Genomic DNA, 56467 nt, shown 5'->3' with positions numbered 1-56467 from the left:
TCGCCGCCCGACAGGCGCGTGCCCTGGCTGTTGCGGCGCTCGGCCAGGTTGGGGAACATGGCGTAGATCTCTTCGACCGACATGCCCTGCCCCGCGCCTTTGAGTTCGGGCGGCAGCAGGAGGTTTTCCTCGCACGAGAGGCTGGCGAAGATGCCGCGCTCTTCAGGGCAATAGCCGATGCCCAGGTGCGCAATGCGGTGCGTCGGCATGCCGATGGTCTCTTTGCCATTGACCTCGATGCTGCCCTTGCGTGCGCCGGTCAGGCCCATGATGGCGCGCAGCGTGGTGGTGCGGCCCGCGCCGTTGCGGCCCAGCAGCGTGACTACCTCACCGGGCTGCACGACCATGTCGACGCCGTGCAGCACGTGCGATTCGCCGTACCAGGCTTGAAGGCCCTTGATTTCCAATGCGGCGGTCATCAGTGGGCCCCTTGGAGTTGGCCGTCGGTGGTGCCCATGTAGGCTTCCATCACCTGCGGGTTCTTCGAGACTTCGGCGTACGGGCCTTCGGCCAGCACGGCGCCGCGCTGCAGCACGGTGATGGTGTCGGCAATGGTCGAGACCACGCTCATGTTGTGTTCGACCATCAGGATGGTGCGTCCGGCCGACACGCGCTTGATGAGTTCGGCCACGCGGTGCACGTCTTCATGGCCCATGCCCTGCGTAGGTTCGTCGAGCAGCATCAGCTCGGGTTCCATTGCGAGCGTGGTCGCGATCTCGAGCGCGCGCTTGCGGCCGTAGGGCAGGTTCACGGTCTGTTCGTCGGCGAGTTCTTCGAGGCCGACTTCAGCCAGCAGCTCGCGGGCTCTGGCATCCAATGGCTTGAGCGACTTCTCGCTCTTCCAGAAGTGGTACGAGGTGCCCAGCCTGCGTTGCAGGCCCAGCCGCACGTTCTCGAGCAGCGTGAGATGCGGGAACACGGCCGAGATCTGGAACGAGCGGATGATGCCGCGCCGCGCGATCTGCGCGGGCCGCTCGCCGGTGATGTCCTGCCCGTTGAACAGGATCGTACCGGTGGTCGGTTCGAGGAACTTGGTGAGCAGGTTGAAGCAGGTCGTCTTGCCGGCACCGTTCGGACCGATGAGCGCGTGGATGGATCCGCGCACCACCGACAGGTCGACCTTGCTGACCGCCGTGAACCCTTTGAATTCCTTGGTGAGCTGGCGTGTTTCGAGAATGACGTCGCTCATCTCGCGAAGTCGCCCGGGTACGGAAAAAGAATATCGGTCATGCGGTCCATCTCAATGCGCCACCATCGAGCGCGGACCGATTGTTCGTGGGCCTACCCCGCTTGCATACTGGGGCAAATGCCTATGCTGCAGTGCAACCTGCACGGACCGGCGCACATTCGAATCGGGGACTGTCGTTGTGACGACAAAGAAAGCTCCGGCGGCATCGGAAACCCCAAGCCGGTGCGCACTGGGGTCTGCGTAGACTGCAACCAACATGCCGGACTTCCGCTCTCCCGACTTCCTGACCGACCACATCCTGCACACGCTGGCTTTCTACGAGCCGCGCGACCTCGATGCCACGGGCGGCTTCTTTCATTTCTTCAAGGACGACGGCACGGTGTACGACCGGCGTACGCGCCATCTCGTGAGCAGCACGCGCTTCGTGTTCAACCATGCGATGGCGTATCGCCGCTTCGGCATTCCCGCGCATCTTGCAGCCGCGCGGCACGGCCTTGCGTTCGTCGAGCATGCGCATCGGCAGCCGGGTGGCGGCTATGCATGGCAGATCGACTGGCATCAGCAGCGCGCCACCGTGCAGGACGGCACCAATCACTGCTACGGCCTGGACTTCGTGCTGCTCGCGCAAGCGCATGCGCTGATGGCCGGCATCGAGGAAGCGTATGCGGGGCTGGAGCACACCTGGCAACTGATGGAGCAGCATTTCTGGGAGCCACGGCACCAGCTCTATGCCGACGAGGCCACCACCGACTGGCGCATCGGCGCCTATCGCGGACAGAACGCCAACATGCACGCCTGCGAGGCCCTGATGGCCGCATTCGAAGCCACGCAGCAAACGCGCTACCTCGACCGCGCGCTGGCAGTGGCCGAATCAGTGACCGGCAAGCAGGCCGCGCTGGCAGACGGACTGGTCTGGGAACACTACCGCGAAGACTGGTCGGTCGACTGGGACTACAACCGCGGAGACAAGAGCAACATCTTCAGGCCCTGGGGCTTCCAGACCGGCCACCTGACCGAATGGGCCAAGCTGCTGCTGCAGCTCGAAGGCCATCTCGCCACCAAAGACCGTACGGCCGACTGGATCGTGCCGCGCGCGCGCCATTTCTTCGACACCGCCATGTTCCGCGGCTGGGACGCCGACAACGGCGGGCTGGTCTACGGCTTCGGCCCCGACGGCAAAGTGAGCGACGACGACAAGTACTTCTGGGTACAGGCCGAGAGCTTCGCGGCGGCCGCCCTGCTCGCGGTGCGCACCGGCGAGGCCAGCTACTGGGACTGGTACGACAGCATCTGGGCCTACAGCTGGGAGCACTTCGTCGACCACCGGTACGGTGCCTGGTATCGCATCCTCACGCCGCAGAACCGGAAGATCAGCGACGAGAAGAGCCCCGCCGGCAAGACCGACTATCACACCATGGGCGCGTGCCACGACGTGCTCAGGGCGCTGCGCAAATAAGAACCCCCAGGCTCCTTGCGGAGGCTGGGGGTGAATGGTGTGAGGACGATGCGCGGTCAGTGTGCTCCGGCTGCGGCGTCGCCACCAGCGCCGCCCTTCTGCGGCCTTGCCAGCCACACCAGCGGAATCAGCAGCAGGAACAGGATCGCCGACGCGTAGAAGATGTCGTTCGTGGCCAGCATGTAGGCCTGCTGGTCGACGATGCGGTTGATCTGCCCCAGCACCTGGTCGGCGCTGAAGCCGCTGGCGTTGAGCCCAGACATCGCGCTCGTGGCTGCGTTGTTGCCCTGGTTGATCGTCTCGGCCAGTTGCGTATGGTGCAGCGTGGCACGGTTGTCCCACAGCGTGGTGGTGATCGACGTGCCCATCGCACCCGCAGTGATCCGCAGGAAGTTCGACAGCCCCGACGCGGCCGGGATCCGGTCTGGCGTGAGGCCCGACAGCGTGATGGTCACGAGCGGGATGAAGAAGAACGCCATCGCGATGCCCTGGATCACCGTCGGGATGATGATGGTGACGAAGTCGGCCTGCGTGTTGAAGTTCGACCGCATCCACAGCACCAGTGCGAACACCAGGAACGAGAAGGTCGCGTAGCGGCGCGGATCGATCTTGGCCACCGTGAGCCCCACCACCGGCGAGAAGAAGATCGCCAGCAGCCCCACGGGCGCCATGATCATCCCCGCCTGCGTGGCGGTGTAGCCCATCCACTGCTGCAGCCACAGCGGCAGCAGCACCACGTTGCCGAAGAACAGGCCGTAGGCCACGGCCGTTGCCACGGCGCCCGACCAGAAGTTGCGGCGCTTGAACAGCGACAGGTCGACCACCGGGTGCTTGTCGGTCAGCTCCCAGACCAGGAAGAACGCGAAGCCGACTACGGACACCACCGCCAGCGTGACGATCTGCGCCGAGTGGAACCAGTCGAGCTCCTTGCCCTTGTCGAGCATCAGTTGCAGCGAGCCCACCCACAGCACCAGCAGCGCGAGGCCGACGGCGTCGATAGGCACCTTGTGCGTGCTGCTCTCGCGCTTGCGGTACAGCGTCCAGGTGATGGCGGCCGCGACGATGCCCACGGGGATGTTGATGTAGAAGATCCACGGCCACGAGATGTTGTCGGTGATCCAGCCGCCCAGCAGCGGCCCCATCACCGGCGCGACCAGCGTGGTCATCGACCACATGGCCATCGCAAGGCCTGCCTTGGCGCGCGGATAGCTCGACAGCAGCAGCGTCTGCGACAGCGGAATCATCGGACCCGCAACGAAGCCCTGCAGCGCGCGGAAGGCGATCAGCGTCGTCATGTTCGGTGCCAGGCCGCACAGCAGCGAGGCGACCATGAACAGGATCACGCTGGCCATGAACAGGCGCACCTGTCCGAAGCGCTGCGTCATGAAGCCCGTGAGCGGCACCGCGATGGCGTTGGCCACCGCGAAGCTGGTGATGACCCAGGTGCCTTGCGTGGTACTCACGCCCAGGTCGCCCGAGATGGCGGGCAACGACACGTTCGCGATCGACGAATCGAGCACGTTCATGAAGGTTGCCGCAGACAGCGCTACCGTGCCCCAGACGCGGGCTGCGCCTTCGAGCGGTGGATGCGCAACGTAAGCAGGAGCAGCGGTGGCCATTGCGGTCGCGCGAACTGTTTGCCTGAATTACCCGAGGGAAGCGCGGGCGATCAGCCCGGCTGCCCCTGCACTGCCACCGATGCCGCGGCGGGCGCGCTCGACGGTGCCGCCGAGCCCTTCGACGGCGCGGTGGCCGTTGCCGGTGCGCTGCGGCCGAGGTTGGCCGCGACGATGCGGTCGACTTCGGCGTCGGCGCCGCGGTCGAGCTGGCTGTACACGGCCGTCTGCGTCAGCGCAGTGGCGCGCGGCGCGTCGGCGAGCATCTTGCCGCTCTTGGACGAGATGTCGACTTCGGCGTCCATCGACAGGCCGATGCGCAGCGGGTTGGCCTTGAGCTGCTCGGGGTCGAGCGCGATGCGCACGGGCACGCGCTGCACCACCTTGATCCAGTTGCCGGTGGCGTTCTGCGCGGGCAGCAGCGCGAACGCACTGCCGGTGCCGACGCCCAGGCCCGCAACCTTGCCGGTGTACTCGACCTTCTTGCCGTACACGTCGGCCGTGAGCTTCACGGGCTGGTCGATGCGGATGTTGCGCAGCTGCACTTCCTTGAAGTTGGCGTCGACCCACAGCTGGTTGAGCGGCACGATCGACATCATCGGCGTGCCGGCGGCCACGCGCTGGCCGAGCTGCACGGTGCGCTTGGCGACATAGCCGTCGACCGGTGCGGGCATGGCCACGCGCTGGGTGGCGAGGTAGGCCTCGCGCACCTTGGCGGCGGCGGCCAGCACGCTAGGGTGCTGGGCCACGCTGGTGCCGTCGGTCAGCGACTGGTTGCTGACCAGCGCTTCCTTCGCGGCGACCACGCCGGCCTGCGCCGCGGCGAGTGCGCTCTTGGCGGTGTCGAGCTGCGTCTCGGCGTGGTTGAGTTCTTCCTTCGACACGGCGCCGTTGCCCGACAGCGCGCGGCGGCGCTGCAGGTCGTCCTGCGCCTTGGCGATGTCGCTCTGCGCCTTCACGATGTCGGACTGGCGCAGCGTGACCTGCGCGGCCAGCGAGCCGTTGTTGGCGTACAGCGTGCGCACCTGGCGCACGGCCTGCGCGAGGGCGGCTTCGGCCTGTTCGAGCGACACCTTGGCATCGGCTGGGTCGAGCTGCACCAGGGGCTGGCCGGCCTTCACGAAGTCGGTGTCGTCGGCGCCGATGGCCATCACGGTGCCGCCGATCTGCGGCGTGATCTGGATGACGTTGCCCTGCACGTAGGCGTTGTCGGTGTCCTCGTAGTGGCTGGCAACCAGCCATTCGTAGAGGCCCCAGCCGCCGCCGACGACGATCACCACCGCGGCGAGCGCGGTGAGTGCGCGGCGGCGCTTGCCGCTGTTGGCGGGCGCCTCGGAGGCTGCAGGAGCTGCAGCTGCAGCGGGCGTCGGAGTGTTGTTGTCGCTCATGATGAAGTTCTTTCCGAAGACGAGGAAGTCGGGTCAGTTCTGGTCGGTTCTTGTTCAGTTCACTGCGGCCGCGGGGGCCGAGGCGGTGGCCGTGGCCGGGGGCTGCCAGCCGCCGCCCAGCGCGCGCGCCAGGCCCACCTGCGTGTCGAGCGCGCGGGCGGCGAGGTCGACGGCCAGCCGGCGCTGCGCCAGCACGGAGGTTTCCGCGGTCAGCACGTTGAGGTAGTTGCCGAGGCCCGCGCGGTAGCGCTGCACGGCGATGTCGTAGGCGCCTTCGGCAGCGGTCTGCGCTGCGCGTTGTTCGGTTTGCTGGCGCGTGATCGACTGCGCGCTCGTGACCTGGTCGGCCGCGTCGCGCACCGCGTCGAGCACGGTGGCGTTGTAGCTTTCGATGGCCACGTCGAGGTCGGCCGACTTGCCGCGCAGGTTTGCGCGCAGCTTGCCGCCTTCGAAGATCGGCAGGCTGATGGCCGGGCCCACGCCCCACTGCTCGCTGCCCGACTTCAGCAGCTTGCCGAAGCCCAGGCTCTGGAAGCCGACGAAGGCCGTGAGGTTCACGTTGGGATAGAAGAGCGTCTTGGCGTTGGCCACGTCGCTCGTGGCTGCCTCGACGCGCCAGCGCGCGGCGGCGATGTCGGCGCGGCGGCCGAGCAGGTCGGCCGGAATGCTCCCCTGCAGTGCCATCGGCTTGACGCCAGCAAGCACCGGCGGCTTGAGCGATGCCGACACATTCGGCTGGCCGACGAGCGCGTCGAGCGCGTGCTGTTGCAGCGCGATCTGCTCGTTGAGCGATTCGATCTGCTGGCGTGCCTCGGGCAGGCCGCCTTCGCTCTGGCGCAATTCAAGGCGGGTGTCGAGGCCGGCGGACACGCGGTCGCGCACGAGCTTGAGCGTTTCGTCGCGCTGCGCCAGCGTGCGCTGGGCGACGGTGAGCTGGTCGTTCAGGCGCGCCCATTGAAAGTAGCTGCGTGCCACGTTGCTCGCGAGCAGCACGCGGGCGGCATCCGCATCGGCAGCCGCGGCATTCGCCGAGCCGATGGCGGCGTCGAGCGCGGTGCGGTTCTTGCCGAAGAAGTCGAGCTCCCAGCTTGCGCCGAGCTGCAGCAGGCCGATGTTCTGCGTGGAGCCGCCCAGCGGTGCGGGGTAGATGTAGTTGCTGTTGAACTTCTGGCGATCCAGGTCGAGCTCGGCGTTGACCTTCGGCTTGAGGGCCGAGCCGGCGATGTCGGCGGAGGCCTGCGCGCGCGCGAGGCGGGCTTGCGCGACCTGCAGGTTGGGGTTGCCGGCCACGGCCTGGTCGATCAGCGAATTGAGCTGCGTGTCGCCGAAGGCGAGCCACCATTGGCTGTCGAGGCGGGACACAGGCGCCGCGGCGCTGTCGGGCGCGATGCCCAGCGACGAGGCGTCGCGCAGCTTGGCCTGCGAGCCGATGCCGGCCATGTCGGCACATCCGGCAAGTGCGACCACGAGCAATGCTGCGGCCACGACGGGGGTGCGACGCACAGCGCGCACGGCGAGGGAATCAGTCATTTTTATCTCCACGGGCCGCGAGGGCCTGGGCGTTGTCGAGGATGCGGCGCAAGTAACCCTTGAGCTGCTCCCATTCTTCGGCGCTGAAGCCAGCGAGGTGTTCGTTCTGCACACGGCTGAGCACGTAGGGCACTTCCTTGGCGGCGGCACGGCCTTCGTCGGTGAGTTCGATGTTGACCACGCGGCGGTCTTCGAGCGAGCGCACGCGGCGGCACAGGCCCTTGGCTTCGAGGCGGTCGAGCAGGCGCGTCATGGCGCCGGTGTCGAGCTCGCAGGCGCGGGCCAGTTCGGCCACGGTGGTGGCGGCGCCGGTGTGCAGCTTGTAGAGAGGCAACCATTGCGGATAGGTCGGGCCGCCGGGCTCGCACATGCGGGTTTCTACTGCCTGACCAACCAAAGTGATGATGCGGCGCATCAGATAACCGATGCTCTCTTCGGTCGAGTAGGTCTCCGCGCGATAGAAGACAGGCGGGCGACGCTCGGCGTCGGCAGGGACCGACGGGGCTACTGGAATGTTTGCATCGCTCATGGGGCAAAATATTAGCTGCCGCGGCAGTAATTGTCAAGGCCGCCTTTGTGGAGGCAAGGGATCGTTAGAATCGGCGCATGGCTTCTACCCCACCGTCTTCCATGGCCAAGGGCTCGCCCCGGTCGCTGTCGGGCCTGAGCCCTTTTCTTCGCCCCTACCGCGTGCAGATCGTGCTGGCAGCCCTCTTTCTGGTGCTGGCGGCGGTTACCACGCTGGTTTTCCCTATCGCTTTGCGCAGTCTGATTGACGGCGGCTTGATCAGTACCGACAAAGGCGCCCAGACCATGGCGCTGCGCGAGCACTTCGGCGCCCTCTTCGCGGTGGCCGTGGCGCTGGGCGTTTTCTCGGCGGCGCGCTTCTATACGGTGAGCTGGCTGGGCGAGCGCGTGACGGCCGACATCCGCAACGCGGTCTACGGCCATGTGCTGAAACAGAGCCCCGTCTTCTTCGAAACCACGCAGACCGGCGAAGTGCTGTCGCGCCTGACGGCCGACACCACGCTGGTACAGACGGTCGTCGGCTCGTCGCTGAGCATGGGCCTGCGCAACGCGGTGATGGGCGTGGGCGCCCTGGCGGTGCTGATCTGGACCAATCCTTACGTGATGGTGCAGGTACTGGGCATCCTCGTGCTGGTGGTTCTACCGAGCATGTGGTTCGGCCGCCGCGTGCGCAAGCTGTCGCGCGCCAGCCAGGACCGCGTGGCCGATTCGAGCGCCATTGCCGCCGAGGTGCTGAACGCTATTCCCGTGGTGCAGAGCTACACGGCTGAAGGCCGCGAGGCCGCGCGCTTCAACGGCTCGACCGAGAACGCCTTTCGCACCGCCGTGCGCCGCACCAAGGCACGCTCGGTGCTGGTGGCGTTCATCATCATCGCGACCTCGGCAGCGCTGCTCTGGGGCCTTTATCAAGGCACGCAGGCGGTGCTGCGCGGCGACATCACGGCCGGCCACCTGGGCCAGACCGTCGTCTACGTCGCCATCCTGGCCAGCGCGACTGCGGTGCTCGGCGAGGTGTACGGCGACCTGCTGCGCGCCGCCGGCGCGACCGAGCGGCTGATGGAGTTGCTGCATGCGCCCGCCGCCATCTTTTCACCGCCGAGCCCGACGGTCACGCCCGTCCCCGTGGCGGGCAGCACGATCAAGTTCGATGCGGTGACCTTCCATTACCCATCCCGACCAGGCACACCGGCACTGCGCGACTTCAGCCTCGAAGTCGCGCCGGGCGAAACCGTGGCCCTGGTGGGATCGAGCGGCGCGGGCAAAAGCACAGTGTTCCAGTTGCTGCTGCGCTACTACGACCCGCAATCGGGCCGCCTGCTGCTCGACGGCGCGCCGCTGGCCTCGCTCGCCCTGCCCGACCTGCGCACCCGCATCGGCCTCGTGCCGCAGGACGCGGTGATCTTCTCGACCACCGCGTTCGAGAACATCCGCTACGGCCGTCCCGAGGCGACAACCGAGGAAGTGCATGCCGCAGCACGCGCCGCCTTTGCCCACGACTTCCTGCAGGCGCTGCCCGAGGGCTACGACACCTTCCTCGGCGAGCGCGGCGTGCGGCTGTCGGGCGGACAGCGCCAACGCATCGCGATTGCGCGCGCGATCCTGAAGAACCCGCCGCTGCTGCTGCTCGACGAAGCCACGAGCGCACTCGACGCGGAAAGCGAGCGCATGGTGCAGGCGGCACTGGAATCGGCAATGGAAAACCGGACCACGCTGGTCATCGCTCACCGGCTGGCAACGGTGCAGAAGGCCAATCGCATCGTGGTGCTGGACCACGGCGGAATCGTCGAGCAGGGAACGCATGCGACGCTGGTCGCGCAGGGCGGTGTATACGCGCGCCTGGCTGCGCTTCAGTTCACGGCCTGAGCAGCCGCGACCGGCTGGTCGATTACTGCAGGGTTTCTTTCAACGCCGCCGGAATCGGCAGCGCCATCACCGGAATGCCTTCGTCGAGCAGCGCTTCGGTCTGCTCCGGCGTCGCCTGGCCGCGAATGCCGCGCTCCTGGGCTTCGCCATAGTGCATCTTCCGGGCTTCGTCAGCAAAGCGGTCGCCGACGTCTTCGGTCTTTGCCAGCACCTCGCGCACGGCGCGCATCCAGCGGGCTTCGGGTGAGAGTTCGGCGGAAACGTTCGAGGCAGCAGTCGGTGCCGCAGCCTCAGGCGCCTTGGCATTGCCCAGATTGAGGCGCGGCGCGCTCAGCAGCTTGACGATGGCGGTGTCGCCACAGACCGGGCACTCGACCAGTCCGCTGGCCAACTGGCTATCGAAGGCCTCGTTGGACGCGAACCAGCCCTCGAAGCCGTGGCCGTGCGCGCAGCGGAGATTGAGAACCTTCATCCGCGGATTATCCCGCGTGACCTTCCGCAGGGGCAGCCTTCCAATCCAGTGTCCATGCGCCCGAAAGGACGTTCTGCAGCCAGAGCGTGCAGGTCAGGGTCTTGGCGTCGGTCACTTTGCCGTCGCGGCACCAGCCGGCCAGCTCATCGGGCGTGGCCGTGAACACGTCGAGAAACTCGCCATGATCGAGCTGCCGCTCACCGAGTGAAAGGCCGCGCGCGAAGTAGATGTGGATGATTTCGGTCGAGTACGCCACCGCCAGGTGCATGGCGCCCGCATGCGCCCATTCGCGCGCGGTGTAGCCGGTTTCCTCAATCAGTTCACGCCGGCCGCAATCGAAAGGGTCTTCGCCCGCATCGAGCTTGCCCGCCGGAAATTCGATCATCACGTGGCCGACCGGGTAGCGGAACTGCCGCTCCAGCACCACGCGGCCGTCGTCCAGCAGCGGAATCACCACCACGGCGCCCGGATGCACCACGTACTCGCGCGTGGCGCTGTGGCCATCGGGCAGCCGGATGGTGTCTCGCCTGGCCTCCAGGAACTTGCCCTTGAACAGCTCTTCGCGGCTCGTGAGCTCTTCCTTCAGATGGGAATCGGTGGTGTCGATGGGCGTGGTCATGTCGTCCTCGTCAATGCCTGTGCTTCATCAGATAGCGCCAGGTGAATCCTGGAAAGGCCAGCACGATGAACAGCGCGCCAGTCACCGCATAGAACTCCCAGCCCTGCGGGGCAATCTGCCCTGCCCTGCGCTCGAACAGCAGCCCGATACCGCCGGCCAGAAAGTACAAGACCACCAGTTCGGCGAGACGCACCGCGAGCGACTTGGGTTTCGTCACCAGCGGCACGACGCCGAACAGGCGGTCGTTGAAGAACGGCAGGTTGGCAGCCACCAGGGCCACCAGCAGAACGACCCAGACCGACGCGGTTTGCGACACCAGGTCGGGCCGCGTCAGTGGGCCAGGGTTGCCACGATCGCGTCGTAGCAAAGTGTCATCAGGCCGCCGGGCACGATGCCCAGGATCAGGATCAGCGCACCGTTGATCGTGAGCACCGTGCGCACGTCGCGCGGCGCCGACACGGTGGTGGCCGTGACGGGTGCGTCGAAGTACATGACCTTGACCACGCGCAGGTAGTAGAACGCGCCGATCAGCGACATCATCACCGCGAACACGGCCAGGCCGATGTAGATGGCGTGGCCCGATGCAATCAGCGCCTGCAGCACGGCCAGCTTCGCGTAGAAGCCGACCAGCGGCGGCAGACCGGCCAGCGAGAACATCGCAATGGCCATCACGCCGGCGTACAGCGGGCTGCGCTGGTTCAGGCCAGCCAGGTCGGTGATCTCTTCGCTTTCGAAGCCTTCGCGCGCCAGCAGCAGGATGATGCCGAAGCTGGCCAGCGTGGTCAGCACGTAGGTCACGATGTAGAACATCGAGGCGCTGTAGGCGTACTGGGCGTTGTAGGTGCCCTGCTGGTCCGAGCCGGCGACCAGGCCGAGGAGCATGAAGCCCATCTGCGAGATCGTCGAATAGGCCAGCATGCGCTTCAGGTTGCTCTGCGCAATGGCGGCCAGGTTGCCAACCAGCAGCGAGGCGATGGCGAGCACGGCCAGCATCTGCTGCCAGTCGATGGCAAGCGGCTGCAGAGCGTCGACCAGCAGGCGGATGATGATCGCGAAGGCAGCCAGCTCGGGCGCGGCGCCGATCAGCAGCGTGATCGCAGTCGGAGCGCCCTGGTAGACGTCAGGCACCCACATGTGGAACGGCGCAGCGCCCACCTTGAAGGCCAGGCCGGCGACGATGAACACCAGGCCGAACACCAGCACCTGGTGGTTCACCTTGCCGCTCGCGATGGTCTTGAACACTTCGTTGACGTCGAGCGAGCCGGTCGCGCCGTACATCATCGACAGGCCATACAGCAGGAAGCCGCTGGCCATGGCGCCGAGCACGAAGTACTTCATCGCCGCTTCGCTGGCCACCGCGTTGTCGCGGCGCAGCGCCACCAGCGCATAGCTCGACAGCGTGAGCAGTTCGAGGCCCAGGTAGATCAGCAGGAAGTTGCTGCCCGAGATCATCACGAACATGCCCAGCAGCGCGAACATGCTGACGGTGAACATCTCGCCGCCGCGCAGCATCTCGCGGTCGGCCGCATAGGGACGGCCGTAGACCAGCGTGACCATCAGGGCGACGGTGGCGAAGCACTTGAGCCAGTTGCCCATCGGGTCGCTGACGACCATGCCGCCGAAGCCGTAGATCGTCTTGGCGTCAAGGGCCTGCAGGCCCGACAGCACGGCGACCACGGCAAGCGTGGCCAGCGTCAACACATAGGTGCGGGTACGGCGCGGGCTCGTGTCCGACAGGTCGACCAGCGCAATGATGCAGGCCATGACCAGCAACACGATTTCGGGGTAGATCGTGACCCAGCTGAGTTTGTCAATCATCTCGTTCTCTTCTTCAGCGTGGCATCAGGAAGGCAGCTTCGAAACTGCCACGTGGCGCAGGAGCTCGGTCACCGAGGCGTTCATCGCGTCGGTGAACGGCTTCGGGAACAGGCCCATCCACAGCACAGCGATGGCCAGCAGTGCCAGCATCAGGAACTCGCGGGCGTTGATGTCGCTGAGTTCCTTGACGTGGTCGTTACCGACCGGACCCAGGTACACGCGCTTGTACATCCAGAGGGTGTAGGCCGCGCCGAAAATCAGCGCGGTGGCGGCGCCGAGGCCGATCCAGAAGTTGGCCTTCACGGCGCCCAGGATCACCATCCACTCGCCCACGAAACCGGCGGTGCCCGGCAGGCCGCAATTGGCCATGGCGAACAGCAGCGCGAACGCGGCGAACTTGGGCATGGTGTTGACCACGCCGCCGTAATCGGCGATCTGGCGCGAGTGCACGCGGTCGTACAGCACGCCGATGCCCAGGAACATGGCGCCCGACACGAAACCGTGCGCAATCATCTGCACGATGCCGCCGGACACGCCGAGCTCGTTGAAGATGAAGAAGCCGAGCGTCACGAAGCCCATGTGGGCGACCGACGAGTAGGCCACCAGCTTCTTCATGTCCTGCTGCACCAGCGCCACCAAGCCGACGTAGATCACGGCGATCAGCGACAGCGCGATCATGAGCCAGGCCCATTCGTGCGAGGCATCGGGCGCGATGGGCATCGAGAAGCGCAGGAAGCCATAGGCGCCCAGCTTCAGCATGATCGCGGCCAGCACGGCGGAGCCACCGGTGGGCGCCTCGACGTGCACGTCGGGCAGCCAGGTGTGCACCGGCCACATCGGCACCTTCACGGCGAAGGCCGCGAAGAAGGCGAAGAACAGGAAGGTCTGCGCGGTCGAACCCAGCGGCAGCTTGTGCCAGGCCAGGATGTCGAAGCTGCCGCCCGACTTGTTGTACAGGAAGATCAGCGCAACCAGCATCAGCAGCGAGCCGAGCAAGGTGTACAGGAAGAACTTGAACGCCGCGTAGATCTTGTTCGGGCCGCCCCAGATGCCGATGATCAGGTACATCGGGATCAGCGTGGCTTCGAAGAACACGTAGAACAGCACGCCGTCGAGCGCGGAGAACACGCCGATCATGAAGCCCGACAGGATCAGGAACGCGCCCATGTACTGGTTCACGCGCTCGGTGATCACTTCCCAGGCCGAGATCACGACGACGACCGTGATGAACGACGTCAGCAGCACCAGCCAGAGCGACAGGCCGTCGATCCCGAGGTGGTAGTTGACGTTGAAGCGTGCGATCCAGCCCGTCTTTTCGACGAACTGCATCGCGGCAGTGCCGTTCTGGAAACGCGTGAACAGCGGCACCGTGACCAGGAAGCTCACGATGGCACCGACTAGCGCGACCCAGCGCACGCCCTTGGCATGCTCGTCACGGCCAAACGCCAGCAGCACGGCGCCGAATGCGATCGGCACCCAGATGGCAAGGCTCAACAAACCCATTTTTCTTTTTCTCCAGCGCTAGGCTCAGCGTTTGAACCAGACGAAGTACGTCATCAGGATGAAGATGCCGAGCAGCATCGCGAAGGCGTAGTGGTAGATGTAGCCAGACTGCATCCAGCGCACCACACCCGAAATCCGGCCGATCACTTTCCACGAACCGTTGACGACGGCTCCGTCGATCAGGGCCTGGTCGCCACCCTTCCACAGGCCGGTGCCAAGCGCGCGCGTGGCGCGGGCAATGACGTTCTCGTTGAACCAGTCCATGTAGTACTTGTTCTCGAGCAGGCGGTAGATCGGGCCGCAGGCGCGCTTGATCGCAGCCGGCAGCGCCGGGTTGATCATGTACATGTACCAGGACAGGACCACGCCAGCCAGCGCCAGCCAGAACGGCGCAGCCTGCAGGCCGTGGATGGCCATGGCCACCGGGCCGTGGAAGGCTTCTTCCAGTTCCTTCATGGCGTGGTGCCTGGTGCCGTCCACGACGATCGCGTTCTTGAAGAACTCGCCGAACAGCATCGGCTCGATCGTCATGAAGCCGATCACCACCGAGGGGATGGCCAGCAGCACCAGCGGCAGCCAGACGACCCAAGGCGATTCGTGCGGCTTCTGGTCATGGCCGTGACCATGATCGTCATGACCGTGGCCATGGTCGTCATGGTGCGCATCGGGGTTCTGGTCGTAGCGTTCCTTGCCGTGGAAGACCAGGAAGTACATGCGGAACGAATAGAACGCCGTGATGAACACGCCGGCCAGCACCGCGTAGTACGCGAAGTTCGCGCCCCACAGGTGGCTTTCGTGCACCGCTTCGATGATGCTGTCCTTCGAGTAGAAGCCGGCAAAGAACGGCGTGCCGATCAGCGCGAGCGAACCCAGCAGCGAGGTGATCCAGGTGATCGGCATGTACTTGCGCACACCGCCCATCCAGCGGATGTCCTGGTTATGGTGCATGCCGATGATCACCGAGCCGGCGCCGAGGAACAGCAGCGCCTTGAAGAACGCGTGCGTCATCAGGTGGAACACCGCGACCGAGTAGGCCGAGGCACCGAGCGCCACCGTCATGTAGCCGAGCTGCGAGAGCGTCGAGTACGCGACCACGCGCTTGATGTCGTTCTGGATGATGCCCAGGAAGCCCATGAACAGCGCGGTGATGGCGCCGATCACGAGGATGAAGCTCAGTGCCGTGTCGCTCAGCTCGAACAGTGGCGACATGCGCGCCACCATGAAGATGCCGGCCGTCACCATCGTTGCCGCGTGGATCAGCGCGGAGATGGGCGTCGGGCCTTCCATCGAGTCGGGCAGCCACACGTGCAGCGGGAACTGGGCACTCTTGCCCATCGCGCCGATGAACAGGCAGATGCAGATCACGGTGATGAGCATCCACTCGGTGCCCGGGAACGTGATGCCGGCCAGCGTGCCGGCCTTGGCAAAGGCCTCGGTGTAGTTCAGCGTGCCGGCGTAGGCGGCGATCAGGCCGATGCCGAGGATGAAGCCGAAGTCGCCCACACGGTTGACCAGGAAGGCCTTCATGTTCGCGAAGATCGCGGTCGGCTTGTTGAACCAGAAACCGATCAGCAGGTACGACACCAGGCCCACCGCTTCCCAGCCGAAGAACAGCTGGAGCATGTTGTTGCTCATGACGAGCATCAGCATCGAGAAGGTGAACAGCGAGATGTACGCGAAGAAGCGGTTGTAGCCGTCGTCTTCTTCCATGTAGCCGATGGTGTAGATGTGGACCATCAGCGACACGAAGGTCACGACGCACATCATCATGGCGGTGAGGCCGTCGACCATGAAGCCGACTTCCATCTTCAGGCCGCCCACGACCATCCATTCATAGATGGTTTCGTTGAAGCGGGCGCCGTCGGCCACCACGCTCTTGAGCGTCATGGCCGAGATGATGAAGGCGACCAGCACGCCCAGGATGGTCAGCGAGTGCGTGACCTTGCGGCCGATGTGATTGCCGCCGAACTTGGTGCCGAACAGGCCGGCGACAGCGGCGCCGACCAGGGGTGCCAGCGGCACGGCCAGCAAGGTGGATGCGGAAAGGGTTGCGCTCATGTTGCTTTCAACCCTTGAGCGAGTTGAGTTCGTCGACGTTGATGTTCGACTTGTTGCGGAACAGCAGAACCAGCAGCGCCAGCCCGATGGCCGACTCGGCCGCGGCCACCGTCAGGATGAAGAACACGAAGATCTGGCCGTGCATGTCGCCCAGGAAGTGCGAGAACGCCACGAAGTTCATGTTGACCGCGAGCAGCATCAGCTCGATGGCCATCAGCAGGACGATCAGGTTCTTGCGGTTCAGGAAGATGCCGATCACGGACAGCGCGAAGAGCATCGCGCCGAGCGAAAGAAAGTGTCCGAGCGTGAGCGTCATGCCTTGTTTTCCTTTGCAGCGTCCGCAGCTTCAACCACAGGCTCGGCAGCACGCGTTGCCGGCATCTGCACGATGCGCACGCGGTCGCGCGCCTTCACGCGCACCTGGTCGGCCGGGTTGACGTACTTGCTGTCCTTGCGGGTGCGCAGCGTCAACGCGATGGCGGCCACGATGGCCACGAGCAGGATGACCGCGGCAATTTCCAGCGGGTAGAGGTATTCGGAGTAGAGCAGCTTGCCGAGTTCGAGCGTATTGGAAGTGTTGGCCCCCAACGCACCGGCAGCAGCGCGCGGCTCGCCGAGGCGGAAGCCGCCCATGAGCACGGCCGCCATTTCGAGCGCAATCAGCGCGCCCACGCCTGCCGCCAGCGGAAAGTGCTTCCAGAAGCCCTCCCGCAAGCCGTCGACGTTGATGTCCAGCATCATCACCACGAACAGGAAGAGCACCATCACGGCGCCGACATACACCAGCACGAGCGAGATCGCGAGGAACTCGGCGCGCAGCAGCAGCCAGATGGCCGATGCCTGGAAGAAGGCCAGAACCAGGTACAGAGCGGCGTACACGGGGTTGCGGGCGGTGATGACGCGGAACGCTGCAAACAGCAGCACCACGGCAAACAGATAGAACAGACCGGTCTTGACGTCCATTGGAATTCGAATTGGTACGGGGTTCGGGCTGGTCGGAATCAGCGGTACTTGGCGTCAGCCGCCTTGTTCGCTGCGATTTCTTTTTCGTAGCGATCGCCCACGGCCAGCAGCATGTCCTTGGTGAAGTACAGGTCGCCGCGCTTTTCGCCGTGGTATTCGAAGATGTGCGTCTCGACGATCGAGTCGACCGGGCAGCTCTCTTCGCAGAAGCCGCAGAAGATGCACTTGGTCAGGTCGATGTCGTAGCGCGTGGTGCGGCGCGAGCCGTCGTCGCGCACATCCGATTCGATGGTGATGGCCAGCGCCGGGCAGACAGCCTCGCAGAGCTTACAGGCAATGCAGCGCTCTTCGCCGTTTTCATAGCGGCGCAGCGCGTGCAGGCCGCGGAATCGCGGCGACAGCGGCGTCTTCTCTTCGGGGAACTGCACCGTGATCTTGCGGGCAAAGGCGTACTTGCCGGTAATGGCCAGGCCCTTGAACAGCTCGAACAGCATGAAGCTGCCCAGGAAGTCCTTGAGCGAGAACGGCGCGGACGGTGTTGCGGTGTGCGCAGCAGACATGATGTTGGCGCTTCCTGTTATTTCCAGATGTTGAACGGCGTCTGCATCCAGCCACCGACCACGACCAGCCACACGAGGGTGACGGGAATGAAGATCTTCCAGCCCAGACGCATGATCTGGTCATAGCGGAAGCGCGGGAACGTCGAACGCACCCACAGGAACATGGTGACCACGCAGAAGGTCTTGAGGCCCAGCCAGATCCAGCCCGGAATGATGCTCAGGAATTCGAACGGCGGCAGCCATCCGCCGAGGAACAGCACGACGGTCAGGATCGAGACGAGCCACATGTTGGCGTACTCGGCCAGGAAGAACATCGCGAAGCTCATGCCCGAGTACTCGATCATGTGGCCGGCAACGATTTCGGACTCGCCTTCCACCACGTCGAACGGGTGGCGGTTGGTCTCGGCCAGGCCCGAGATGAAGTACACGACGAAGATCGGCAGCAGCGGCAGCCAGTTCCACGACAGGAAGCCGACGCCCATGTTGGCGAACATGCCCTTGCCTTGGACGTTCACGATCTCGCTCATGTTCAGGCTGCCGGTGACCATCAGCACCACGACGAAGCAGAAGCCCATCGCGATTTCGTAGCTCACCATCTGTGCCGAGGCACGCAGCGCGCCCAGGAAGGCGTACTTCGAATTCGAGGCCCAGCCGGCGATGATCACGCCGTACACCTCGAGGGAGGTGATGGCCATAACGAACAGCAGGCCGGCGTTGATGTTGGCCAGCGCCACGTCGGGGCCGAAGGGAATCACGGCCCATGCGGCGAGCGCCGGCATGATGGTCATGATCGGGCCCAGCAGGAACAGGCCCTTGTTGGCGACCGTCGGAAGAATGATTTCCTTGGTCATCAGCTTGAGCGCGTCGGCGATCGGCTGGAGCAGGCCCAGCGGTCCGATGCGGTTCGGGCCGATGCGGATCTGCGTGAAGCCGATGGCCTTGCGCTCCCACAGCGTGAGGTACGCCACAGCCAGCATCAGCGGGATCACGACCACGATGATCTTGATCAGCGTCCAGATAAGGGGCCAGACCACAGCGGTCCACCAGCCTGCGGCAACCAGCCCCTGGCCGAAGCCATGAATGGTGTCGACGATCATGCCAGTGCCTCCTCGGCACGCGCCGACACGTTCGATCCAGCCGATGCATTGCGCGCGTCGGCAGTCAGTTGCAGCGACGGTGCGCGGCGCACGATCGAGTCGAGCTGGTAGATGCTCGCGACCACGGGTGCAGCAGTTGCACCGCTGGAAGCGACGGCATTGGCGGAGGTGGCATTGTTCAGCGCATTCGCCGGCACCGCGCCCTTGTCACCGATGGTGGCCAGCACCTCGGTGGTCGATTCGAACGCGAAGCCGGGCAGGCCCAGCAGGTTGGCCAGCACGCGCAGCACCTTCCACGCCGGGCGCGTTTCGCCTTGCGGCTTCACGACGGCATGGAAACCTTGCAGGCGGCCTTCGGCATTGACGAAGGTACCGGGGGTTTCGGTGAAAGGAGCGATCGGGAGCAGCACGTCGCTGAACTCGAGGTTGGCCTTGAAGGGGCTCAGCGTGACGACCATTTGCGCATTGCCGATGACATCGGCAGCGGCGGCGCCAGCGGCCGAGTCGAACACCGGCTCGGTGTTCAGCAGCATCACAGCCTTCAGGCCGGAACCGGCGGCGAGCATGCGGCCGGCATCGAGGCCGCCGTTCTTCGGGAAAGCGCCGACGATCTGCGCGCCAACGGTGTTGGCGGCTTCGGTCAGGTAGCCGACGGTGGCGCCAGTCTGCGCACCGATCCAGTTCGCCAGGGCCAGCAGGCTGCTGGCTTGTGCGTGGTGGGCAGCTGCATTGCCGAGCAGGATGGCCTTGCGTTCACCGCTCAGCAGCGAAGCTGCGATGGCTTGCGCGGCGGCGTCAGGCGCGTTCTTCGGTGCCAGGGGCGCGGCTGCGCCATTGGTCTGGCCGATGGCGGCAGCAACTGCGGCCAGCGCCTCGACCCATTGGTCGGCTTCAACGATGGACGACTGCGCCACGTCGATGGCCCAGGCGTCGCGAGCAGCCATCAGGCTGGCCGAGGTGATCACCGACAGCGCGGCGCCCTTGCGCACGGCCTGGCGGATGCGCTGTGCAAACAGCGGATGTTCCTTGCGCAGGTTCGAGCCGACGACCAGCGCGCGCTGCACTTGCGTGAGCGAAGCGATCGAGGTGCCGAGCCAGCGCACGCCTTCGAAGGCCGTGAATTCGGCGTTGCGCAGGCGGTAGTCGATGTTGTCGCTGCCGAGTTCACGCGTGAGCAAGGCTGCGAGCTGCAGCTCCTCGAGCGTGCTGTGCGGGCTGACCAGCGTGCCGATGCTTTGCGCGCCGTGGTCGGCCTTGATCTGCTTGAGGCCATTGGCAACGTACTCGAGCGCCGTCTGCCAGTCGACCTGCTGCCACTGGCCGCCCTGCTTCAGCATGGGCTGCGTCAGGCGTTCCGGGCCATTGAGCGCTTCATACGAGAAGCGGTCGCGGTCGGCAATCCAGCATTCGTTGACGTCTTCGTTCTCGAGCGGCACCACGCGCATCACGCGGTTGTTCTTGACCTGGACGATCAGGTTGGCGCCGGTGGAGTCGTGCGGGCTCACCGACTTGCGGCGCGACAGTTCCCAGGTGCGGGCGCTGTAGCGGAAGGGCTTGCTCGTGAGCGCGCCGACCGGACAGATGTCGATCATGTTGCCCGACAGTTCGGAGTCGACCGAGTCGCCGAGGAAGGTTTCGATTTCGGAGTGCTCGCCGCGGTGCGACATGCCGAGCTCCATCACGCCGGCCACTTCCTGGCCAAAGCGGACGCAGCGCGTGCAATGGATGCAGCGGCTCATTTCTTCCATGCTGATCAGCGGGCCCACGTCCTTGTGGAACACGACGCGCTTTTCTTCTTCGTAGCGCGAAGAAGAACCGCCGTAGCCAACGGCCAGGTCCTGCAGCTGGCATTCGCCGCCCTGGTCGCAGATGGGGCAATCCAGCGGATGGTTGATCAGGAGGAACTCCATGACCGACTGCTGCGCCTTGATGGCCTTTTCGCTCTTGGTGCGGACGATCATGCCCTGCGTGACGGGCGTGGCACAGGCCGGCATCGGCTTGGGCGCTTTTTCCACGTCGACGAGGCACATGCGGCAGTTGGCCGCGATGCTGAGTTTCTTGTGATAGCAGAAGTGCGGGATGTACGTGCCCGCCTTGTCGGCCGCATGCATCACCATGCTGCCTTCGGTCACTTCGACCTTCTTGCCGTCGAGTTCGATTTCGATCATGAGTATGTTTCTTCTCGCGCTCAGGCCTTGACGGGCGCCGTCGGAACGTAGCCCGGGATCAGGGCTTCGAACTCGTGACGGAAGTGCTTGATCATGGCGCGCACCGGCATCGCTGCCGCATCGCCGAGCGCACAGATGGTGCGGCCCATGATGTCGCCGGCGACGGAGTCCAGCAGTTGCAGGTCGCTGGGCTTGCCCTGGCCGTTGTGGATGCGGTCCACCACGCGGTAGAGCCAGCCCGTGCCTTCGCGGCACGGCGTGCACTGGCCGCAGGACTCGTGCATGTAGAAGTACGAGAGGCGCTTGAGCGACTCGACCATCGAGCGGCTGTCGTCCATGACGATCACCGCGCCCGAACCGAGCATGGAGCCGGCCTTGGCGATGGAGTCGTAGTCCATGGTGCAGGCCATCATGATGTCGGCCGGCAGCACCGGCGCCGACGATCCGCCGGGAATCACGGCCTTCAGCGTGCGGCCCTTGCGCACGCCGCCGGCCAGCTCGAGGAGCTTGGAGAACGGCGTGCCCATGGGCACTTCGTAGTTGCCGGGCAGCTCGACGTCACCGCTCACCGAGTAGATCTTGGTACCGCCGTTGTTGGGCTTGCCGCATTCGAGGTAAGCCGGACCACCGTTGCGGATGATCCAGGGCACCGCCGCGAAGGTCTCGGTGTTGTTGATGGTGGTCGGCTTGCCGTACAGGCCGAAGCTGGCCGGGAACGGCGGCTTGAAGCGCGGCTGGCCCTTCTTGCCTTCGAGCGATTCGAGCAGCGCGGTTTCTTCGCCGCAGATGTAGGCGCCGAAGCCGTGGGCGGCGTGCAACTGGAAGTTGTACGTGCTGCCCATGATCTTGTCGCCGAGGTAGCCGGCGGCGCGCGCTTCTTCGAGGGCTTCCTCGAAACGGTCGTAGCTCTGGAAGATCTCGCCGTGGATGTAGTTGTAGCCCACGCTGATGCCCATCGCATACGCGGCGATGGCCATGCCTTCGATCACGATGTGCGGGTTGAACTGCAGGATGTCGCGGTCCTTGCACGTGCCCGGTTCGCCTTCGTCCGAATTGCAGACGAGGTACTTCTGGCCCGGGAACTGGCGGGGCATGAAGCTCCACTTCAGGCCGGTCGGGAAACCGGCGCCGCCACGGCCGCGCAGGCCCGAGGCCTTGACTTCGGCGATCACCTGGTCGGGCGTGAGGCCCTCGGTGAGGATCTTGCGCAGCGCCTGGTAGCCGCCGCGCGCCTCGTAGTCGGCCAGACGCCAGTTGGTGCCGTCAAGGCCCGCATAGATCTGCGGCTCGATGTGACGGTCATGGAAGCAGGTCTGGACGCCCGTCGCCTGGAACTGCTGGAGCACTTGTTCGGGTGACATCAGGCAGCCTCCCCTTTGGTGGAACCGCGCAGGCCTTCGATGAGCTGGTCGAGCTTCTCGTTGCTCATGAAGCTGCACATGGTACGGTCGTTGACCAGCATCACGGGCGAATCGGCGCAGGCGCCCAGGCATTCGCTCTGCTGCAGCGTGAACAGGCCGTCGGCCGTAGTCTCGCCCATCTTGATGCCGAGCTTCTTCTCGAGGTGCACGAGGGCGGTGACGCCATCGCGCAGCTGGCAAGGCAGGTTGGTGCACACGTTGAGCTTGAACTTGCCCACCGGATGCTGGTTGTACATGTTGTAGAAGGTCGTCACTTCATGCACGGCGATGGGCGCCATGCCGAGGTACTCGGCAATCTCGCGCTCGCGCTGCAGGCTGACGTAGCCCTCGTCCTGCTGGACGATGGCGAGGCAGGCCATCACGGCGGATTGCTTGCCTGCTTCGGGGTACTTGGCGACCTCGCGCGCAAAGCGCTCGAGGATCGTAGTCTTCAACGGCGCCGAGGGCGCCGCGTCATGGTGGGTCGAGGAAGTCGTCATTCGCTCTTTCTCACCTGTCGATCTCGCCGAACACGATGTCCATCGTGCCGATCACCGCGACAGCGTCGGCGATCATGTGACCGCGCGACATTTCGTCGAGGGCGGCGAGGTGCGGGAAACCAGGGGCGCGGATCTTCAGGCGGTACGGCTTGTTGGCGCCGTCGCTCACGAGATAGATGCCGAACTCGCCCTTCGGATGCTCGACGGCGGCATACGCTTCGCCTTCGGGCACGTGGAAGCCTTCGGTGAAGAGCTTGAAATGGTGGATCAGCTCCTCCATGTTCGCCTTCATCGATTCGCGCGCGGGCGCGGCGACCTTGTGGTTGTCAGTGATGACAGGGCCGGGGTTGGCACGCAGCCAGGCCGAGCACTGCTGGATGATCTTGTTGGCCTGGCGCATCTCTTCGACGCGGACCAGGTAGCGGTCGTAGCAGTCGCCGGTCTTGCCGACGGGCACGTCGAACTGCATCTGGTCGTAGACGTCGTAGGGCTGCTTCTTGCGCAGGTCCCATTCGATGCCCGAGCCGCGCAGCATGGGGCCGGTAAAGCCGAGGTTCAGCGCGCGCTCCGGCGTGACCACGCCGATGCCCACGGTGCGCTGCTTCCAGATGCGGTTGTCGGTGAGCAGCGTCTCGTACTCGTCGACCATCTTCGGGAAGCGCTTGCAGAAGTCGTCGACGAAGTCGAGCAACGAGCCCTGGCGGTTCTCGTTGAGCTTCTCGATAGCCTTCGCGTTCTTGATCTTGCTGACCTTGTACTGCGGCATTGCATCCGGCAGGTCGCGGTAGACGCCACCCGGACGGAAGTACGCCGCGTGCATGCGCGCACCGGACACGGCCTCGTACATGTCGAACAGGTCTTCGCGCTCGCGGAAGCAGTAGATGAGCATGTTCATCGCACCGCAATCCAGACCGTGCGCACCGAGCCACAGCAGGTGGTTCAGCAGGCGGGTGATCTCGGCGAACATCACGCGGATGTACTGCGCGCGGATCGGCACTTCGAGGCCCATCATCCGCTCGATGGCAAGGCAGTACGCGTGCTCGTTGCTCATCATCGACACGTAGTCGAGACGGTCCATGTACGGCAGCGACTGGATGAAGGTGCGCGATTCGGCAAGCTTCTCGGTCGCGCGGTGCAGCAGGCCGATGTGAGGGTCGGCGCGCTGGATCACTTCGCCGTCCAGCTCGAGCACCAGGCGCAGCACGCCGTGTGCCGCAGGGTGCTGGGGACCGAAGTTGAGTGTGTAGTTCTTGATTTCGGCCATATCAGTGCAAACCGCCGCCGTAGTTGTCTTCGCGGATCACGCGCGGGGTGATTTCGCGCGGCTCGATGGAAACCGGCTGGTAGACCACGCGCTTCTGTTCTTCGTCGTAACGCATCTCGACGTGACCCGACACCGGGAAGTCCTTGCGGAACGGATGGCCGATGAAGCCGTAGTCGGTCAAGATGCGGCGCAGGTCGTCGTGACCGTCGAACACGATGCCGTAGAGGTCGAAGGCTTCGCGCTCGAACCAGGTGGCGGCATTCCAGACGGGCTGCAGCGAATCGACCACAGGCAGGTCTTCATTCGGCGCGAACACCTTCAGGCGCACGCGCTGGTTGAGGCTTACCGACAGCAGGTGCGTGACGACGCAGTAGCGTTCGCCCTGCCACTCACCTTCGCGGTAGTCGGAGTAGTCCATGCCGCAGAGGTCGATCAGCTGCTCGAAGCGGCAGCCGGGCGCATCGCGCAGCAGCAAGGCGGCTTCTATGTAGTCGGCAGCGCCGACCACCACGGTCACCTCTTCCAGGGCGAGCGTCACGCTCTTGGCCTTGGCGCCGAGCGTCTCGGCGATGGTGGCGCGCAGCACCTCCGGCGAAATTGCAAAGTCAGTCATCGTCGGCAATCCCTCAGGCGCGGGCAATGGTGTTGGTGCGGCGAATCTTCTGCTGCAACTGGATCACGCCGTAGAGCAAAGCCTCGGCGGTGGGCGGGCAACCCGGAACGTAGACATCGACCGGCACGATGCGGTCGCAGCCGCGCACGACGGAATAGCTGTAGTGGTAGTAACCACCGCCATTCGCGCACGAACCCATCGACAGCACCCAGCGCGGCTCGGGCATCTGGTCATAGACCTTGCGCAAGGCCGGAGCCATCTTGTTGCACAGCGTGCCGGCCACGATCATCAGATCGGACTGACGCGGGCTGGGGCGAAACAGCATGCCGAAACGATCGATGTCGTAGCGGGCGGCGCCCGCGTGCATCATTTCCACCGCACAGCATGCGAGGCCGAAGGTCATCGGCCAGAGAGATCCGGTCTTCGCCCAATTCACCACCGAGTCGTAGGTGGTGGTGACGAAACCTTCTTTGAGAACGCCTTCAATGGCCATCGTGATTCCTTGTCATTCCCAGTCGAGCGCGCCTTTTTTCCACTCGTAGGCGAAGCCCACGACGAGGATGGCGAGAAAGATCATCATGGCCCAGAAGCCGACAGCACCGATCTCCTTGAGCGCAATGGCCCACGGAAAGAGAAAGGCAATTTCGAGGTCGAACAGGATGAAGAGAATCGCAACGAGGTAGTAGCGCACGTCGAACTTCATGCGTGCGTCCTCGAAGGCTTCAAAGCCACACTCGTAGGGAGCGTTCTTTGCGGCGTCGGGCCTGTTGGGGCCGAGAATGTATCCGATGACCTGAGGGGCGACGCCTACGCCGACTCCGACCAGAATGAACAAAAGGACGGGGAGGTAGGAGTCGAGATTCATCGAGAGTTTTTCACCGCTTGCCACCGGCAAGAGAAGCCCCTGGATGAGGCTTTCTGCCGATGAGATTTGGTGCGGTCGGCGAGACTCGAACTCGCACAGCTTTCGCCACTACCCCCTCAAGATAGCGTGTCTACCAATTTCACCACGACCGCGGTTTTTGCTGCTCGGATGGCATGAGGTACCTGCAAGAGGCATTTGGCTTTCCGAACAGATTTAGAGTTTACCCTGAAATGAAGCCATTTCTCACAGGCAACTCATGAAAACGAGTTGATTACTTGCTCGGAATCTGACCCGCGCCCGAAACCGGGGCAGCAGGAGCCGAAGCAGGCGTACTGGGAGCCGCCGCACCAGGAATTTCACTCGCTGCACCAGAAGCCGGCGTGGCCGGCGCACCCACTGCAGCGCGCTCCAGAAGACTGCCGCCGCCCGCAGGACGCGCGTGGCTGAAATAGGCCAGCAGCAGCGTGCATGCGAAGAACACCGCAGCAAGCACAGCCGTGGTGCGCGAGAGGAAGTTGGCACTGCCGCTGGCACCGAACAGGCTGCCGGCACTTCCGCTGCCGAAGGCCGCGCCCATGTCGGCGCCCTTGCCGTGCTGGATCAGGATCAGGCCGATCATTGCGAGGGCCGTCAGCATCTGCACACCGACCAGTAGATTGAGGACCAGGTTCATTCGTTCTTACTCCTAAGTGATACAGCCGTTGCGCGTTCAGCGCGCAGCGGCGGAAATGATCTGCAGAAAATCGGGCGCCTTGAGCGAAGCGCCACCGATGAGGCCGCCATCGATGTCGGCCTGCGCCAGCAGTTCTGCGGCGTTGGCGGCATTCATGCTGCCGCCATAAAGAATCTGGATGCCGGCGGCATGCTCGCTCGCTGCGTGATGCAACTGCGCGCGCAGCACCGCGTGCACCGCTTGCGCCTGCTCCGGCGTGGCCGTCTTGCCCGTACCGATGGCCCAGACAGGCTCGTACGCCACGACGATCTCGCTGATGCAATGACCGTTCACATGAATGACCGCTGCCAACTGACGCTTGACGACTTCTTCGGTCTGCCCTGCTTCGCGCTGTGCCAGCGTTTCGCCGACACAGACGATCGGCGTGATGCCATTGGCCAGCGCTGCCGCCGTCTTGGCCGCGACCGCTTCATCGGTCTCGCCATGGTATTGCCGACGCTCGGAGTGACCGACGATGGCATAGCGCACGCCGAAGTCCTTCAGCATCGCCGCCGATTGCTCGCCGGTGAAGGCGCCTTGCAGATGAGCCGAAATGTCCTGCGCGCCCAGTGCCAGTGCCGGCGAACCCGCCAGCAGCGACTGCAGTTGCGCGAAGTACGGCGCGGGCGCGCACAGCGCCACATCGCAAGCCGCCGGACTTGCGGCCAGGCCTTGTTGCAAGGCCTTCACCAGCGCCTCGTTGGCAGCCAGGCTGCCGTTCATCTTCCAGTTGCCAGCGATCAGTTTCTTCTTGGTCGTCATCGCGTTCTTCTTGTCACTCACCATGTCAGCACGATCTTGCCGATGTGCTGGTTCGATTCCATCAGCGCGTGAGCCTGGGCTGCGCCGCTGGGCTCGCCCGCCGCCGCAAAGATGCTGTGGATCACGGGCTTGATTGCGCCGCTTTCCAGCAGCGGCCACACCTTCTCGCGCAGGGCCTTGGCAATGGCGCCCTTGAACGCCACCGGCCGCGGACGCAGCGTCGAGCCGGTGATCGTGAGCCGCCTGCGCAGCACGAGGCCCGCATTGATCTCGCTCTTCACGCCGCCCTGCACCGCGATGATCACGAGCCGGCCATCTTCGGCCAGGCACTCGATCTCGCGCGCCACGTAGTCGCCGGCAACCATGTCGAGCACCACGTCCACACCCTTGCCACCGGTGAGCTTCTTCGCCTCTTCGACGAAGTCGCTCGTGCGGTAGTTGATGGCATGGTCGGCGCCGAGCTTCAGGCAGGCTTCGCACTTGTCGTCGCTGCCGGCCGTGACGATCACGGTCGCACCGAGCGCCTTGGCGATCTGGATCGCCGTGACGCCGATGCCGCTCGAGCCGCCCTGGATCAGCAGCGTCTCGCCCTTTTGCAGGCGGCCGCGGTCAAACACATTGCTCCAGACGGTGAAGAAGGTTTCGGGCAGCGAAGCTGCATCGATGTCGCTCCAGCCCTTGGGCACCGGCAGGCATTGCGCCACGGGCGCCACGCACAGCTCGGCATAGCCGCCACCGGCGATCAGCGCACAGACACGGTCACCAACCTTGAAGCCCGCCTCGGCCAGCGCCGCAGCGTCACCCGAGACGATCTCGCCGGCCACTTCGAGGCCCGGCAGATCGGAAGCGCCCGGCGGCACGGGGTAGTGCCCCTTGCGCTGCAGCACGTCCGGGCGATTGACGCCACTTGCCGCCACACGGATCAGCAGTTCGCCCACGCCCGCCACCGGGTCGGGACGCTGCGCAACGCGCAGCACCTCGGGGGCACCGTACGAAGTGATTTCAATGGCTTTCATGGTCTTTCGGCCTCCAACGCCCGCAGATGGGGCGAAGCTTGATGTTCAAAAGATAGCAACGGCAGCCGGAGGACCGCCGTTGCGCCCTTCTTACTCCTGAGGCTCGCGCGGGGCTTGTTGCTGCTGCTCGCCGGCCGGAGCCTGCGGCTGCTCGTTGCGCGGCTGCTGTTGCTCGTTGTTGAAGCGCGGTGCGCGCTCGCCACGGTCACCACCGCGGTCGCCGCGATCGCCACGGTCACGGCGCTCGCCACGGTCACCGCGGTCTTCGCGCGGCGGGCGCTCGCTGTATTCCATGCCGGCCGGACGCTCGGTCAAGGCCTTCATGGACAGCTTGACGCGGCCCTTCTCGTCCGTTTCCAGAACCTTGACCTTGACGATCTGGCCTTCGCTCAGATAGTCGGTCACCTTCTCGACGCGTTCGTGCGCAATCTGGCTGATGTGCAGCAGGCCGTCCTTGCCGGGCAGCAGGTTGATGAGCGCACCGAAGTCCAGGATCTTGGTGACCGGGCCTTCGTAGACCTTGCCGATTTCGACTTCGGCCGTGATCTGCTCGATGCGCTTCTTGGCCAGCTCGGCCTTTTCCGGATCGGTCGAAGCGATGGTGATGGTGCCGTCTTCGTCGATGTTGATCGTCGTGCCGGTTTCTTCCTGCAGGCCACGGATGACCGAGCCGCCCTTGCCGATCACGTCGCGGATCTTCTCGGGGTTGATCTTCAGCGTGGTCAGGCGCGGTGCGAAGCTGGAGACTTCGGCCTTGGCCTCGCCCATGGCTTCCTGCATCTTGCCCAGGATGTGCATGCGCGCTTCCTTGGCCTGTGCCAGTGCGACCTGCATGATTTCCTTGGTGATGCCCTGGATCTTGATGTCCATCTGCAGCGCGGTGATACCGTTGGTGGTACCCGCAACCTTGAAGTCCATGTCGCCCAGGTGATCTTCGTCGCCCAGGATGTCGGTCAGCACCGCGAAGCGGTTGTCTTCCTTGATCAGGCCCATGGCGATGCCGGCCACGTGCGCCTTCATGGGCACGCCGGCGTCCATCATCGAGAGGCAGCCGCCGCAGACCGAAGCCATCGACGACGAGCCGTTCGACTCGGTGATTTCCGACACCACGCGAACCGTGTACGGGAATTCTTCCTTGTTCGGCAACACGGCGACGAGCGCGCGCTTGGCCAGGCGGCCGTGGCCGATTTCGCGGCGCTTGGTCGAGCCCATGCGGCCCACTTCGCCGGTGGCAAAGGGAGGCATGTTGTAGTGGAACAGGAAACGGTCTTCGTATTCGCCGGCCAGCGCGTCGATGCGCTGTGCGTCGCGTTCGGTGCCGAGCGTGGTGATGACCAGCGCCTGGGTTTCACCGCGCGTGAACAGCGCCGAACCGTGGGTGCGGGGCAGCACCGAGTTGCGGATTTCGATGGGACGCACGGTGCGCGTGTCGCGGCCGTCGATGCGGGGCTCGCCCGACAGGATCTGGCTGCGCACGATCTTCGATTCGATGGCGAACAGCAGGTCACTGACCTTGCCGGAGTCGAACTCGGCGCCTTCGGCCTTCAGTGCCTCGAGCACGCTGGCGTTGGCTTCGCGCAGGGCTTGCGTACGGGCTTGCTTGCTGCGAATTTGATAGACGGCGCGCAGCTTGTCTTCGGCCAGGCCCTTGACCTTGGCGACGAAGGCTTCGTCTTCGGCGGGAGCCTTCCAGTCCCACACCGGCTTGCCGGCGTCACGCACGAGTTCATGGATCGCGTTGATGGCGATGTTGGCTTGCTCGTGGCCGAACACCACGCCGCCCAACATGATTTCTTCGCTGAGCTGCAGGGCTTCGGATTCGACCATCAGCACGGCGGATTGCGTGCCGGCAACGACGAGGTCCATCTGCGAATCCTTGCGAGCCGTCTGGCCCGGATTCAGCACGTACTGGCCGTTGATGTAGCCCACGCGGGCTGCACCGATCGGGCCGTTGAACGGCACGCCGGAGATCGACAGCGCAGCGCTCACGCCGATCATGGCGGCGATGTCGGCATCGACTTCGGGGTTGAGCGACACGGTGTGGATGACCACATGTACTTCGTTCAGGAAGCCTTCGGGGAACAGCGGGCGGATCGGGCGGTCGATCAGGCGGCTGGTCAGCGTTTCGTGTTCGCTGGGCTTGGCTTCGCGCTTGAAGAAGCTGCCGGGGATCTTGCCCGCGGCGTAGGTCTTCTCGATGTAGTCGACGGTCAGCGGGAAGAAGTCCTGGCCGGCCTTGGCCGACTTGGAGGCAACCACGGTCGCGAGGATGACGGTGCCGTCGATGTCGACGAGCACGGCGCCGCTGGCCTGGCGGGCGATTTCACCCGTTTCCATGACGACGGTCTTGTCGCCCCATTGGAACGACTTGGTGACTTTGTTGAAGAGGCTCATGTTTTGCTCCTGTTTTGATAGCGGACTACACAGAGCCCGCAAGAGACGGAGGCTTCTCAGAACACGATGCCATTCCAGCGAAGCTCGGGGCGAACTTCATTGGAATGACACAGCTTCGCTCTGTTTGGGCACTCCGAAAGTGGATCGCGAAGTAAAAAACGCCTGAGCTAGCGGACTAACCCAGGCGTTTTTTCATGCGATTCGATTTACTTGCGCAGACCCAGCTTGGCGATCAGCGCGGTGTAACGGTCGGCGTCCTTGGACTTGAGGTAGTCGAGGAGCTTGCGGCGGCGGCTCACCATGCGCAGCAGGCCGCGACGGCCGTGGTGGTCCTTGGCGTGCGTCTTGAAGTGGGGGGTGAGCTCGTTGATGCGGGCGGTCAGCAGTGCGACTTGCACTTCGGGGCTGCCGGTGTCGTTGGCGGCGCGGGCGTTGTCCTTGACAACTTCTGCCTTGATGGAGGCTGCGATCATGTTGATTTCCTTGTTCCGGGATGTTTGACTTGCGGTGTGCGCTGGAACTGCACCCACCGTGCGCCTTGCGGCATGCAAAGCCTTGGAATTATAGCCCGACCGTCCTGATCGGGCTTTCAGGCCTCTTTGGGGGCCTTCCATCGAGCGAAGCCAGCCCCACGGCGCCCAGCACGCAGGCTGCCCCGCCGATCTGCGCCAGGCTGATGCTTTCGCCCAGCCAGAGCGCGGCCAGCGCCAGCGCCGAGACCGGCAAAACGGCGGTAAAAAGCGCTGCTTCAGCCCCGCGCAGCCGGGACGATCCGGCAAACCACAGCACGAAGCCCAGCACCGTTGGCACCAACGCGTAGTAGGCGACGCCGGCCAGCGCCTCCGCCGGCAAGGGGTGCTCCCAGGCTCGCTCGAACAGCGCTGGTACCAGTGACAGGAGCAACCCGAAGGCCGTCATCAGCGTCGACAGCGCCAGCGGACGCACCGGCACCCGCAGGCGTTTGTTGAGCAGGATGAACATCGCCTCGCAAACCACCGCGCCCAAAACCAGCAGGTTGCCGATCAGCGCCGCCGGGGATTTTGAGTCCCCCGCCGAAGCCTGGCCCGCCCCGGGCCAGCTGATCGCCAGCACCCCCGCCGTCGCCAGCACGATGCTGCCCACCAGAAACCGCCCCGGCCGCTCGCGCAGCGCAATCACCGCCACCAGCGCCGCCACAGCAGGCAAGGTGCCCGCCACCACGCCCGCACTGGCCGCCGGTGCCCAGCGCACGCCAAGGATCAGCAGCACGGTGTAGCCCACGCTCCCCAGCCCCGCCTGGCACACCAGCAGCGCCAGATCCTGCCGGCCGGGCCGCGGCCACGGCGTGCGGGTCAGCCGCAGCAGCACCAGGAACACCGGCAGCGCCATCGCGAACCGCAGCGCGGTCGCGGTGAACGGCGGCAGCCCGCCCGCGATGACCTTGCTGGCCACCACCGTGCTGCCGACCGTGACCATCGCCAGCGCGCACAGTGCCATCCCCTTCAACCGTTGCGACAACATGCCGGACCTTTCGCTTTCGAGAAAAGCCCGAGCTTCGCGGCCCCGGCGCGCCGCGTATTGAACGAAATTGCAGCCGGCTCAGCCCTTGCCGGGTTGTTGTTCCGCCAGCCAGTTGCGCAACCGCTCCACGCCCTTCACCAGCCGCTGCGGGTCTTTCGACGCAAAGCACCAGCGCAGCCAGCCCTGCGCTTCAGGTGCGAAGGCGTTGCCCGGCGCGAGCCCCAGGCCCGCCTCTGCCACCAGCCGCTTGGCCACTTCGAGCGAATCGCCGAAGCCTTCGAGCCGGAAGAAGGCGTACATGCCGCCCTTGGCCGAGGCCACCTGCACGCCCGGCAGCGCCGCCAGCAGCGGCACCAGCGTGTCGCGGCATTGCTTCAGGTGCGCCACCACGCGCGGCGTGATCTCGCTCGTGTGCTCGATGGCGGTGATGGCGGCGCGCTGAGTGAACACGCTGGCGCATGAGGTGTTGAACTCGATCAGCTTGCCGATGCCGTCCACCATCGAAGGCGGCAGCACCAGCCAGCCGAGGCGCCAGCCCGTCATCAGGAAGCTCTTCGAGAAGCTGTGCGTGACGACGAGGCGGTCGTCAGGCTTCGAGATGTCGAGGAAGCTCGGCGCGCAGCCATTGGGCGTCGGCTCGTAGTACAGCCGCTCGTACACCTCGTCGGCAAGGATCCACGTGCCGGTCTTGCGGCAATGGTCGAGCACGGCCTGCTGCTCGTCGCGCGTCATGGTCCAGCCCGTGGGGTTGTTCGGCGCGTTGACGATCAGCAGCTTCGTCTTCGACGTGACCGCTGCGCGCAGCGCGGGCAGGTCGAGCGTCCATTGGCCGTTCACCGGCACCAGCGGGAGCGTGCGCACGTGCGCGCCCATGATCGCGGGCTGCGCCGTCAGGTTGGGCCACACCGGCGTCACGGCGACCACTTCGTCGCCCGCGTCGACCAGCGCCTGCACCGCGAGCATCAACGCGCTCACGCCGCCCGAGGTGACGGCGATGCGCGAGGCATCGACCGCCGGATGCAGCCCGCTGGTATAGCGCGCGATGGCTTCGCGCAGTTCGGGCAGGCCGAGGTTGTGGGCGTAGAAGGTTTCGCCCCGCTGCAGCGACTCGATGGCCGACTGGCGGATCACCTCGGGAGTGACTTCGTCGCTTTCGCCGAACCAGAAGGCCAGCACGTCGTCGCGGCCCATGCCGGCATTGGCGACTTCGCGGATCTTCGATGCTTCGAGGTTGTGGATGGCTTCACGCATGTCTGGTTGTCCTGTTCATCATCGTCATCATCAAGGTCTCTTCATCTTGCACGAGGTCGGCAGCTCGGCGCGCTCGGGGGCGATGGTCTTGACCACCCGAAAGCCGTAGCCGGAGCCTTCGACGTCGAACTGCACGCCCGGCCTGCCCTGCCTGTCCATCACGCCGACCACGAGCTGCTGCTGGAACTGGTGGTCCGCAGCGCGCATGCGCCCGCGCTGGCCGTACAGGCTCACGTCGGCCTGCTCCAGCGCGCGTGCCACAGGCACCGCGTCGACACCGCCCGCGCGTTCGATGGCCTGTACGAGCGCTTCGATCATCAGCGCCAGCCGCATGTGCACATAGTCTTCGGCCGGCTTCGGAAAGCGCGCGCGGAAGGCGCGGTAGAAGGCTTCGGACTGCGTCGTCTGCACGTTGGGCAGCCAGTCGGCCACCGCGATCACGCGTCCGATGCCCGCATCGCCGATGGCTGCGGGCGCACCGAGCGCATTGCCGTAGAAGGTATAGAAGGTGCCGTTGAAGCCCGCTTCGCGCGCCGCCTTCACCAGCAGCGTGAGGTCGTTGCCCCAGTTGCCCGTGACCACGGCCTGCGCACCGCTCGCGATGATCTTGGTGGCATAGGGCGCAAAGTCTTTCACCTTGCCCATCGGGTGCAGTTCGTCGCCGACGATCTCCACGTCGGGCCGCTGTGCGCCGAGCTGCCGGCGCGCCTCGCGCAGCACGGCCTGGCCGAAGCTGTAGTCCTGTCCGATCAGGTAGACGCGCTTGAGCGCTGCGTCGTCCTTCACCACGTCCATCAGCGCGGCCACGCGCATGTCGGCATGGGCGTCGAAGCGAAAGTGCCAGAAGCTGCAGCGCTCGTTCGTGAGCACAGGGTCGACCGCCGCGTAGTTGAGGAAGATCACGCGTCGCGACGGGTCGCGCTCGTTGTTCTTGTCGATGGCATCGACCAGCGCCGCGGCCGTGGCCGACGAGTTGCCCTGCAGCACGATGCGCGCGCCGTCGTCCATCGCGGCGCGCAGCGCGGAGAGCGCTTCTTCGTTCTGCCCCTTGCTGTCGTAGCGGTCGAGCTGCAGGGGCCGCGCGCCGCCGGGCAGCTTGATGCCGCCGCGCGCATTCACGCGCTCCACCGCCCACAACAGATTGCGGAACACGGCCTCGCCGGTGTTGGCGAAGGGGCCGCTCATGCTTTCGATGAGTGCCAGGCGAATGGGCGCAGGTGGCGATGAAACCGATGCTTGTGCCAGCGCGGCGAAGGGCCTCGCGCATAGCGCCAGCGCCGCGAATTTCAAGGCCTCGCGACGCCAAATAAAGGGGGGATTCATTGTCTTGAAACGCGTGCCGCGGGGCCTAGATGAGGTCTCAAGCGGCACTCACGATTGAACGGCCGCGCAGTGTAAGGGACACACATTCCTTGTCCCCATTGTGTTGATTCAGGAGTTCTTCATCATGTTTTTCGCCCCCACCCTTCGCACCGCCCGCTTCGCTCCCCGCGCCTATGACCGCTCGTTCGAACGCTTCGTGAACGATGCCTTCGCCGGTGCCCGCCGCTCGCCGCTGGTCGAGCAGGACGACAAGAGCTGGACCCTCTCGCTCGACGTGCCGGGTTTCACGCGCGAAGACCTCGCGATCAGCATCGAAGGCGCCGTGCTGCGCATCGACAGCAAGGCCGAAGCCAAGCGCCAGTTCAAGGCGGCCTACGAGCTGCCGCAGGACATCGACGTAGCCACCAGCGAAGCAAAGCTCGAGAACGGCGTGCTCACGCTGAAGCTCGGCAAGCTGGTCCCCGTGAGCCAGGCCACTCAGTTACAAATCAACTAATTTGGCCTATGCCCACAAGAGGAAAATGTTAGTTAAGGCCTCGTTTTGACTTTAAACGAGCACCTTATTCACAATAGCGCTAGATAACGTCACATGATGTGACGTTTTCTTAGAACTTTCTTCTTCGTGGGCGTCTCGTAAACGCACCGAACTCGCTACGGTGCGGTTCGGGTGCCCCCAAAGGCACCATGAAAACGCACCTTCAATCCGCCAACCCCAACGAACAATCCGACACGCTCCTGGTGTTCCTGCCCGGGGCGTACCTGAAGCCCGACGAGTTCGAGCGCGAAGGGTTCATCGCAGCCGTGCGCGAACGCCATCTGGCGGCCGACTCCCTGCTGGTGGACGCGGATGTTTCCTACTACTACGAACAGACGCTGAGCGATCGCCTCCACACCGAGGTCATCGAGCCGCAGCGCGCCAAGGGCTACAAGTCGATCTGGCTCGTGGGCATTTCCATCGGCGGCTTCGGCGCGCTCATTCACGAACTGGCGCGGCCGGGCTCGGTGGACGGCATCGTGGCGCTCGCGCCCTACCTGGGACGCCGGGTGCTCGGCGCGGAGATCAAGAAGGCCGGCGGCCTGCGCACCTGGCAGGCGCCTACCGGGCCGCAGCCCGACGAAGAGCCCGACCGCAAGCTCTGGCCCTTCTTCCAGCAGTACCTGGAAGCCCAGCCGTCGCAGAACCTGCCGCCGCTCTACCTGGGCTTCGGGCTCGACGACCGCTTTGCCAGCAACCACAAGCTGCTGGCCGACGCCCTGCCGCCGGGGCGCGTCTTCACGACCGAGGGTGGCCACGACTGGCCGCAGTGGCGCCAGCTGTGGCGCAATGTGCTGGACGTGCTGCCGCTGCCGGCAATCGGCCGATCAAAGCAACTGCTTACGCAGTCTCCGGTAGCGAAGCCATGGGCCATCGCGGCCTGACGTCGAAGGCATAGCGCTCGCTCGCCTGCGACAGCCCTGACTGCAGCCGCATTGCCGCAGCCATGGCGATCATCGCGCCGTTGTCGGTGCACAGGTGCAGCTCCGGGTAGTGCACGCGCACCTTGCGCTTCGCGCACGCAGCGTTCAGCTGTTCGCGCAGATTCCTGTTGGCTCCCACTCCTCCCGCCACCACCAAGCGCTTGAGCCCGGTCTGGTCGAGCGCGGCAAGCGACTTCTTAAGCAGCACCTCGACGATGGCCGCCTGCGTGGACGCGGCCAAGTCGGCCTTGTTCGCTTCGAGCTGGTCGCCGAGCTTCTTGGCCTGCGTGAGCACGGCCGTCTTCAGGCCGGCAAAAGAAAAATCGAGATCGCCGCTGTGCAGCAGCGGCCGCGGCAGCTTGAAGGCCGTGGCACTGCCGCCTTCGGCCAGCTTCGCGAGCCACGGCCCACCCGGGTACGGCAAGCCCATGAGCTTGGCGCTCTTGTCGAAGGCCTCGCCGGCCGCGTCGTCGATGGTTTCGCCGAGCAGCTCGTAGCGGCCCACGCCGTCCACCCGCATCAGCTGGGTGTGGCCGCCCGACACCAGCAGCGCGACGAACGGAAACTCCGGCGGATCGGCGCTCAGGAACGGCGACAGCAGATGCCCTTCAAGGTGATGCACGCCCAGCACCGGCTTACCCAGCGCCACGCCCAGCGCACAGGCCACGCCGGCGCCCACCAGCAGCGCGCCCGCCAGGCCCGGCCCGCGCGTGTAGGCCACCACGTCGATCTCGCCCAGCGTGCGGCCGGCTTCGGCCATGACGGCTTCGGTCAGCGGCAGCACGCGGCGAATGTGGTCGCGGCTGGCCAGTTCGGGCACCACGCCGCCGTAGGCCTGGTGCATGGCGATCTGGCTGTGCAGCGCGTGCGAAAGCAGCAGCGGCAGCGCGTCGCCGTGCGACTCGACCAGCGCCACGCCGGTTTCATCGCAAGATGATTCGATTCCCAACAAGAGCATGCCGCCGAGTGTAGGCGGCGCCCTCCCCCGGCACCCGCGAAGGGGCAAACGGCGGCGCTCTCCACTCCCCGAGGCACGGATGTTGCGTTGACCATGCCAGAGCCCCGCGCCCTCCCACCATGAAATCCGGACTGAGTTTTCTGATCGCTGCCCGTCGCTGCGAAATCGACGAGCTGGATCAACTCGCCCGCACCAGCGAACTGGTGAGCCTGATCGGCCGCCTCGTCCACGCGCTGCAGCGCGAGCGGGGCATGTCGAACATGTTCCTCACCTCTCGCGGCGCCCGCTTCGCCGACCAGCGCGGCCCGCAGATCGCCGAATGCATCGCGCTGGAGCAAGAGGTGCGCGCCGGCTTCGACCAGCTCGAGGCCGACAACCACCGCGGCGCGGGCACCGGCAACAGCGCGCGCCTGTTCAGCCGCATCGCATGGGTGCTCCCCGGGCTGGACGCCCTGCCCGGCCTGCGCCGCCGCATCGATGCGCTCGAGCTGAAGCCGGCGCAATCCACCGCCGCGTTCGCCAAGCTCGTCGCCGGCCTGCTGTCGGTGGTGTTCGAGGCGGCCGACGGCGCCACCGACCCCGAGATCTCGCGCCTGCTGGTCGCGATGTTCAACTTCATGCAGGGCAAGGAATTCGCCGGCCAGGAGCGCGCCTTCGGCTCCGCAGCGCTGGCGCTGGGCCGCAGCGACGAGGCGCAGCGCCTGCAGTGGCTGCACCTGATCGAATCGCAGGAACGCTGCTTCCAGGTGTTCACCGATTTCTCCGGCGAGGCGGTGCTCGCGCTGTGGCGCAACAGCCAGCCCGATGCCGAAGTGGCCGAGCTCGAACGCATCCGCCGGCGCGGCGCCGCCTCCACGCCGGCTGACGTGCCGCTCAGCCAGGCCTGGTTCGACTGCTGCACCCGCCGCATCGACGCCATGAAGATCGTCGAGGACCGCCTGGCCGCCGACCTGCGCGCGCTGTGCGAGCGAAAAACCGTGCAGGCGCGCAGCGAGCTGCAGGAATACCGGCAGCTGCTCGACACGCTGGCCCCGCAGGCCGGTGCCCTGTTCTTCGATGACGCCGACGCGCAGTCGGCCGCTCCCGCGCAGTTCGGCCGCCATCTCGAACGCTCGGTGCTCGACATGGTCCAGGAACAGTCGCACCGCCTGCAGGCCATGAGCGACGAGCTCGAAACCGTGCGCGCCTCACTCAACGAACGCAAGATCGTCGAACGCGCCAAGGGCCTGCTGATGGCGCACCGCCGGCTCAGCGAGGAAGACGCGCACAAGATGCTGCGCCAGACCGCGATGAACCAGAAGCGGCGGCTGGTCGACGTGGCCGAGTCGATGCTGGCAATGGCCGACTACCTGCCCATGCTCGACCGCGCGCCGCCGCGTTGAAGCGGTCCTGCCGTTCAACTTGGTGCAGTGCACAACAACTGTGCCATCCGGCACTTCCCGGCCTGATCGAGCCCTCTCCCATGCTGTGCGGCCGCATCCCGCTACTTTCTTGATAGCAGCCCGTAGCACCCGAAGGCTGGCACACCGCTTGCAAGCAATAAGTTCGTAGGCCCCCCAATGGGTCTTCAGGCAGGCGGCACCCAACGGCGGGTGTCTCCCACCGAACCGGACAAAGGCGTCCCCATCCCGCAAGGGCTCGTTTTCGAGCAGCCCCTGCGCGGTGCGGACGCCTTTTCGTTTTTGTCTTTCTTGTTTGTTGTTTCTCTTCAACCGGAGCCCCGCCCCATGACCGACCTGCTCAAAACCCGCCTCAGCCGACGCCGCGTATTGCAAGCCGCTGCCATTGGTGCCGTCGGCATCGACCCGGCGCTGCGCGCCGCCGTCTGGGCCCAGGGCTCGGACAAGCCCGAGAAGGAAGAAGTGAAGATCGGCTTCATCCCGCTGACCGACTGCGCCAGCGTGGTGATGGCCTCGGTGCTCGGCATCGACAAGAAGTACGGCGTGAAGATCGTCCCCAGCAAGGAAGCCAGCTGGGCCGGCGTGCGCGACAAGCTGGTCAACGGCGAGCTCGACATGGCGCACGTGCTCTACGGCCTCGTCTACGGCGTGCACCTCGGCGTGAGTGGCCCCAAGAAGGACATGGCCGTGCTCATGACGCTCAACAACAACGGCCAGGCCATCACGCTGTCGAAGAAGCTCTCGGACAAGGGCGCGGTCGATGCGGCCTCGCTCGCCAAGCTCATCGCCAGCGAGAAGCGCGAATACACCTTCGCGCAGACCTTCCCCACCGGCACGCACGCCATGTGGCTCTACTACTGGCTCGCCTCCGCCGGCATCGACCCGTTCAAGGACGTGAAGAACATCACCGTGCCGCCCCCGCAGATGGTGGCCAACATGCGCGTGGGCAACATGGACGGCTACTGCGTGGGCGAACCCTGGGGCCAGCGCGCGATCATGGACGGCATCGGCATCACGGCCATCACCACGCAGGACATCTGGAAGGACCACCCCGAGAAGGTGCTCGGCACCACGGCCGAGTTCACCAAGAAATACCCGAACACCGCGCGCGCCGTGACCGCCGCCATCCTCGAGGCCGGCAAGTGGATCGACACCGGCCTGCAGAACAAGAACAAGATGGCCGAGACCATCGCCGACAAGAGCTACGTCAACACCAGCGTGGACGCCATCAACCAGCGCATCCTGGGCCGCTACACCAACGGCCTGGGCAAGAGCTGGGACGACCCCAACCACATGAAGTTCTACAACGGCGGCGCCGTGAACTTCCCGTACCTGTCGGACGGCATGTGGTTCCTCACGCAGCACAAGCGCTGGGGCCTGCTGAAGGAACACCCCGACTACCTGAAGGTGGCCACCGAGATCAACCGCATCGACATCTACAAGCAGGCCGCCGCAGCCACGCAGACGCCGGTGCCCAAGGAAACGATGCGCACCAGCAAGCTGTTCGACGGCTCGGTCTGGGATGGCAAGGACCCGAAGAAGTACGCCGAGTCCTTCAAGCTTCATGCATAGGGAGAACAACATGGTCAGCGCAGTCTTTCACTCGCCGCTCGAAGCGACCACCGCGCAGGTGACGCAAGTGGCCCCTTCCGTCGCCGCCAGGCCGGCAGCCCCCAAGCCCGCACCCGCCCCGGCGCCCGAGCCCCGGGTGCGCACGCCCATCGACCTGCGCGCCTTCTGGATGCGCGTGCTGCCGCCGCTGGCGGGCTTCGGCCTGCTGCTGCTGATCTGGGAAGTGGTGGCCATGAAAAGCACCACCGGCTTCCCCACGCCCGCAGCCACCTGGCAGCAGGCCGTGACGGTGTTCAGCGATCCGTTCTACAGCAAGGGCCCGAACGACCAGGGCGTGGGCTGGAACGTGCTCTCGTCGCTGCAGCGCGTGGCGCTGGGCTTCGGGCTGGCGGCGCTGGTCGGCATTCCGGCCGGCTTTGCCATCGGGCGCTTCGAATTTCTCGCGCGCATGTTCAACCCGCTGATCAGCCTGCTGCGCCCGGTGTCGCCGCTGGCCTGGCTGCCCATCGGCCTCTTGGTGTTCAAGGGCGCCAACCCGGCGGCCATCTGGACCATCTTCATCTGCTCGATCTGGCCGATGGTCATCAACACGGCCGTGGGCGTGCAGCGCGTGCCCAGCGACTACATGAACGTGGCCAAGGTGCTGAACCTCAGCGAATGGAAGATCCTCACCAAGATCCTGTTTCCCGCCGTGCTGCCCTACATGCTGACCGGCGTGCGCCTGGCCGTGGGCACCGCGTGGCTGGTGATCGTGGCGGCCGAGATGCTCACCGGCGGCGTCGGCATCGGCTTCTGGGTGTGGGACGAGTGGAACAACCTCAACGTCGCCAACATCATCATCGCGATCTTCGTGATCGGCATCGTCGGCCTGGTGCTGGAGTTCGCGCTCATCAAGCTCGCAACGGCGTTCACGTTCGAAGAGGTGAAGTCATGATCGACGACAGCAAGTACATCGAGATCCACGGGGTCGAGCAGGCGTTCAAGACGCCCAAGGGCCGCTTCGTCGCGCTGCGCGACGTGAACCTGAACGTGGCCAAGGGCGAGTTCATCACGCTCATCGGCCACTCGGGCTGCGGCAAGTCGACGCTGCTGAACCTGATTGCGGGGCTCACCACGCCCACCAAAGGCTCGCTGCTGTGCGCCAACAAGGAAATCAGGGGCCCCGGCCCCGAGCGCGCGGTGGTGTTCCAGAACCACTCTCTGCTGCCCTGGCTCACCTGCTTCGAGAACGTGTACCTCGCGGTCGAGCGCGTGTTCGCAGCCACCGAAAGCAAGGCGCAGCTGCGTGCGCGAACCGATGCGGCGCTGGCGCTGGTGGGCCTCACGCCCGCCGCGCAGAAGCGGCCCGGCGAAATCTCCGGCGGCATGAAGCAGCGCGTGGGCATTGCGCGCGCTCTGTCGATGGAGCCCAAGGTGCTGCTGATGGACGAGCCCTTCGGCGCGCTCGACGCCCTCACCCGCGCCAAGCTGCAGGACGAGCTTCTGGCCATCGTGCAGAAGACGCACAGCACCGTCGTCATGGTGACGCACGACGTCGACGAGGCCGTGCTGCTGAGCGACCGCATCGTGATGCTGACCAACGGCCCTGCCGCCACCATCGGCGACGTGCTCGCAGTGAACCTTCCGCGCCCGCGCAACCGCGTCGAACTGGCCGAAGACCCGGCCTATGTGCACGCACGCAAGGCGGTGATCGATTTCCTCTACACGCGCCAGGCGCACGTGGAGAAGGTCGCGGCCTGACGCTGCGCCCGCGCCAGCACAACCGGCGTCAGGACATGATCACTTGCAGGCTGTGCTCGTACGACGCCGTGAGGCGCTCGAAGGTGTCGACCAGCGCGTCGCTGGAACGCACCAGCGTGGCGCGGCCGTCGGCGCTGTCGAGCGTGCGCACGCCACCGACCAGCCGCAGCCATTCGTCGCGGGCGCTGGCCAGCGCGGCGCGGATCTCGGTGGTGCTGAGCGGCGCGTGCTCCAGCTCGAGCAATGCGGCCTCGAACTCGGCCATGGTCGGCACCAGCCGCGCGTTCGCGGCCTTCTCTTTCAGCGCGGCGGCCAGCAGCGCGTCCTTGGCCAGCCGCTGCGCACGCATGCGCTGCCGCCCGCAGATGTTGACGATGCGCAGCGCGCGCCGCGCGCCCGAGGTTTCGAGCGCCTCCGTCAAGGCCTCCGCTGCGTGGAGCAGCACTTCCGCGCGCTGGTCGATGTCGGCCAGCCCCGCGGCCGTCGGCCGCGCGGTCAGGGCAGTGGCCAGTCCGCTCCACGCGGCTTGCGCATCCCCCAGCGCCTGCGCACCAGCCGCACCGAGCCCGAGGGCCGCCAGATGATCGAGGTTCTGCTGCACCCGCTCGGCCGACTGCGTGCGCAGCACCCGCGCCCGCTGCGCGTCGATGCTGCCCAGCAGCTGTGCCGCCACGCGCACCAGACGCTGCGAGAGCATGCGCAGCTGTCCGGCGCGGTTGATCGCATCGGCCCACTGCGCCGCCTCGATGACAGAGCGCGACACCTCGCCCAGACGCAAGTTGGCGTGCATCGCGGCGCCGCGCAGCAGCCCGAAGGCTTCGTCCTCGCCGATGCCGCGCGCGGACATCAGCAGGCCCTTGGCGCGGTCGACCCACTTGCGCTCGTCCATGCGGGTGCGCAGGCTCTCCAGTTCGGTGCACAAAGTGGCCTCGCGCTGCCAGCGCGACCGGGCTCGGGCGGTCAATGCGGCGAGCGATGCGGCATCGATGGCATCGATCTGCATCCACGCGTGCACGCCGAGTGCGACCAGTTCTTCATGCTGAGCACCGCTCAACGGCGCGCTGACAAGGCTCAGCGCACACGGCGGCAGGCCGGACCACGTGCGCAAGGCATCGAGCAGCGCGGGCGTGGGCAAAGGCAGGCAGATCAAGGCCTGTCGAGGGGCCAGCGCCTCGACTTGCCGCGCGAAGCTGCCGCAATCCGCGCAGCCGAGCACGTCGAGACCAGCGACGGACAGTGCCCGCGCAAGCGCCTCGGGCAGCACGAGGCCGGCAGGTTCATCGGGCAGGACAACGAGAAGGGACATCTTGGGGAAGCGGTGTGGGAACGCACCGCGAGCATAGGCCACGCCCGCGCGAACTCGCGGGCACGCCTCTTGCATGAAACGGAGCGCGGTGTAACGAAGCACCGCTTTGGTGATGAGGCTGCAGGCTCCTGCAGCCGGCCCGGCAATTCACACGCCGTGCACACCCCCACGCCGACAGCGTCCGCTGCCGGCACTCCGACCCCAACCCCGTCCGTCGACACGACCTCTCCAGGGTCGCGCCGCGGCTTTTCGCATCTTTGAACGCCATGTCCAGCTTCAGGAATTTCTTGCAATCAGGCCACAGCCCGACACTGTTCGCGGCCTTCCTGTACTTCTCGTTCTCCTGCTGCATCTGGGTGCTCAACGGCGCCATGGCGCCCTTCATCGGCGAAACCTTCAACCTCTCGCCCGCGCAGAAGGGCCTGATGCTGTCGGTGCCGATCATCGCGGGCGCGCTGATGCGCTTTCCGCTGGGCATCCTCTCGCAGTACATCGGCCGCAAGAAGGCCACGCTGGTCGAGATGGCGCTGATCGCGGTAGCGATGCTGTTCGGTTTCTTCTTCGTCAAGAGCTTCAACGACCTGCTCGCCATGGGTGTGCTGCTGGGCATTGCGGGTGCGAGCTTCGGCGTGGCGCTGTCGCTGGGCTCGGGCTGGTTCCCGCCGCAGCACAAGGGCCTGGCCATGGGCCTTGTGGGCGCGGGCAACGTGGGCACGGCGGTGTCGGTGCTGGTGGCACCGCCGCTGGCGAACTGGCTGGGCTGGCAGGCGGTGTACGGCGTGGCCGCCGTCGCCATCCTCATTCCGATGGTCGTGATGGTGGTGTTCGCCAAGGAGCCGCCGGACGTGAACGCCCATTCGAGCTTCCGCGAGCACATTGCCTGCCTGTTCGAGAAAGACGGCTGGGTGTTCAGCCTGATCTACGGCGTGACCTTCGGCGGCTTCATCGGCCTTACCACCTTCCTGCCCTCGTACTACTACGACCAGTTCGGCGTGAGCAAGGTGCAGGCCGGCCAGCTGACCATGCTCGCGGCCTTCATGGGCGCGGCCGTGCGCGTCGTGGGCGGCTGGATCTCCGATCGCTGGGGCGGCGTCAACACGCTGACGGTGGTGCTGCTGGTGGTGGCCGTGAGCCTTGTGCTGGTGGGCTTCTCTTCAGGCTCGCTGGCCGTCACCACGCTGGTGCTGATCGTCTGCTTCGCCGCACTGGGCGCGGGCAACGGCGCGCTGTTCCAGCTGGTGCCGCTGCGCTGGCCTACGAGCACGGCGGTGGCCGGCTCGATGATCGGCGAGATCGGCGCACTGGGCGGTGGCCTCGTGCCCAACGCCATGGGCCTGTCGAAGCAATACCTGGGCAGCTATATCTGGGGCTTCGTGTTCTTCGCGGCGCTGTCGCTGGTGATGCTGGGCGTGATGCGCGTGATGCAGATCCGCTGGACCCGCACCTGGGCCGAAAAGGGCGGCCGTGCGCGCGTCACGACGCCGCACGCAGCTGCCCCCCACATTCGAAAGACGGCACGCTCATGACACGTCCCGCCGTCTTCCGCTCAACGTGGCAAGAACAGCAGCCACACGATGAGCAGCACGTTGAACAGCACCGACACGCCGAGCGCGAGCTGGTAGAGCGCGAGCGGGTCGCGGCGGATCAGCGGCGTAGCGGCGGGCGCGTTCACAGGGCGGGAGGCGCCGCGCTCCAGCGCGAGCAGCAGCTCCTCTGCGGTTTCGAAGCGCTCGCGCGGATCGCGGGCAACGGCCTTGCGCACCAGGTGATCGAGCCAGATCGGCACGTCGGGGCGGATGCGCGAGAGCGCGACCGGATCGCGCCGGTAGCGCGCCACCTGGTAGGGCTCGATCTCGCCGTAGGGCAGATGGCCGGTGAGCCACTGGTACAGCGTGACGCCGAGCGCGAACAGGTCGCTGGCCGCGTCGGCGGTGCCGCCCTCCTCCCACTGCTCGGGGTTGATGTAGCTGGGCGTGCCGGCATGCAGCTCGCGCTGGGCCGTGCCTTCTCTTCCGGACAGGGCCACGCCCAGGTCGAGGATGCGCCAGCGCCCGTCGTCGCCCAGGTGCAGGTTGCCGGGCTTGATGTCGCGATGGATCACGCCCTGCCGGTGCAGCCGGCCGAGCGCACGGCTCAGCTCGACGCCGGCGGTCACCACCTCGGCCACCGCACCGCGCGCGTTCGCCTTGCGCAACTGCTCCAGCGTGCGCCCGCCATGCCAGTCGAACACGATGTACAGCGCGCTCGCGTTCTCGGCGCGCTCGTGCACACGAACGAAACCGCCGCCTCCAATACCTCCGACGCGCAGCCCCAGCCACGCCTCGTGCGCCAGCATCGCGCGTTCCTGCGGATCGCCGGCACGCGAGGGATGCAGCGTCTTCAGCGCGACCAGCTCGCGCGTCTGCGGATGCCGCGCCTGGTACAGCAGGTGCACGCCGGTGTCGGCCACCAGCGCGGTGATGGCGTAGCCGTCGAGCACGTCGCCCACCTTCAGCGCGGGCGGCGGTGCGAGCCGGCGGCCGTCGCCGAGCTCGTCGTCGAGCTGGCGCGCATCGAGCCCCACCACGCGGATGACCAGCGCGGTCGCGTTGTCGCGCGTGCCGGCGTCGAGCGCCGCATGCACCAGCGCCTCGCTGGCCGCTTCGGCATCGCCCTGCAGGGCCAGCACGGCCACCTGCTGCGGCTTGAGCACACCGTGCACGCCGTCGGAGCTCAGCACGAAGCAGTCGCCCACGCGCACGTCGCCCTGGGCGTAGTCGACGCGCACCTGGTCGTCGAGGCCGATGGCGCGCGTGAGCCGGCTGCGCATGTCGGGGTGGTCGAAGGCGTGGTCCTGCGTGAGCGGCACGGCCGGCCCGCCGCCGGCGCGCACGCGCCAGGCGCGCGTGTCGCCCACGTGCGCCAGCGTGTAGCTCTGGCCGTGCAGCACCAGTGCGGTGAGCGTGGTGAGCGCCGTGCCGCCGTCCTGCTTGCTCTGGCGCCGGCGGTTGTGGTCGGCCAGCCAGCCGTTCTGCGCGCCGATCAGCCGGTCGAGCGCGGCGGTCGGCTCCCAGGTTGCAGGCGTGGCGAAGTAGTCGGCCAGCAGGCCCATCACCGTGGTCTGCGCCGCTTCGCGGCCGTGCCCGCCGCTGGACACCCCATCGGCAATGGCCGCGATGAGGCCGCGGGCCTCGTCGCCCGGCGGCGCATGCACTGCACCGGCGAAGTCTTCGTTCAGCTCGCGCGGTCCGCGCTGGCTGCTGTAGCCGATGTCCACTTCAAAGCTCATGGCGCGATTCTGAACGCGCGCCGCGGGCGCTCCTTTGCTTGATTTCCCTGAAAGGTCCAGCCCCATGAAGAAAATGAAACTCGTAATGGTCGGCAACGGCATGGCCGGCGTGCGCACGCTCGAAGAGCTGCTGAAGATCGCGCCCGAGCTGTACGACATCACCGTCTTCGGCGCGGAGCCGCATCCCAACTACAACCGCATCCTGCTGTCGCCGGTGCTGGCGGGCGAGCAGACGGTCGACGAGATCGTGCTCAACAGCTGGGAGTGGTACACGGACAACAACATCACGCTGCACGCCGGCAAGAAGGTGGTGGAAGTCGACCGCGTCAAGCGCGTCGTGCGCGCCGTGGATTCGCAAGGCGATGTCACCGAGGCCGCTTACGACCGCCTGCTGATGTGCACCGGCTCCAACCCCTTCATGCTGCCGGTGCCCGGCAAGGACCTGAAGGGCGTGATCGCCTACCGCGACATCGCCGACACCGACTACATGATCGAGACCGCGCGCACGCACAAGAACGCGGTGGTCATCGGCGGCGGCCTGCTGGGCCTCGAAGCCGCCAACGGCCTGATGCTGCGCGGCATGAACGTGACTGTGGTGCACGTGATGCCCTGGCTGATGGAGCGCCAGCTCGACGACGTGGCGGGCAAGCTGCTGCAGAAGTCGCTGGAAGACCGGGGCCTGAAGTTCCGGATCGGTGCGCAGACGCAAGACCTCGTCGGCGACAGCGACGACGGCAAGGGCGGCCGCGTCAAGACCATCCGCTTCAAGGACGGCACCGAGGTGGCGGCCGACCTGGTGGTGATGGCCGTAGGCATCCGCCCCAACGTGGAGCTGGCCGAGAAGATGCGCCTGCACTGCAACCGCGGCATCGTCGTCACCGACACCATGCAGACCGTGACCGATGCACGCATCTACTCGGTGGGCGAGTGCGCGGCGCACCGCGGCATTGCCTACGGCCTGGTCGCGCCGCTGTTCGAGCAGGCCAAGGTGGCGGCCAACCACCTGGCGCAATTCGGCATCGGCCGCTACCTGGGCTCGCTCACCTCCACCAAGCTGAAGGTGACGGGCATCGACCTGTTCTCGGCCGGCGAGTTCATGGGCGGCGAAGGCACGGAAGAGATCGTCATGAGCGACCCCTTCGGCGGCGTCTACAAGAAGCTGGTGATCAAGGACGACAAGCTGGTGGGCGCCTGCCTCTACGGCGACACGGTGGACGGCAGCTGGTACTTCAAGCTGCTGCGCGACGGCCGCAGCGTGCACGACATCCGCGACAAGCTCATGTTCGGCGAATCGAACATCGGCGACACCGGCCACGAGGGCCACAACAAGGCCGCGACCATGCCCGACGACGCCGAGGTCTGCGGCTGCAACGGCGTGAGCAAGGGCACCATCTGCAAGGCCATCAAGGAAAAGGGCCTGTTCACGCTCGACGAGGTGAAGAAGCACACCAAGGCCAGTGCCAGCTGCGGCTCGTGCACCGGGCTGGTCGAGCAGATTTTGATGTTCACCGCCGGCGGCGACTACTCGGCCACGCCCAAGAAGAAGGCCGTGTGCGGCTGCACCGACGCGAGCCACCAGGACGTGCGCGACGCGATCCGCAAGGAGCACTACCTGACGCACGACGAGGTGTATCGCAACCTCGGCTGGCGCACGCCCAACGGCTGCGCCACCTGCCGCCCGGCCATCAACTACTACCTGATCAGCACCTGGCCGAAGGAGGCCAAGGACGATCCGCAGAGCCGCTTCATCAACGAGCGCAGCCACGCCAACATCCAGAAGGACGGCACCTACTCCGTCATTCCGCGCATGTGGGGCGGCCACACCACGCCCGACGAGCTGCGCCGTATTGCCGACGCGGCCGACAAGTACAAGATTCCGACCGTCAAGGTCACGGGCGGCCAGCGCATCGACCTGCTGGGCGTGAAGAAGGAAGACCTGGAAAACGTCTGGAAAGACATCGGCATGCCCAGCGGCTTTGCCTACGCCAAGTCGCTGCGCACGGTGAAGACCTGCGTGGGCAGCGAGTGGTGCCGCTTCGGCACGCAAGACTCCACGCAGATGGGCAAGGACCTGGAACGCGCCCTGTGGGCCATGTACTCGCCGCACAAGGTCAAGCTGGCGGTGTCGGGCTGCCCGCGCAACTGCGCGGAGGCCGGCATCAAGGACGTGGGCGTGATCGGCGTCGACTCGGGCTGGGAACTCTACGTGGGCGGCAACGGCGGCATCAAGACCGAGGTGGCGCAGTTTCTCGTGAAGGTGAAGACGGCCGAAGAAGTGATGGAGTACTCGGGCGCCTTCCTGCAGCTCTACCGCGAAGAGGGCTGGTACCTGGAGCGCACGGTGCACTACATCGGCCGCGTGGGGCTGGACTACGTGAAGAAGAAGATCCTCGACGACGCCGAAGGCCGCAAGGCGCTGTGGGAACGCCTGCAGTTCGCGCTCGACGGCGAGCCCGATCCGTGGTTCGAGTCAGCGCAGGCCTCGGTCGATGTGCGGCAGTTCACGCCGCTGACGGCGCCGATCGACACCCACCAGACCGCCTGAAAGGAGACACCATGAGCGATTGGAAAGTCATCTGCCGCATCGACGACATCCCCGTGCTCGGCGCCCGCCGCGTGGCGCGGCCTGCCGGCGTGGACGTTGCCGTGTTCCGCAACGCCGAGAACGAGGTGTTCGCGCTGCTCGACCGCTGCCCGCACAAGGGTGGCCCGCTGAGCCAGGGCATCGTGTTCGGCACCAGCGTGGCCTGCCCGCTGCACAACTGGGCCATCGGGCTGGACGACGGCTGCGCCAGGTCGCCCGACGAAGGCTGCACGCCGAAGTTCGCCGTGAAGGTGGAAGACGGCGTGGTGCACCTGGACGCGGGCGAACTGGCCACGCACGCCATCGACCTGGAGCGCCCGGTCGCCGGCCCGAAGCCGTTCGCGGTGCTGACGGTTCTGCCGCTGGAATAACCCATGACGCTTGAGACCCGCTCCACCTGCCCCTACTGCGGCGTCGGTTGCGGCGTCATCATCGAATCGCAGGGCAGCGAGATCACCGGCGTGCGCGGCGACCCTGACCACCCGGCGAACTTCGGCCGGCTGTGCACCAAGGGCTCGACGCTGCACCTCACGGCCAGCGCCACGGTCACGCGGCAGACGCGGCTGCTGCAGCCCATGCAGCGCCTCGTGCGCGCAGAAGCGCCCACCGCGGTGACGTGGGACACCGCGCTCGACAACGCCGCCGGCAAGTTCGCGCAGGTGATCCGCGACCACGGCCCGGACTCGGTTGGCTTCTACGTGTCGGGCCAGCTGCTGACCGAGGACTACTACGTCTTCAACAAGCTCGCCAAGGGCCTGATCGGCACCAACAACGTCGACACCAACTCGCGCCTGTGCATGAGCAGCGCCGTGGCCGGCTACAAGCAGACGCTGGGCGCCGACGCGCCGCCGGCCTGCTACGACGACCTGAAGCACGCCGACTGCCTGTTCATCGTGGGCAGCAACACGGCGTGGGCGCACCCCATTCTTTTTCGCCGCATCGAGGACGCGAAGGCCGCGAACCCGGCGCTGAAGATCATCGTGGCCGACCCGCGCCGCACCGACACGGTCGAGATCGCCGACCTGTTCCTGCCCATCCAGCCCGGCACCGACGTGATGCTGTTCAACGGCATGCTGCACCTGATGCTGTGGGAAGGCTGGATCGACGCGAAGTACATCGCGGCGCACACCAACGGCTTCGACGCATTGAAGGCGACGGTGCGCGAGTGCACGCCGGACAAGGTCGCGCAGGTGTGCGGCATCCCGAAGGAAGACCTGCTCGAGGCGGCGCGGCTGTTCGCCACCTCGCCCGCCACGCTGAGCCTGTACTGCCAGGGCCTGAACCAGTCGTCGAGCGGCACGGCGAAGAACGCTGCGCTCATCAACCTGCACCTGGCGACCGCGCAGATCGGCCGCGCCGGCGCGGGTCCGTTCTCGCTGACCGGCCAGCCCAATGCAATGGGCGGGCGCGAAGTCGGCGGCCTCGCCAACCTGCTGAGCGCGCACCGCGACCTGGCGAACCCCGATCACCGCGCCGAAGTGGCCGCGCTGTGGGGCGTGCCCTCGGTGCCCGAGAAGCCGGGCAAGACGGCCGTAGAGATGTTCCAGGCCGCGGCCGACGGCGAGATCCGCGCGCTGTGGATCGCCTGCACCAACCCGGCGCAGTCGATGCCCGACCAGGCCACGGTGCGCCGCGCGCTGGAACGCGCCGAGTTCGTCGTGGTGCAGGAAGCCTTTGCCACTACCGCCACCTGCGCCTTTGCCGACCTGCTGCTGCCAGCCACCACCTGGGGCGAGAAGGAAGGCACCGTGACCAACAGCGAGCGCCGCATCTCGCGCGTGCGCCCGGCCGTGCCGGCGCCCGGCGAGGCGCGCAACGACTGGTCGATAGCCGTGGCCTTCGCGCACCGGCTCGAAAGGCAGCTGGGTCGCGCGTTCACGCTGTTTCCGTACGAGACCGCCGAATCGGTCTGGAACGAGCATCGCGAGTCCACGCGCGGGCGCGACCTCGACATCACCGGCCTGAGCTACGTGATGCTGGAAACCACCGGCCCGCAGCAGTGGCCGCTGAAGGAAGGCGAAAGCACCGGCCGCGTGCGCCTCTACGAAGACGGCGTGTTCCCCACGACCGATGGCCGCGCCCGCTTCGTCGACACGGCCTACAAGCCGGTGGCCGAAGCCCGCGAGGCCCGCTACCCTTTCTCGCTGAACACCGGCCGCCTGCGCGACCAGTGGCACGGAATGAGCCGCACCGGCACCGTCGGGCGCCTGTTCGGCCATGTGTCTGAGCCGGTGGTGCAGATGAACGCGCAGGACATGGCGCGCCGCCAGATCCGCGAAGGCGACCTGGTGCACCTGACCTCCAGGCGCGGCTCGATCATGCTGCCCGCGCGCGCCAGCGCCGAGGTGGGGCTGAGCCAGGCGTTCGTCGCCATGCACTGGGGCGAGGAGTACCTGAGCGGCTGCTCGTCGAACGGCACACGGCTCGCGGGCATCAACGCGCTGACCACGCCGGCCTACTGTCCGACCTCGAAGCAGCCCGAGCTGAAGCACACGCCGGTGAAGATCCTCAAGGCCGAGCTGCCGTGGTCGCTGCTGGCCATGGCCTGGCTGCCCGATGGCGACGCGCTGGCCGCGCACCGTGCGCTGCAGCCGATGATGGCGCTGTTTCCTTTTGCGACCTGCGTGCCGTTTGCCGGCAACACGCAGGGCGCCGAACGCAGCGGCCTCCTCTTTCGCGCCGCTGCGCACGACGCACCCGACGACGCGCTGGTCGAGAAGATCGAAGCCCTGCTCGGCCTGCAGACCGCCGACACCCTGCGCTACGCCGACCGCCGCCGGGGCCAGCGCCGCTCGGCCCGGCTGGTGCGCCGTGCCGACGGCAGCGCGGGCCTCGAAGCCTTCCTGCTGGGCGGCGACACCAGCGCCGAAACCTGGATCTCCACGCTGCTGCGCGAGGAACTGCCGGCGCAAAGCTACGGCCGCCTGCTGCTGTCGCCGGGCTCGAAAGCGCCGGTGGCGGTGCAGTCGCGCGGCAAGACGGTGTGCACCTGCTTCAACGTGGCGGACGTGGCGATCCAGACCGAACTGGGCCGCTGCACCGGCACCGCCGACGAGCGGCTGGCGAAGCTGCAGGGCGCGCTGAAGTGCGGCACCAACTGCGGCTCGTGCATTCCGGAACTCAAGCGCATGGTGCGGGCTACGCCAGCCGAAGCGATGGTGGAAGCCCCATGACAGCCCTGTGCATAAGCCGAATGACATTCCGGCATAAGCGTTGCAGGACAATCCGCCTACCCATGGGAATCAGCCAATACATCAAGGAAATCGGCCGCGGCGCGCGAGGCGCCAAGCCGCTCACGCGTGAACAGGCCACCGACCTGTTCGGCCAGGTGCTGGACGGCACCGTCACCGACCTCGAAATCGGCGGCTTCTGCCTGGCCATGCGCATCAAGGGCGAAACGCCCGAGGAAATGGCCGGTTTTCTCGATGCCACCCATGCGCGGCTGAACCGCATCCCGGCGGGCGACCGGGCGCTGGTCGTGCTGCCCAGCTACAACGGCGCGCGCAAGCTGCCGGTGCTCACGCCGCTGCTGGCGCTGCTGCTGGCGCGCGAAGGCCTGCCGGTGCTGGTGCACGGCAGTGCGAGCGAAACCTCGCGCGTGCTGGCGTCGAACGTGCTCTCGGCGCTCGATGTTCCGCCCATGACCGCCATCCGCCCCATCGCCAACGGCGAAGCGGCCTTTGCGCCCACCGAACTGCTGAACCCCGCGCTCAAGCGCCTGCTCGATGTGCGCCGCGTGGTCGGCCTGCGCAACCCGGGCCACAGCGTGGTGAAGCTGATGCAGCCCACCGCCGGCCCCTGCGTGGTGGTGGCCAGCTACACACACCCCGAATACGCCCGCACCATGGGCGAGACCTTCGAACTCACGGGCATGACCGCCCTGCTCTCGCGCGGCCTCGAAGGCGAAGTGGTGTCCGACCCGCGCCGCACCGCGCAGATCGACGGCTTCGTGCGCGGCGTGCGCACCGAACTGCAGGCGCAGCAGGCCGGCACCACCGCCGAAGTGCCGGGCCTGCCGAAGGAAATCGACGTCGCCACCACCGCCGACTACACGCGCCGCGTGCTGGCCGGCGAGCTTCCCGTGCCCGAAGCCATTGCGGCGCAAGTCAGGCACATCACGCAACTGGCATCCCACGCATGAACAACGACACCCCCACCTCCCTCATCACCGGCCGCTGCACGCTGGTGGGCGCCGGCCCGGGCGACCCGGAACTGCTGACCGTCAAGGCCGTGAAGGCGATCCAGGCCGCGACGGTGCTGCTGGTCGACGACCTCGTGAACGACGAGATCGTGCAGGCCTACGCCCGCCCCGGAGCGCGCATCGTGCACGTGGGCAAGCGCGGCGGCTGCAAGAGCACGCCGCAGGCATTCATCGAGCGGCTGATGATCACCGCTGTGCGCGAAGGCGAGACGGTAGTGCGCCTCAAGGGCGGCGACCCGTTCATCTTCGGCCGCGGTGGCGAAGAAGTCGAACACCTGCGCGAAGCCGGTATCGAATGCACCGTGGTCAACGGCATCACCGCCGGCCTGGCGGCCGTGACCGCGCTGGGCGTGCCGCTCACGCACCGCGACCATGCGCAGGGCGTGGTGTTCGTCACCGGCCATGCCAAGACAGGGGCCGGCGCAGCCGAGGACCCGACCGACTGGCGCGCGCTGGCCGCGACGGCGTACAACGCGCGGCTCACGCTCGTTATCTACATGGGCGTGTCGGGCGCCGGGCACATCGAACGCGAACTGCTGCAAGGCCTGCCGGGCGACACGCCGGTGGCCGTCATCCAGCATGCGAGCCTGCCGCACCAGCGGCACATCGCGACCACGCTGGGCAACCTGCAGAACGGCATCGCCGAGGCCGGGCTGGCCAGCCCGGCTGTGATCGTGGTGGGCGACGTGCTGCGCGGACTGGCAGCCGCCGAGGTACCGGTGGACGCGGACAAGTTCGGTACCTGATCGGCACCTGACCAGGGCGAGGACAGCACGAGCGGCACGGGCGCCGCGCACCACAACGTGGCATGGATCGTGCTGAGCCATCGGCAATGAATGCCGTCGCCACGCCCGAACCCGCCGCAGTCGAGATCGTCGCGCTCACCAAGCGCTATGCCCCCGGCACACCGGCCGCCGTCGACCAGATAGACCTGCGCATTGCCAGCGGCAGCTACTGCTGCCTGCTCGGCCCGTCGGGCTGCGGCAAGAGCACCACGCTGCGCATGATCGCGGGCCACGAGTCCGTCACCAGCGGCGACATCCTGCTGGACAACCGCAACATCACCGACCTGCCCGCGGCAGCGCGCGGCACGGCGATGATGTTCCAGAGCTTCGCCCTGTTCCCGCACCTCTCGGCCACCGACAACGTGGCCTTCAGCCTCAAGATGAAGGGCGTCGGCAAGGCCGAGCGCCACAAGCGCGCCAACGACCTGCTCGAACGCGTCGCGATGGGCCACCTGGCCAACCGCAAGCCCGGTGAGCTTTCTGGCGGCCAGCAGCAGCGCGTGGCGCTGGCGCGAGCACTCATCACCGAGCCGCGCGTGCTGCTGCTCGACGAGCCGCTGTCGGCGCTCGACCCCTTCCTGCGCATCCAGATGCGCGCCGAGCTGCGACGCTGGCAGAAGGAACTGGGCCTGACCTTCGTGCACGTGACGCACTCGCAGGAAGAGGCGATGGCGCTGGCCGACACCATGGTGGTGATGAACCACGGGGTGATCGAGCAGGTCGGCTCGCCGCACGCGGTCTACAACCACCCGGCGAGCGAGTTCGTGGCGCGCTTCATGGGCGGCCACAACGTGTTCGACACGCCAGCCGGCCCGATCGCGGTGCGCAACGACCGCATGCGGATCGCCGCGGCTTCGGAGGGCGACGCGGCTGGCACTGCCCTTGCCGCCACCGTTACCGACGTCGAATACCAGGGCACCTACGTGCTGCTCGGCCTGGCGCTCGAAGGCGCTGCCGCCGGGCGCCAGAACGTCTCTGTGCTGCTCGGCGAAGCCGCTTTCCTCGCGCGCCCCTATGCGCACGGCGAGGCGGTGCGCCTCTCATGGGCCGAAGCCGACGCGCGCGTGCTCGGCCCCGGCGTCAAGCCACCGGGCGAGCGGGCTTCGGCGCCCGCCAACGCCGGGGCTCGCCAGCGCGACGACACGGCCGCGCTCGCAATGACCCTGTGAGCGCATCCGCAACCTGCTTCCCTTTTTCCTGCGTTCGTTTCTTTCCACTTTTTTCTCTGGAGACTCAGCCATGACCGATTCCATCGACTCGTCCAACGGCGTCAAGCGCCGCACCCTCCTGCAAGGCACGGCCGGCATCCTGGCCACGGGCATCGCGCCCTTCGTGCATGCGCAGGAAAAGATCGTGCTGCGCTACCTCGGCACCGCGGTGAACCAGGACAAGGCGATTGCCGAAAAATTCAAAGCCGACACCGGCATCGAGATCCAGTACGTGGCCGTGACCACCGACGACGTGACCAAGCGCGCCGTGACCGCCCCCAACAGCTTCGACCTGATCGATACCGAGTTCTTCTCGCTCAAGAAGATCGTGCCGACCGGCAACCTGAAGGGCATCGACACCAAGCGCGTGAAGAACGCCGACAAGATCACCTCGCTCTTCACCAAGGGCGAAGTTGCGGGCAAGAAGGTCGGCAGCCAGGGCACGGCGCCGGTCAAGGTGATCTATCTCGAGGGCGAGAAGAGCAAGGTCTTCGCGAAGTCGGCCACGCAGTTCATGTCGCTGATCCCGACCACCTACAACGCCGACACCCTGGGCATCCGGCCCGACCTGATCAAGCGTCCGATCTCTTCGTGGGCCGAGCTGCTGAACCCCGAGTTCAAGGGCAAGACCGCGATCCTGAACATTCCGTCGATCGGCATCATGGACGCCGCGATGGTGGTGGAGGCCAAGGGCATCCACAAGTACGCCGACAAGGGCAACATGACCAAGGCCGAGATCGACCTGACGATCAAGACCCTGATCGAAGCCAAGAAGGCCGGCCAGTTCCGCGCGCTGTGGAAAGACTTCAACGAGTCGGTGAACCTCATGGCCTCGGGCGAGGTCGTGATCCAGTCGATGTGGTCGCCCGCCGTCACGGCCGTGCGCAGCAAGGGCATCGACTGCACCTTCCAGCCGCTCAAGGAAGGCTATCGCGCCTGGGCCTCGGGCTTCGGCCTGCCGGCCACGCTCTCGGGCAAGAAGCTCGATGGCGCCTATGAGTTCATCAACTGGTTCCTCGACGGCTGGGCCGGTGCGTACCTCAACCGCCAGGGCTACTACAGCGCCGTGCTCGACACCGCCAAGACCAAGATGGAAGCCTACGAGTGGGCCTACTGGATGGAAGGCAAGCCCGCCGCGCAGGACATCAAGAGCCCGCAGGGCGACGTGATCGCCAAGGCAGGCTCGGTGCGCGACGGCGGCAGCTACGAACAGCGCATGGGCGGCATCGCCTGCTGGAACGCCGTGATGGACGAGAACGAGTACATGGTCCGCAAGTGGAACGAGTTCGTCGCGGCCTGACCTTCGACCTGAGCTTGTGAGCGCCCCCTCGACCAGCGCGTCCGTCGCCACCACGCCCATCCATGCTGTGAAAGCATGGTGGCAGGCGGCGCCGTTCGCGCTGGTGTTCCTGCTGTTCTTCCTGGTTCCGCTGGCGCTGGTCGCGATGGTCAGCCTGTGGAACTTCAACGAATACGAGCTGATCCCTGCGGTCACGCTGCGCAACTACCTGAGCCTGTTCGAGGGTTGCTCGCGCCTCACCGACAACGGCGACCTGTGC

The 56467-nt window shown here is 66.1% G+C and carries 50 protein-coding genes, 1 tRNA gene and 1 pseudogene (2 of these 52 running past the window's edge); 17 read left to right on the top strand and 35 right to left on the bottom strand.

Translation table 11 applies throughout. The features are described 5' to 3' along the window. Positions 1–419: the 5' portion of an ABC transporter ATP-binding protein gene (locus ACZYSP_RS29675; protein ID WP_093079937.1), read on the bottom strand. It extends 289 nt beyond the left edge of the window; 419 of the gene's 708 nt are visible here — the first part of the coding sequence; it begins with the start codon at positions 417–419; the stop codon falls past the left edge of the window. Beyond that, positions 419–1189, bottom strand: a complete 771-nt coding sequence (locus ACZYSP_RS29670) for an ABC transporter ATP-binding protein (protein ID WP_093079935.1) — start codon at positions 1187–1189, stop codon at positions 419–421. Before ACZYSP_RS29670 ends, ACZYSP_RS29675 begins: the two co-directional genes overlap by 1 nt. 256 nt (positions 1190–1445) lie before the next feature. Between ACZYSP_RS29670 and ACZYSP_RS29665 the strand changes: the two genes are divergently transcribed. Beyond that, positions 1446–2645 carry an AGE family epimerase/isomerase gene (locus tag ACZYSP_RS29665; protein WP_093079932.1) on the top strand — a complete coding sequence of 400 codons (1200 nt, stop codon included), beginning with the start codon at positions 1446–1448 and terminating at the stop codon, positions 2643–2645. Positions 2646–2701: 56 nt separating this feature from the next. On the opposite strand, the pseudogene ACZYSP_RS29660 reads toward ACZYSP_RS29665, so the two are convergent. The 4 genes and pseudogenes from ACZYSP_RS29660 to ACZYSP_RS29645 all read right to left on the bottom strand — a co-directional run. After that, positions 2702–4267 (bottom strand): annotated as a pseudogene (locus tag ACZYSP_RS29660) (DHA2 family efflux MFS transporter permease subunit); the annotation flags it as partial. 47 nt (positions 4268–4314) lie between these two features. Further along, a complete protein-coding gene (locus ACZYSP_RS29655) occupies positions 4315–5649 on the bottom strand; it encodes an HlyD/EmrA/EmrK family protein (protein WP_093079930.1) in 1335 nt (444 codons plus the stop codon). Between the two features lie 54 nt (positions 5650–5703). After that, positions 5704–7179 (bottom strand): efflux transporter outer membrane subunit, encoded by a 1476-nt coding sequence (locus ACZYSP_RS29650; protein ID WP_093079927.1) that lies wholly within the window; start codon positions 7177–7179, stop codon positions 5704–5706. Then, positions 7172–7708, bottom strand: a complete 537-nt coding sequence (locus ACZYSP_RS29645) for a MarR family winged helix-turn-helix transcriptional regulator (protein WP_093057837.1) — start codon at positions 7706–7708, stop codon at positions 7172–7174. The genes ACZYSP_RS29650 and ACZYSP_RS29645 overlap by 8 nt, the downstream gene beginning before the upstream one ends. Positions 7709–7785: 77 nt before the next feature. On the opposite strand from ACZYSP_RS29645, the gene ACZYSP_RS29640 reads away from it, so the two are divergent. Then, entirely contained in the window at positions 7786–9570 is a 1785-nt protein-coding gene (locus tag ACZYSP_RS29640) for an ABC transporter transmembrane domain-containing protein (protein ID WP_093057838.1), read from the top strand. Positions 9571–9592: 22 nt separating this feature from the next. Here the strand turns inward: ACZYSP_RS29640 and ACZYSP_RS29635 are convergent, their stop codons facing one another. The 26 genes from ACZYSP_RS29635 to ACZYSP_RS29510 all read right to left on the bottom strand — a co-directional run bounded on the left by ACZYSP_RS29635 (position 9593) and on the right by ACZYSP_RS29510 (position 34428). Next, positions 9593–10042: a DUF1178 family protein gene (locus ACZYSP_RS29635; RefSeq protein WP_093079922.1), complete on the bottom strand. Its 450-nt coding sequence runs from the start codon at positions 10040–10042 to the stop codon at positions 9593–9595. A 7-nt stretch (positions 10043–10049) separates the two neighbouring features. Beyond that, entirely contained in the window at positions 10050–10661 is a 612-nt protein-coding gene (locus ACZYSP_RS29630) for an NUDIX domain-containing protein (RefSeq protein WP_093079920.1), read from the bottom strand. A gap of 10 nt (positions 10662–10671) precedes the next feature. Beyond that, positions 10672–10977: a DUF2818 family protein gene (locus ACZYSP_RS29625; protein ID WP_093079917.1), complete on the bottom strand. Its 306-nt coding sequence runs from the start codon at positions 10975–10977 to the stop codon at positions 10672–10674. 14 nt (positions 10978–10991) lie between these two features. Next, on the bottom strand, positions 10992–12479 hold the full coding sequence (gene nuoN, locus ACZYSP_RS29620; protein WP_093057842.1) for an NADH-quinone oxidoreductase subunit NuoN: 1488 nt from the start codon (positions 12477–12479) through the stop codon (positions 10992–10994). Between the two features lie 24 nt (positions 12480–12503). Next, entirely contained in the window at positions 12504–13982 is a 1479-nt protein-coding gene (locus tag ACZYSP_RS29615) for an NADH-quinone oxidoreductase subunit M (protein ID WP_093079915.1), read from the bottom strand. A gap of 24 nt (positions 13983–14006) precedes the next feature. Beyond that, positions 14007–16040: an NADH-quinone oxidoreductase subunit L gene (nuoL, locus tag ACZYSP_RS29610; protein WP_093057844.1), complete on the bottom strand. Its 2034-nt coding sequence runs from the start codon at positions 16038–16040 to the stop codon at positions 14007–14009. Positions 16041–16047: 7 nt separating this feature from the next. Further along, positions 16048–16356 carry an NADH-quinone oxidoreductase subunit NuoK gene (gene nuoK, locus ACZYSP_RS29605; protein ID WP_019653383.1) on the bottom strand — a complete coding sequence of 103 codons (309 nt, stop codon included), beginning with the start codon at positions 16354–16356 and terminating at the stop codon, positions 16048–16050. Then, entirely contained in the window at positions 16353–17003 is a 651-nt protein-coding gene (locus tag ACZYSP_RS29600; RefSeq protein ID WP_093057845.1) for an NADH-quinone oxidoreductase subunit J, read from the bottom strand. Before ACZYSP_RS29600 ends, nuoK begins: the two co-directional genes overlap by 4 nt. 38 nt (positions 17004–17041) lie before the next feature. Beyond that, positions 17042–17563: an NADH-quinone oxidoreductase subunit NuoI gene (nuoI, locus tag ACZYSP_RS29595; RefSeq protein ID WP_042579825.1), complete on the bottom strand. Its 522-nt coding sequence runs from the start codon at positions 17561–17563 to the stop codon at positions 17042–17044. Between the two features lie 17 nt (positions 17564–17580). After that, complete coding sequence (gene nuoH / locus ACZYSP_RS29590) at positions 17581–18660, bottom strand: NADH-quinone oxidoreductase subunit NuoH (protein ID WP_371127400.1); 1080 nt, start codon at positions 18658–18660, stop codon at positions 17581–17583. Next, complete coding sequence (nuoG, locus tag ACZYSP_RS29585) at positions 18657–20828, bottom strand: NADH-quinone oxidoreductase subunit NuoG (protein ID WP_093079912.1); 2172 nt, start codon at positions 20826–20828, stop codon at positions 18657–18659. The genes nuoH and nuoG overlap by 4 nt, the downstream gene beginning before the upstream one ends. A 20-nt stretch (positions 20829–20848) precedes the next feature. Then, positions 20849–22189 carry an NADH-quinone oxidoreductase subunit NuoF gene (nuoF, locus tag ACZYSP_RS29580; RefSeq protein ID WP_093057847.1) on the bottom strand — a complete coding sequence of 447 codons (1341 nt, stop codon included), beginning with the start codon at positions 22187–22189 and terminating at the stop codon, positions 20849–20851. Then, positions 22189–22728, bottom strand: coding sequence for an NADH-quinone oxidoreductase subunit NuoE family protein (locus ACZYSP_RS29575; RefSeq protein WP_093079910.1), 540 nt, complete (start codon positions 22726–22728; stop codon positions 22189–22191). Before ACZYSP_RS29575 ends, nuoF begins: the two co-directional genes overlap by 1 nt. A 10-nt stretch (positions 22729–22738) precedes the next feature. Beyond that, the gene (locus tag ACZYSP_RS29570; RefSeq protein ID WP_093057849.1) at positions 22739–23992 is read right to left on the bottom strand and encodes an NADH-quinone oxidoreductase subunit D; all 1254 of its coding nucleotides are present in this window, start codon (positions 23990–23992) and stop codon (positions 22739–22741) included. A 1-nt stretch (position 23993) separates the two neighbouring features. Beyond that, positions 23994–24605, bottom strand: coding sequence for an NADH-quinone oxidoreductase subunit C (locus ACZYSP_RS29565; protein WP_093057850.1), 612 nt, complete (start codon positions 24603–24605; stop codon positions 23994–23996). Between the two features lie 13 nt (positions 24606–24618). Then, a complete protein-coding gene (locus ACZYSP_RS29560) occupies positions 24619–25098 on the bottom strand; it encodes a NuoB/complex I 20 kDa subunit family protein (RefSeq protein WP_007837763.1) in 480 nt (159 codons plus the stop codon). A gap of 12 nt (positions 25099–25110) precedes the next feature. After that, complete coding sequence (locus ACZYSP_RS29555) at positions 25111–25470, bottom strand: NADH-quinone oxidoreductase subunit A (protein WP_012748607.1); 360 nt, start codon at positions 25468–25470, stop codon at positions 25111–25113. Between the two features lie 67 nt (positions 25471–25537). Next, positions 25538–25622 (bottom strand) — tRNA-Leu (locus tag ACZYSP_RS29550). A 119-nt stretch (positions 25623–25741) separates the two neighbouring features. Continuing rightward, on the bottom strand, positions 25742–26143 hold the full coding sequence (secG, locus tag ACZYSP_RS29545) for a preprotein translocase subunit SecG (RefSeq protein ID WP_093079907.1): 402 nt from the start codon (positions 26141–26143) through the stop codon (positions 25742–25744). A gap of 36 nt (positions 26144–26179) precedes the next feature. Further along, on the bottom strand, positions 26180–26968 hold the full coding sequence (tpiA, locus tag ACZYSP_RS29540; RefSeq protein ID WP_093079905.1) for a triose-phosphate isomerase: 789 nt from the start codon (positions 26966–26968) through the stop codon (positions 26180–26182). Next, the gene (locus ACZYSP_RS29535; RefSeq protein WP_093079902.1) at positions 26962–27960 is read right to left on the bottom strand and encodes an NAD(P)H-quinone oxidoreductase; all 999 of its coding nucleotides are present in this window, start codon (positions 27958–27960) and stop codon (positions 26962–26964) included. The genes tpiA and ACZYSP_RS29535 overlap by 7 nt, the downstream gene beginning before the upstream one ends. Positions 27961–28050: 90 nt before the next feature. Continuing rightward, a complete protein-coding gene (gene pnp, locus ACZYSP_RS29530) occupies positions 28051–30354 on the bottom strand; it encodes a polyribonucleotide nucleotidyltransferase (RefSeq protein ID WP_093057854.1) in 2304 nt (767 codons plus the stop codon). Between the two features lie 206 nt (positions 30355–30560). Beyond that, positions 30561–30827 carry a 30S ribosomal protein S15 gene (gene rpsO, locus ACZYSP_RS29525; protein WP_007837783.1) on the bottom strand — a complete coding sequence of 89 codons (267 nt, stop codon included), beginning with the start codon at positions 30825–30827 and terminating at the stop codon, positions 30561–30563. Positions 30828–30915: 88 nt separating this feature from the next. After that, positions 30916–31851 carry a DMT family transporter gene (locus ACZYSP_RS29520; RefSeq protein WP_371258859.1) on the bottom strand — a complete coding sequence of 312 codons (936 nt, stop codon included), beginning with the start codon at positions 31849–31851 and terminating at the stop codon, positions 30916–30918. Positions 31852–31932: 81 nt separating this feature from the next. After that, on the bottom strand, positions 31933–33105 hold the full coding sequence (locus tag ACZYSP_RS29515) for a pyridoxal phosphate-dependent aminotransferase (protein WP_093079897.1): 1173 nt from the start codon (positions 33103–33105) through the stop codon (positions 31933–31935). A 30-nt stretch (positions 33106–33135) separates the two neighbouring features. Continuing rightward, entirely contained in the window at positions 33136–34428 is a 1293-nt protein-coding gene (locus ACZYSP_RS29510; RefSeq protein ID WP_093079895.1) for a branched-chain amino acid ABC transporter substrate-binding protein, read from the bottom strand. Between the two features lie 124 nt (positions 34429–34552). Here ACZYSP_RS29510 and ACZYSP_RS29505 point away from each other — a divergent pair, with 124 nt between their 5' ends. Then, a complete protein-coding gene (locus tag ACZYSP_RS29505; RefSeq protein ID WP_093057925.1) occupies positions 34553–34924 on the top strand; it encodes an Hsp20/alpha crystallin family protein in 372 nt (123 codons plus the stop codon). A gap of 188 nt (positions 34925–35112) precedes the next feature. After that, complete coding sequence (locus tag ACZYSP_RS29500; RefSeq protein WP_093057858.1) at positions 35113–35847, top strand: alpha/beta hydrolase-fold protein; 735 nt, start codon at positions 35113–35115, stop codon at positions 35845–35847. Here the strand turns inward: ACZYSP_RS29500 and tsaD are convergent. After that, positions 35804–36844, bottom strand: a complete 1041-nt coding sequence (gene tsaD / locus ACZYSP_RS29495; protein ID WP_093057859.1) for a tRNA (adenosine(37)-N6)-threonylcarbamoyltransferase complex transferase subunit TsaD — start codon at positions 36842–36844, stop codon at positions 35804–35806. The two genes, ACZYSP_RS29500 and tsaD, sit on opposite strands and share 44 nt — an antisense overlap. 119 nt (positions 36845–36963) lie before the next feature. On the opposite strand from tsaD, the gene ACZYSP_RS29490 reads away from it, so the two are divergent. From ACZYSP_RS29490 to ACZYSP_RS29475, 4 genes are all read left to right on the top strand, one after another. Beyond that, entirely contained in the window at positions 36964–38226 is a 1263-nt protein-coding gene (locus tag ACZYSP_RS29490) for a nitrate regulatory protein (RefSeq protein ID WP_093057860.1), read from the top strand. A gap of 345 nt (positions 38227–38571) precedes the next feature. Continuing rightward, positions 38572–39816, top strand: coding sequence for a CmpA/NrtA family ABC transporter substrate-binding protein (locus ACZYSP_RS29485; protein ID WP_093079892.1), 1245 nt, complete (start codon positions 38572–38574; stop codon positions 39814–39816). Between the two features lie 10 nt (positions 39817–39826). Beyond that, positions 39827–40750: a nitrate ABC transporter permease gene (ntrB, locus tag ACZYSP_RS29480; RefSeq protein WP_093057862.1), complete on the top strand. Its 924-nt coding sequence runs from the start codon at positions 39827–39829 to the stop codon at positions 40748–40750. Further along, positions 40747–41556, top strand: coding sequence for an ABC transporter ATP-binding protein (locus ACZYSP_RS29475; RefSeq protein WP_489018020.1), 810 nt, complete (start codon positions 40747–40749; stop codon positions 41554–41556). The genes ntrB and ACZYSP_RS29475 overlap by 4 nt, the downstream gene beginning before the upstream one ends. Before the next feature lie 28 nt (positions 41557–41584). Here ACZYSP_RS29475 and ACZYSP_RS29470 read toward each other — a convergent pair whose 3' ends face one another. Next, positions 41585–42862: an ANTAR domain-containing response regulator gene (locus ACZYSP_RS29470; protein WP_489018018.1), complete on the bottom strand. Its 1278-nt coding sequence runs from the start codon at positions 42860–42862 to the stop codon at positions 41585–41587. A 266-nt stretch (positions 42863–43128) separates the two neighbouring features. Here ACZYSP_RS29470 and ACZYSP_RS29465 point away from each other — a divergent pair, with 266 nt between their 5' ends. Then, positions 43129–44388 (top strand): MFS transporter, encoded by a 1260-nt coding sequence (locus ACZYSP_RS29465; RefSeq protein WP_093057865.1) that lies wholly within the window; start codon positions 43129–43131, stop codon positions 44386–44388. A 20-nt stretch (positions 44389–44408) separates the two neighbouring features. On the opposite strand, the gene ACZYSP_RS29460 is transcribed toward ACZYSP_RS29465, so the two are convergent. After that, positions 44409–46130 carry a bifunctional protein-serine/threonine kinase/phosphatase gene (locus ACZYSP_RS29460; RefSeq protein ID WP_489018016.1) on the bottom strand — a complete coding sequence of 574 codons (1722 nt, stop codon included), beginning with the start codon at positions 46128–46130 and terminating at the stop codon, positions 44409–44411. A 64-nt stretch (positions 46131–46194) separates the two neighbouring features. Here ACZYSP_RS29460 and nirB point away from each other — a divergent pair, with 64 nt between their 5' ends. From nirB to ACZYSP_RS29420, 8 genes are all read left to right on the top strand, one after another. Beyond that, positions 46195–48675 (top strand): nitrite reductase large subunit NirB, encoded by a 2481-nt coding sequence (gene nirB / locus ACZYSP_RS29455; protein WP_093057867.1) that lies wholly within the window; start codon positions 46195–46197, stop codon positions 48673–48675. 11 nt (positions 48676–48686) lie between these two features. Next, positions 48687–49085 carry a nitrite reductase small subunit NirD gene (gene nirD, locus ACZYSP_RS29450; RefSeq protein ID WP_093057868.1) on the top strand — a complete coding sequence of 133 codons (399 nt, stop codon included), beginning with the start codon at positions 48687–48689 and terminating at the stop codon, positions 49083–49085. Between the two features lie 3 nt (positions 49086–49088). After that, the gene (locus ACZYSP_RS29445) at positions 49089–51887 is read left to right on the top strand and encodes a nitrate reductase (RefSeq protein ID WP_489018013.1); all 2799 of its coding nucleotides are present in this window, start codon (positions 49089–49091) and stop codon (positions 51885–51887) included. A 62-nt stretch (positions 51888–51949) separates the two neighbouring features. Beyond that, positions 51950–52855 carry a DNA-binding protein YbiB gene (gene ybiB / locus ACZYSP_RS29440; protein ID WP_426392324.1) on the top strand — a complete coding sequence of 302 codons (906 nt, stop codon included), beginning with the start codon at positions 51950–51952 and terminating at the stop codon, positions 52853–52855. Beyond that, on the top strand, positions 52852–53661 hold the full coding sequence (cobA, locus tag ACZYSP_RS29435) for a uroporphyrinogen-III C-methyltransferase (RefSeq protein WP_093079878.1): 810 nt from the start codon (positions 52852–52854) through the stop codon (positions 53659–53661). Before ybiB ends, cobA begins: the two co-directional genes overlap by 4 nt. A gap of 86 nt (positions 53662–53747) precedes the next feature. After that, positions 53748–54869 carry an ABC transporter ATP-binding protein gene (locus ACZYSP_RS29430; protein WP_093057872.1) on the top strand — a complete coding sequence of 374 codons (1122 nt, stop codon included), beginning with the start codon at positions 53748–53750 and terminating at the stop codon, positions 54867–54869. Between the two features lie 70 nt (positions 54870–54939). Beyond that, positions 54940–56208, top strand: coding sequence for an ABC transporter substrate-binding protein (locus ACZYSP_RS29425; protein WP_093057873.1), 1269 nt, complete (start codon positions 54940–54942; stop codon positions 56206–56208). 16 nt (positions 56209–56224) lie between these two features. Beyond that, on the top strand, positions 56225–56467 hold the beginning of the coding sequence (locus tag ACZYSP_RS29420; RefSeq protein WP_093057874.1) for an ABC transporter permease. The gene runs 675 nt beyond the window's last position; the window shows 243 of its 918 coding nt (coding positions 1–243); it begins with the start codon at positions 56225–56227; its stop codon lies beyond the right edge, outside the window.

Source organism: Variovorax sp. F042 (assembly GCF_057814215.1).
Note: the sequence above shows the minus strand (reverse complement) of the source record. Positions and strands in the feature narration are given on the sequence as shown.

What these genes read in the sequence shown, in the direction of transcription:
- ACZYSP_RS29470 (WP_489018018.1), bottom strand. Translation starts at nt 42,862, where the DNA reads ATGTCCCTTCTCGTTGTCCTGCCCGATGAACCTGCCGGCCTCGTGCTG.
- secG (WP_093079907.1), bottom strand. Translation starts at nt 26,143, where the DNA reads ATGAACCTGGTCCTCAATCTACTGGTCGGTGTGCAGATGCTGACGGCC.
- nuoH (WP_371127400.1), bottom strand. Translation starts at nt 18,660, where the DNA reads ATGATCGTCGACACCATTCATGGCTTCGGCCAGGGGCTGGTTGCCGCA.
- ACZYSP_RS29505 (WP_093057925.1), top strand. Translation starts at nt 34,553, where the DNA reads ATGTTTTTCGCCCCCACCCTTCGCACCGCCCGCTTCGCTCCCCGCGCC.
- ACZYSP_RS29670 (WP_093079935.1), bottom strand. Translation starts at nt 1,189, where the DNA reads ATGAGCGACGTCATTCTCGAAACACGCCAGCTCACCAAGGAATTCAAA.
- ybiB (WP_426392324.1), top strand. Translation starts at nt 51,950, where the DNA reads ATGGGAATCAGCCAATACATCAAGGAAATCGGCCGCGGCGCGCGAGGC.
- ntrB (WP_093057862.1), top strand. Translation starts at nt 39,827, where the DNA reads ATGGTCAGCGCAGTCTTTCACTCGCCGCTCGAAGCGACCACCGCGCAG.
- ACZYSP_RS29465 (WP_093057865.1), top strand. Translation starts at nt 43,129, where the DNA reads ATGTCCAGCTTCAGGAATTTCTTGCAATCAGGCCACAGCCCGACACTG.
- ACZYSP_RS29600 (WP_093057845.1), bottom strand. Translation starts at nt 17,003, where the DNA reads ATGGACGTCAAGACCGGTCTGTTCTATCTGTTTGCCGTGGTGCTGCTG.
- nuoK (WP_019653383.1), bottom strand. Translation starts at nt 16,356, where the DNA reads ATGACGCTCACGCTCGGACACTTTCTTTCGCTCGGCGCGATGCTCTTC.
- ACZYSP_RS29630 (WP_093079920.1), bottom strand. Translation starts at nt 10,661, where the DNA reads ATGACCACGCCCATCGACACCACCGATTCCCATCTGAAGGAAGAGCTC.
- ACZYSP_RS29515 (WP_093079897.1), bottom strand. Translation starts at nt 33,105, where the DNA reads ATGCGTGAAGCCATCCACAACCTCGAAGCATCGAAGATCCGCGAAGTC.
- ACZYSP_RS29490 (WP_093057860.1), top strand. Translation starts at nt 36,964, where the DNA reads ATGAAATCCGGACTGAGTTTTCTGATCGCTGCCCGTCGCTGCGAAATC.
- pnp (WP_093057854.1), bottom strand. Translation starts at nt 30,354, where the DNA reads ATGAGCCTCTTCAACAAAGTCACCAAGTCGTTCCAATGGGGCGACAAG.
- ACZYSP_RS29485 (WP_093079892.1), top strand. Translation starts at nt 38,572, where the DNA reads ATGACCGACCTGCTCAAAACCCGCCTCAGCCGACGCCGCGTATTGCAA.
- tsaD (WP_093057859.1), bottom strand. Translation starts at nt 36,844, where the DNA reads ATGCTCTTGTTGGGAATCGAATCATCTTGCGATGAAACCGGCGTGGCG.
- nuoG (WP_093079912.1), bottom strand. Translation starts at nt 20,828, where the DNA reads ATGATCGAAATCGAACTCGACGGCAAGAAGGTCGAAGTGACCGAAGGC.
- ACZYSP_RS29655 (WP_093079930.1), bottom strand. Translation starts at nt 5,649, where the DNA reads ATGAGCGACAACAACACTCCGACGCCCGCTGCAGCTGCAGCTCCTGCA.
- ACZYSP_RS29640 (WP_093057838.1), top strand. Translation starts at nt 7,786, where the DNA reads ATGGCTTCTACCCCACCGTCTTCCATGGCCAAGGGCTCGCCCCGGTCG.
- nirD (WP_093057868.1), top strand. Translation starts at nt 48,687, where the DNA reads ATGAGCGATTGGAAAGTCATCTGCCGCATCGACGACATCCCCGTGCTC.
- nuoF (WP_093057847.1), bottom strand. Translation starts at nt 22,189, where the DNA reads ATGTCACCCGAACAAGTGCTCCAGCAGTTCCAGGCGACGGGCGTCCAG.
- nirB (WP_093057867.1), top strand. Translation starts at nt 46,195, where the DNA reads ATGAAGAAAATGAAACTCGTAATGGTCGGCAACGGCATGGCCGGCGTG.
- ACZYSP_RS29650 (WP_093079927.1), bottom strand. Translation starts at nt 7,179, where the DNA reads ATGACTGATTCCCTCGCCGTGCGCGCTGTGCGTCGCACCCCCGTCGTG.
- nuoI (WP_042579825.1), bottom strand. Translation starts at nt 17,563, where the DNA reads ATGTCTGCTGCGCACACCGCAACACCGTCCGCGCCGTTCTCGCTCAAG.
- ACZYSP_RS29460 (WP_489018016.1), bottom strand. Translation starts at nt 46,130, where the DNA reads ATGAGCTTTGAAGTGGACATCGGCTACAGCAGCCAGCGCGGACCGCGC.
- ACZYSP_RS29475 (WP_489018020.1), top strand. Translation starts at nt 40,747, where the DNA reads ATGATCGACGACAGCAAGTACATCGAGATCCACGGGGTCGAGCAGGCG.
- ACZYSP_RS29565 (WP_093057850.1), bottom strand. Translation starts at nt 24,605, where the DNA reads ATGACTGACTTTGCAATTTCGCCGGAGGTGCTGCGCGCCACCATCGCC.
- ACZYSP_RS29575 (WP_093079910.1), bottom strand. Translation starts at nt 22,728, where the DNA reads ATGACGACTTCCTCGACCCACCATGACGCGGCGCCCTCGGCGCCGTTG.
- ACZYSP_RS29615 (WP_093079915.1), bottom strand. Translation starts at nt 13,982, where the DNA reads ATGGGTTTGTTGAGCCTTGCCATCTGGGTGCCGATCGCATTCGGCGCC.
- rpsO (WP_007837783.1), bottom strand. Translation starts at nt 30,827, where the DNA reads ATGATCGCAGCCTCCATCAAGGCAGAAGTTGTCAAGGACAACGCCCGC.
- ACZYSP_RS29510 (WP_093079895.1), bottom strand. Translation starts at nt 34,428, where the DNA reads ATGAATCCCCCCTTTATTTGGCGTCGCGAGGCCTTGAAATTCGCGGCG.
- ACZYSP_RS29425 (WP_093057873.1), top strand. Translation starts at nt 54,940, where the DNA reads ATGACCGATTCCATCGACTCGTCCAACGGCGTCAAGCGCCGCACCCTC.
- ACZYSP_RS29645 (WP_093057837.1), bottom strand. Translation starts at nt 7,708, where the DNA reads ATGAGCGATGCAAACATTCCAGTAGCCCCGTCGGTCCCTGCCGACGCC.
- cobA (WP_093079878.1), top strand. Translation starts at nt 52,852, where the DNA reads ATGAACAACGACACCCCCACCTCCCTCATCACCGGCCGCTGCACGCTG.
- ACZYSP_RS29560 (WP_007837763.1), bottom strand. Translation starts at nt 25,098, where the DNA reads ATGGCCATTGAAGGCGTTCTCAAAGAAGGTTTCGTCACCACCACCTAC.
- nuoN (WP_093057842.1), bottom strand. Translation starts at nt 12,479, where the DNA reads ATGATTGACAAACTCAGCTGGGTCACGATCTACCCCGAAATCGTGTTG.
- ACZYSP_RS29665 (WP_093079932.1), top strand. Translation starts at nt 1,446, where the DNA reads ATGCCGGACTTCCGCTCTCCCGACTTCCTGACCGACCACATCCTGCAC.
- ACZYSP_RS29635 (WP_093079922.1), bottom strand. Translation starts at nt 10,042, where the DNA reads ATGAAGGTTCTCAATCTCCGCTGCGCGCACGGCCACGGCTTCGAGGGC.
- ACZYSP_RS29570 (WP_093057849.1), bottom strand. Translation starts at nt 23,992, where the DNA reads ATGGCCGAAATCAAGAACTACACACTCAACTTCGGTCCCCAGCACCCT.
- nuoL (WP_093057844.1), bottom strand. Translation starts at nt 16,040, where the DNA reads ATGAGCGCAACCCTTTCCGCATCCACCTTGCTGGCCGTGCCGCTGGCA.
- ACZYSP_RS29430 (WP_093057872.1), top strand. Translation starts at nt 53,748, where the DNA reads ATGAATGCCGTCGCCACGCCCGAACCCGCCGCAGTCGAGATCGTCGCG.
- ACZYSP_RS29535 (WP_093079902.1), bottom strand. Translation starts at nt 27,960, where the DNA reads ATGAAAGCCATTGAAATCACTTCGTACGGTGCCCCCGAGGTGCTGCGC.
- tpiA (WP_093079905.1), bottom strand. Translation starts at nt 26,968, where the DNA reads ATGGTGAGTGACAAGAAGAACGCGATGACGACCAAGAAGAAACTGATC.
- ACZYSP_RS29500 (WP_093057858.1), top strand. Translation starts at nt 35,113, where the DNA reads ATGAAAACGCACCTTCAATCCGCCAACCCCAACGAACAATCCGACACG.
- ACZYSP_RS29555 (WP_012748607.1), bottom strand. Translation starts at nt 25,470, where the DNA reads ATGAATCTCGACTCCTACCTCCCCGTCCTTTTGTTCATTCTGGTCGGA.
- ACZYSP_RS29445 (WP_489018013.1), top strand. Translation starts at nt 49,089, where the DNA reads ATGACGCTTGAGACCCGCTCCACCTGCCCCTACTGCGGCGTCGGTTGC.